The organism is Kaistia sp. SLG-1 (genome assembly GCF_059699055.1).
The window spans coordinates 4,354,391-4,409,320 of sequence record NZ_AP048544.1; the positions used below are offsets into that span (position 1 = coordinate 4,354,391).

Sequence of the window (54,930 nt, forward strand, 5' to 3'; positions counted from 1 at the left end):
CCTGCCGCTGGTGGCCGCCTCGTTCTGGCCGCTGATGATCGCGCTCGCGATCTGGGGCGGCGTCATCGGCTCGCTCTATACGGTCGGCCTTGCCCATCTCGGCTCGCGTTTCCGCGGCTCCGATCTCGCCGCCGCCAACGCCGCCTTCGTGTTCTGCTACTCGCTCGGCGGGCTGGTCGGCCCGGCGACGCTCGGCGTCGCCATGGACATCTGGAATCCGCACGGTTTCGCCGCCGGGCTGGGCCTGTTCTTCGGCGCCTACCTCCTGATGCTGATCATTCGCATGGGACGAGCGCGCCGGGCGCAGAACCTTCCTTGACTTTCGATCCTGAATCCGTAGTGTGCGCGCACAAAGGCGCCGGGCCAGTTCTTGCTACGCTGCGCGCAACAATTTTGAGGTTTGACCATGGCCAAGGCCACCACGATCAAGATCAAGCTCGTGAGCTCCGCTGACACCGGCTTCTTCTACGTCACGAAGAAGAACTCGCGCACCATGACCGAGAAGTTCTCGGCCAAGAAGTACGACCCGGTCGCGCGCAAGCACGTCGAGTTCCGCGAAGCCAAGATCAAGTAAGATCGGCTTCGACCGTTTCGAAAAAGGCGCCGCTTCGGCGCCTTTTTTGTTGGGCGGATGCTCGCGGGTCTGCTGCGAGCGGGCGCCGCGTTCGCTCTGCAGCCGCCCCACGCTCGTCGTCATCCCTGCGAAAGCAGGGATCCATCGGGACGACGCACGACGGAATCAGGGCTTGCCTCACGGCGAAGGCGCCAGGACGACGAATTTCGAGAATCTGCCGCATGGATCCCTGCTTTCGCAGGGATGACGGCGGAGGCGGGATGACCGGGCAGCTCTACGTCGAGGAGCAGGCGGATGCGCCTTCTTCACCTCTCCCATGGGGAGAGGTCGACGGCCGAAGGCCGGCGGGTGAGGGGTTCAGCCCCATCCAGAGAGGCCGCAACCCCTCACCCGGAGCTTCGCTCCGACCTCTCCCATGGGAGAGTTGAAGGACGCGCGCCTCAGCAGGGCCGATACCTCAATTGTCGCCGATATAGGTCTTTACCGTCTCGATGAACTTGCCGATCGAGATCGGCTTGGAGAGGTAGGCCTCGCAGCCGCCCTGGCGGATGCGTTCCTCGTCGCCCTTCATGGCGAAGGCGGTGACGGCGATGATCGGGATGGCGCGCAGCTCGTCATCCTCCTTGATCCATTTCGTCACTTCCAGGCCGGAAACCTCCGGCAGCTGGATGTCCATCAGGATCAGGTCGGGGCGGTACGTGCGGGCGAGCTCCAGCGCTTCCAGTCCGTTGCGGGTCTGGATGATGTTGTAGCCATGCGCTTCGAGCAGGTCGTGGAAGAGCTTCATGTTGAGCTCGTTGTCTTCCACCACGAGAACGGTCTTTGCCATTCGGCCCTTCTTGCAGCCCTCGATCCCGTCGACGGCGTCTACTAGATGGTATCGAAGTTGAAATTAGCGAAGATTCGTTTCGGAAAGGCAAATGCATGATCCGGCAGAAGGAGCCGCCGCTCGACCTCGAGGGCGCAGAGCGGCTGGCGATTGAGGCGCTGGCGTTCCTCGCGTCCGAACCCGAGGAGCTGGGCCGCTTCCTGGCGCTCGTCGGGCTCGGACCGGAGACGCTGCGCGACGCGGCGAGCGACCCCGGATTTCTCTCCGGCGTGCTGGAATTCTTCCTCGAGAACGAGTCGCTGCTTCTCGTTTTCGCAGCACGTGCGAACATCCGGCCGACGATGATCGCCGCCGCGCGCTACCTGCTCGACCGGGAAATCACGGAATGAGCGAGACGATCGCGCTCGACCTCGACGGCTATACCGACCTGCCGCCGGGCCGGATCGCCAATGTCGTCACCTATCTGGAGATGAGCGCCCGCCCCGCCCTTGGGACCGAAGGGGAAACGGCGAGCGGCCGCACGGTGCGCCATGTCGAAAAGCCGGACCTCGCCGCCTACCGAAAGCTCTATGCCCGCATCGGCACGGACTGGCTGTGGTTTTCCCGCGCCGTCATGAGCGACGACGCGCTGGCGGCTGTTCTCGCCAGGCCGACGACCGAGATCCATTTCCTCGAGCAGGACGGCGAGCCGATCGGCCTCGCCGAGCTGCATCGCGGCGAAGGCGGCCCGGCTGATGTCGAGATCGCGATGTTCGGGGTGGTGCCGGAGGCGACGGGCACCGGCGCGGCGCGCCAATTGATGCATGCGGCGCTTGCCGCGGCCTGGAGCGGGGGAACGGAGCGCGTCTGGCTCCACACCTGCTCGTTCGACCATCCGGCCGCCCTGCGCTTCTACAGGCGATCCGGCTTCACGCCGTTCAAGTTCGCGATCGAGGTGTCGACCGATCCGCGCCTCGACGGTCACCTGCCGCGAACGGCAGGCCCGCATGTCGCGTTGATCGATCCGGCCTCGCCGGACTGAGGCGTCGACGCCCGAGGGTTAACGGAACGCTACCAGGAGCGGCGTTCGGCGGCGGACGAGCGGTTGGCGCGGCGGGCGGCGAGATCCGGCGCGGGCGGGCGCTGGCCGGGGGTCGCGGCGCTGCGCTCGCGGTCCTGGTCGCGGACCACCATCAGCTCGACCTTCTTCAGTTCGTCGAGGGCGAGGTCGAGCCCTTCCTGGGCGGCCGCGAGCTGGCTCTCGAGATCCTGGGCGGAGGCGCGGAGATTGTCGCGCCGCTGCATCGCCGCCTTGGCGAAGGTCGGATAGGCGAAATGGGAGGTATCGCGGATGCCGGCCCGCTCCTGCTCGACATTGATCTGGTCCTCGAGATCGCGCGCCATGCGCTCGAACTCGGCGACCATCGTCTGGATCTGGTTGACCTGCCGGCGCTTTTCGTCGGCCTGGAACCGCTTCAGCCGAATGAGGCTCTCACGCGACTTCATACTCGTTACTCCCTGAACACTGAGACGCGGGCGCGCTGCGACGCCGGCAGCGCCGGATGGGGAGTTTTCCCCAATGTCGCTGCCAAATGGCCATCAGACTTGTCAAAACCTTAAGCCACGGACCTCGCGCTAACCTTTCATTTACGTCTCGCGTTAATCATGGCGCAGGAGGGCTTAAGGGCGGGTAAACCCGTCCTGCGGTGCCTTCATCCTAATTCCGTGAGTCCGACCAATTGGTTACCGGATTTCGTGCAATTGAATGAAATGGTGCAATCCACACCAAATCGTTCGGAATCTCAAAGACGTCAGGCGATTTCCGAATAAATCGCCTGAACCCCTTGTGAGCACGAATCAGAATTTGTTAACCATTAAGCGTTAGCCTTCGAATCGGGGTGAGCCGTTTTCCAAGCACCGGTTTTCGAGGCCGGAGCGCCAAGCCCAGGATAGGCAATTGAGGGGATTGGTATGCGAGTTCTGCTGATCGAGGACGACAGCGCCACTGCGCAGAGCATCGAGTTGATGCTCAAGTCCGAGAATTTTAACGTCTACACGACGGATCTCGGCGAAGAGGGTGTCGATCTCGGCAAGCTCTACGACTACGACATCATCCTGCTCGACCTGAACCTGCCCGACATGTCGGGATACGAGGTTCTCCGGTCGCTGCGGGTTGCCAAGGTCAAGACGCCGATCCTGATCCTCTCCGGCCTCGCCGGCATCGAGGACAAGGTGCGCGGTCTCGGCTTCGGCGCCGACGACTACATGACCAAGCCCTTCCACAAGGACGAGCTCGTTGCGCGCATCCATGCGATCGTGCGCCGCTCGAAGGGCCACGCCCAGTCGGTCATCATCACCGGCGAGCTGACCGTCAATCTCGACACCAAGACGGTCGAAGTGCATGGCAGCCGCGTGCATCTGACGGGCAAGGAATACCAGATGCTGGAGCTGCTCTCGCTCCGCAAGGGCACGACGCTGACCAAGGAGATGTTCCTGAACCATCTCTATGGCGGCATGGACGAGCCCGAGCTGAAGATCATCGACGTGTTCATCTGCAAGCTGCGCAAGAAGCTGGCGACCGCCACCAACGGCCTCAACTACATCGAGACCGTCTGGGGACGCGGCTACGTGTTGCGCGAGCCCGATGAAGCCGAGATGCGCGCAAGCGCATAGCCGGTCCCTCCCCCGGCTCAGACTGAAACCCCGCTGCGGCGGGGTTTTTTGTGTCCGGATCCCGGCCATGGAGCTCTCGTGGAAACGCGCCCTCCCCGGCGGACAAACAAAAACCGCGCCGATCGGGGATCGGCGCGGTCTGGAATTCTCAGGAAGATCGCGAAATCGAGCTAGGCGAGGCTCACGCCTCGGTCGATGCCGGCGCCTCGGCTTCCGCCAGATCGGCCTTGGCTTCGACAGCCTCCGCTTCCGCCGCCGCCTCTGCGACCGGCTCCTCGGCCGTCGAACGCGCCGTGATGATCACGTCGGTGCCGTCCAGGACGGCGGCGACCGTCATGCCGCAGGTACGCGCCAAGAGGCCGGCATAATAGGGCTGCACGGCATGCGCATCGATGTTGACGTCGACGATCGCGCCGGGAATGAGCTTTTCGAACGCGGCCGGGATGCGGGCGCTCGGACCCGAGCAGTGGAAGATGACGTCCGGCTTGGCCGGTTCGCCGGTGATCGTCACCTTGATCAGGCCGCCGCGCGGCACGGCCGCCACCGCCATCAGCACCAGGTTGAGGATCAGCTTGACCTGGTTCTTCGGCATCAGCGCGCGCGGCGCGGTCCATTCGAACGCGGCCTTCTCGCCTTCCATGTAGCCGCGCGCCACCTTCTCGGCGTCGCCGATGTCGATCTCGGCGCCGGCGGAGCCGGCGGCGCCGAAGGCGAGGCGGGCGAATTGCAGCTTGGCGGAAGCCTGGCGCGCGCTCTTGCGGATCAGGTCGAAGGCGAAGCTCTTCATCTCCTCGCTGGTCTCTTCGTCGAGAACCTCGAGGCCGTTGTTGATCGCGCCGACCGGGGAAATGATGTCGTGGCAGACGCGACTGCAGAGCAGCGCCGCGAGATCGAGGGCTTCGAGTTCGATCTCATTGGTCATGACGCGTCTTTCCCTTGTTCCGGCACGAATCAGCCCATTCGGAGGGGCGCTTCGGGGATACACCGCCCCGCAGACGCTGCCAACCGCCGGCCGGTTGACCCCGGCGGGAGCGCGCGGCGGAGATGCCCCGATGCCGCCTACATTGATTTCCATGCTATCGGTGATTCGCACGCGCAGCGCCGGTTTCCACCCGACGGGGTCGGGTCCCTGCCATCAATGCCGCCACGACCGACAAGGAGCCGTCCGAGATGTTTCGCAGCCTGCGTCTTACGTTCTTCCTCGCGCTGATCGCGCTGGCCGCGCCAATCCTCGCGCTCCGGCCTGCCCTCGCCCAGAGCCCCGACAGCTATTCCTCAGACGAGCTGGTCAATACCGGCCACAAGTTCTTCGGCGAGGTGTCGGGCAGTCTCGCCTCGGTGGTCGAACACGCCGTCTCGAAATACGGCCTGCCGAACGGCTACATTCTCGGCGAACAGGGCTCAGGAGCGCTGTTCGCCGGCCTGCGCTACGGCAACGGCACGCTCTACACCAAGAATGCCGGCCAGCATCAAGTGTTCTTCCAGGGCCCCTCGCTCGGCTGGGACATCGGCGGCGACGGCTCGCGCGTCATGATGCTCGTCTACAATCTCCCCTCGATCAGCGCGATCTACGACCGCTTCGGCGGCGTCAACGGCTCGGCCTATCTGGTCGGCGGCGTCGGCATGACGGTGCTCTCGCGCGACAACGTCTTCATCGTGCCGATTGTCTCGGGCCTCGGCGCCCGCCTCGGCTTCAATGTCGGCTACCTGAAGTTCACCGACCGCCAGACCTGGAACCCGTTCTGATCCGCAAATAGTCCGCCTGTGATCCATGTCACGGCGTCGCGGCAACACAAGCGCTAGAACGAGCCTGGCAGACCGCGCGCACACGGTTGTTGCTGGACTCGCGCCTTCTTCCGATGTCATTAGGAGGATGCGCGCATGGTAGCGCCGAAGAGCCGATGTCTGCGGGACGAGCCTCGCCGGGCTTTCCTCGGGCGTGGTTGAGATTCCGGAGACGATGCGTTGATCGAAGCAGTGATGTATTTCGCTCTCGGCTTCCTGTCGGCGGGGATCGTCGCCCTGGTGCTCGGCCCCCCGCTCTGGCGCCGCGCGCTGCGGCTGTCGCGTCGCGACATGGAACGCACGCTGCCGATGACGCGCGCCGAGATCCAGGCCGAGAAGGACCAGATCCGCGCCGGCTTCGCCCTCTCGATCAGCACCCTGAACCAGACGATCGGACGGCTGAAGGCGCAGGTCGCCGAGCAGTTCATCGACATCAACCGCAAGCGCGAGGTGATCACCCACCTGACCGCGCAGGGTTCGCTCTCGGCCGACGACATCGTCGGGCTGGAGACGCGCCGGGTCGAGCTGGAGACGCGGCTGGCCGAATCCGACCTGGCGCTCGCCGCGAGCACGGCCGAGCGCGCCACGACCGAACAGAGCCTCGTCACCATCCGCTCCAATCTGGCGGCGGCGGAGGAAGCGATCCGCGATCTCGCCTCGGAGCGCGAGGCCCAGCGCCTCGAGATCATCGCCCGCGACACGGAGCTCGACAATCTGCGCGACACGCTGGCGGCGATGAAGATCGCTTCGACGGGGAGCGAGGTCGCCAGCGCCGACATCGAAAGCGAAATGTCGACGCTGAAGGCCAATCTGGCGATCCAGCGCCATATGAGCGAAGAGCAAAGCGGCCGCGAGAACGAGACCAAGGCGGCGGTCGACGCAGCGCTCGCCGAGCTGAAGAAGCGCGAGGCCGACCTGAACGACGCGCATGCCCGCATCGAGGACCTTTCGCTGCGGCTGGTCGAGGCGGAAGCGGCCGAGATGGGCGCGATCGCCATCCAGGAAGAGAAGATCGGGCTCGCCAGGCAGATCGCGGCGCTCGAAGCCAAAAATACGCAGCTCGCGAGCGACATCGAAACGCTGAAGCAGACCTCCGGCACGGCAAGCGCCGAGGAGACGGCGCTGCTGCGCGGCAAGCTGATCGAGTTCGGCGCCGCCGTCGCCCGCCTGGCGGCCGAGCGCGGCGACGGGCCGAGCCTGGTGACGGAATTGCCGCCGCCGCCGGAAGAGCCGGCCCCGACCAGCCTCGCCGACCGCATCCGCGCCCTGCAGCACGCCAGCGGCAGTCTCTAGAGCGCTCGCACGCGAAGTCGGGTTCGCGTCGAGACATCCCGCCAGCCCCTGAGCGCGATCAGCGGACCGCGAAGCCGGTGCCGACCGGCCGAGGCAGCGCGACCGGCATGCAGCCCATGCCGCGAAGCGCCTCCGTCAACGCCTCGATCAGCGGCGTATGCGGCTCGGCGCCCAAAAAGCGGACGAGCTTGCGATTGTCGAGCTCCAACCGCTCGGTCCAGAGATAACGCACCTCGATCAGCTCGCGGAACATCTCGACGAAGGGCGCCGCGAGATAGATCGCGAACCAGGGAAAACGGCGGATCTTCATGTCCGGCCGGCCGATCGCCGTCCGCACGGCCTCGGCGATGGCGATGCCGCGATCAAAGTAGTGGCCGCGGAAATGGAAGACCTCGAACGGCGCCAGCTCGTCCGCGCGCTCGATCAGCCGCAGGAAGGTCTCGGCGAGATCCGGCAGATAGGCCCAGTCATGCCCGACATCGGGGCGGCCGGGATAGGAGATCCGCGTCACCGGCTTGCCCGCCTTGACGATGCCGGCGCCGAACCAGTTGTTGCCGGCGACGGGGCCGAAGAAGTCGCCGGCGCGGACGATCAGCACCGGCGTTCCCGCCGCCGCCGTCTCGCGCAGCCGCGCTTCCATGGCGACGCGGATTTTTCCCTTCCGCGTCGTCGGCCGCTGCAGAGACTGCTCGTCGACCAAAGGCAGCGCGTCGGGCCCAAAATTGTAGATGGTGCCGGGAAAGACGATGCGCGCCCCCGCGGCCTTCGCCGCCGCGATCGTGCTTTCGAGCATCGGCAGCGCCAGCCCCTGCCAGTTCCGGTATCCCGGCGGATTGGCGCCGTGGAAGACGATCGAGGCGCCCTTGGCCGCCGCGATGACATCCTCGGCGTTCATGGCGTCGCCCTTAACCCATTGAATGCCCTCGCCGCCCGGCTTCAGCGCCGCCGCCTCCGGCTGCCGGTTGAGGCCGCGCACCGTCCAGCCCCGGTCGACCAGCGCGCGGGCCACCGCGCCGCCGATGCCGCCGGTCGCGCCGACGACCAGTGCGATCCTGTTTTCCGTCATGATCCCGATCCCTGTTTCCTACGTTGATAATGACAGGATGGCGCCGGATGGCGTCATGCGGAATTGTTGAACTTCGGATAGCTGTCATTCATTCTTGTATTATGACGCCATCCTGGGATCATCTCCGCTCGTTTCTCGCCGTGCTCGGCGACGGCAGCCTTTCCGGCGCCGCGCGCCATCTGCGCCTGACCCAGCCGACCGTCGGCCGCCACATCGACGAACTGGAACTGGCGCTCGGCGTGGTGCTCTTCACCCGGTCGCGCGCCGGCCTGGCCCCGACCGAGGCGGCGCTCGAGCTGGCGCCGCATGCCGAGACGATGGCGGCGGCGGCCGAGACTTTGGTGCGCGCAGCGTCGGCGGAAGCGAAGGAAGATCGAGGCACGGTGCGGCTGACCGCGAGCGAGGTGGTCGGCACCGAGATCCTGCCGGGGATCCTCGCGCCCTTCATGGAGCGGCATCCGCAGATCGCCATCGAGCTGGTGGTTTCCAACCGCAACGAGGACCTGCTGCGACGGGAGGCCGACATCGCCGTGCGCAATGTCCGGCCGACCCAGGGCGCGCTGCTGGCGCGGCGGATCGGCACGATCGACATCGGCCTGCATGCCCACCGCAACTATCTGGCGCGACGCGGCACGCCGCGGACCCTGGCGGAAATGACCGGCCATACGCTGATCGGCTACGACCGCGATTCACCCGCCATCCGGGCGCTGCGGGCGCTGGGCCTGCCGCTCTCGCGCGAGATGTTCAGCCTGCGCACCGACAGCGACACGACGCAGCTCGCCGCGATCCGCGCCGGCCTCGGCATCGGCGGCTGCCAGAGCCCGCTCGCGGCGCGGGATCCCGATCTCGTCCGTCTGGTGCCGGAGGAACTCGCCTATCCGCTCGAATGCTGGGTCGCCATGCATGAGGATCTCAGGTCGGTGCGGCGCATGCGCCTCGTCTTCGACCACCTCGTCGCCGGCCTCGACGCCTATGTCCACGGCCGCGATCCCGCCTCATGAAAAAGGCGCGCCCGGCTAAACCGGACGCGCCCCTTCAATTGCTGCGGGCAAGGCGACAAAGCCGCCCTGCCCTCCAGCTGCTTGCCTTACTTGGCGGCGAGGAAATCTGCGACGTCGAGCAGGATGAACTCGTTGTCGGCGGCCTTGCCGATCTCGCGACCGCCCGAGAACGGCAGGTTGTTGTCGTTCGCGACCAGGATGTGCTTGTCGTCGTAGAGCATCACGTCCTCGATGGTGAAGAACGGGAAGGTGAAGATGCCCGTGAGGTCGCGGTCGGCGGCGGTCTTGACGATCGCCTTGCCGTCCGGATCGGCGATCTTCATCAGGTCGATCTGGGCGATGCGGCGGATGGCGCCGTCCTTGTCGATGCTGGCGGTGTCGACCAGGACGATGTTCTTGACCTTGGCCGGGATCGGATAGCAGGCCGACTTGTCGTCGGTCTTGCAGGCGAGGCTCGGATCACCCTCGCCATTGTCGCGCTCGATCACCAGTGCGCGCGTGTCGTCGATGAAGTTGAAGTCGCCGATCGCGGTCGCGCCCTCGGCGAGGCGGAAGCGGTAGCTGTCGCCCGTCCAGGCGCCCTTGCCGGTGTCGAAGGTCATGACACGGAGGAAGTCGCCCTCCGGCTTGCCGTCCTCGCCGAGCAGCGGCTTCTCGAGCATCGCCCAGAGCAGGTTGGTCTTCGGCTGCAGGGCCATGCCCTCATAGCCGCCGGAACGCTGCACGCGGAAATCCTTGCCGGGAACGGCGGGAACGACGACGCCCGGCGTGTCGGGTCCGCGCAGGACCTCGCCGTCGAGCATCGTCGGATAGACGGCGAGCACGCGGCCGTCGAGCGTGGCGCGGACGATGTAGGGGCCGAACTCCTCGCCGATCCAGACTTCGTCGCCGAGCACCTGGATACTCTCCGGATCGAAATCGGCGCCGGTCAGGTAGCGGCTGTCCGTGCCCTCATAGGCGATGCGGAACGGCACCTTGTGGTCGGGATCGCGCAGGAAGACTGATTCCAGCCGCTCGACCTTGCCGGTCGCGAAATCCGGCTTCATGCGATGGAAGAACAGCATCGCATCGGGGCTGTTCGCCTTGGTGCCGAAGCCGTTGTCGGTCAGCGTGTAGATTGAGCCGTCCGGCGCGCGGTTCATGGCGAAGCCCGACAGGCCCTGCACCGGCTGGCCGACGAAGGGCAGCGAGATGCCGGTCGGGTGGCTGCCATAGGCGGCGCCGACGTCGCCCATCACGCTCATCGGCACTTCGTTGCGCGTCTTGCCGGTGAACTTGCCGGAGACGATGGCGTCGCGCGGCGCGTCGGCCGGCGGCGCGATCAGGGTCATGGCCGGAAGATAGGCATGGCCGGCGAGCTTGGCGGGGAACGTCTCGGCTGCGACGGCCGCGCCGGCGATCGTGGTGAGCGCGGCGGCGGCAATCAGGGAACGCAACGGCATCGAGCATCCTTTCTAGGTTGAGGAAAGCTCGCCCCGATTAGGAAGCCCGCATGACAGCGGTGTCACGACCCGATGGAATTCCGATGAAAAGCTGGCTCAAGTCCCCAGCCACGGCCGCCCGGCCAAGGACCGAGAATTCACGGCGAAACGACCACGAGAGCGGTCAAACGATCGAATTCGGATTGTCGGGGAGGAGGAGCAAATTTGGTACGCCCTAGGGGAATCGAACCCCTGCTTTCGCCGTGAGAGGGCGACGTCCTGACCGCTAGACGAAGGGCGCACATCCGTTTGCTTCGGATGACCGCGATATACCGATTGGGTCGGAGCTTGGCAAGAGCGTCTCGCCAAACTTCTTCAAACTGCCTGTGAAGAACTTTTTCCTCGTCCCGGACGCGGCCGGTCAGCGTGCCGTGCCGAGATCGAGGTGGCGGACGACGGCGCCGGTGCCGACATCGATGACGACGACGCGGGTCGCACCGAAGGCCTCGATCGTCAGCGCCAGCAGATTGCCGCTGAGCGCCGTCGAGACGACCCGTGCGCCGGCCGGCAGGACGTCGGCGATCGTGACCGGTTCGGCGTTCGCCGGCAGAGCGGGCTTGCTTCGATCGGGAGCGATCTTGTACATGACGGCGAACAGCACGGCGAGAAAGCCGACCAGGACCGTCGTCCCCGAGACCAGGATCAACCGCCGCAGCTTCTGCCGGACGCGCTCCATCGCCGGATCGAGCGGCGCTTCGTCCTGTGGTTCCGAAGGATTGGGCGAGTGCGGGGCCGAAGAGGAAGAAGTGTGAGCCATGGACCAGTTTCCGGATGACGGCGAGGAAATCGTCGACCTCGTGGTCGAACCGGACGCGGCAGGCCGGCGCCTCGATGCCTATCTGGCCGCCGCGATTGCCGATCTGTCCCGCAGCCGCCTCAAATCCCTGATCGAGGCCGGTCACGTCTCGATCGGCGGCGCGACCATAGTGGAGGCCAAAAAGGCGGTCAACGCGGGCGACGTCATCCGCGTCGCCGTGCCGCCGGCTGTCCCGGCCGAGCCCGAGGGCGAGCCGATCCCGCTCGACGTCGTCTACGAGGACGACGACCTGCTCGTCATCGACAAGCAGGCAGGCCTCGTGGTGCATCCCGCCGCCGGCAACTGGAGCGGCACGTTGGTCAACGCGCTGATCGCCCATTGCGGTGACAGCCTTTCCGGCATCGGCGGCGTGCGCCGCCCGGGCATCGTGCACCGCCTCGACAAGGACACCACCGGCCTGATGGTGGTCGCCAAGAACGACCGCGCCCACAAGGGCCTCGCCAAGCAGTTCGCCGATCACGGCCGCAGCGGCCCGCTCGAGCGCGGCTACCAGGCGATCGTCTGGGGCGTTCCGGCCCTGCCCTACGGCATGGTCGACGCGCCGATCGGCCGCTCGCCGACCAGCCGGCTGAAGATGGCCGTGCTGAAGACGGGCGGCAAGGAAGCGATCACCCACTACACGGTGGAGCAGCGCTTCGGCGACAAGACGGCGCCGATCGCCAGCCTGCTCGATCTCCGCCTCGAGACCGGGCGCACGCACCAGATCCGCGTCCACATGGCGGCCATGGGCCTGCCGCTGATCGGCGACCAGGAATATGGCAAGGGTTTCCTCACCAAGGCGGCCCGCCTGCCCGAGCCGGCGCGGACGCTCGTGTCGCATTTCCACCGCCAGGCGCTGCATGCCTGGCTGCTCGGCTTCGAGCATCCGACGACGCGCGAGACGCTGCATTTCGAATCCGAGCCGCCGGCGGATCTCGCCGAACTGATCGAAGCTTTCAACGGACTGTGAACCGAAACCGCGCCGCGCGGTCCTGTTAAACTTGTATTTCGTGCCTATATATCTCCACGCGGGCCAAAGTGGCCGCGATCGGCGCTGGCTTTCGGGGAGCGCCGTCAGAACGGAGGGGGCACAATGGCTGCCAGAGCAAGTCTTCCTGTCATCGCGTCCGGCGAAGCCGGACTGTCTCGCTATCTCGACGATATCCGGCGCTTCCCCATGCTCGCGCCGGATGAAGAATATATGCTTGCCAAAGCATATAAGGAGCATGACGACCGCAGCGCCGCGCACAAGCTGGTGACCAGCCATCTTCGCCTGGTGGCGAAGATCGCGATGGGTTATCGCGGCTACGGGCTGCCGATCGGCGAAGTGATTTCCGAAGGCAATGTCGGCCTGATGCAGGCGGTGAAGCGGTTCGAGCCCGAAAAGGGCTTCCGCCTCGCGACCTATGCGATGTGGTGGATCAAGGCCTCGATCCAGGAGTACATCCTGCGCTCGTGGAGCCTGGTCAAGATGGGCACGACCGCCAACCAGAAGCGCCTTTTCTTCAATCTTCGCAAGATGAAGAGCCAGATCCAGGCGCTCGAGGAAGGCGATCTGAAGCCGCACCAGGTCGAGCAGATCGCCACCAAGCTCGGCGTCACGACGGAAGACGTCATCTCGATGAACCGCCGTCTCGGCGGCGACGCCTCGCTGAACGCGCCGTTGCGCGCCGACGCCGAGGGCGGCGAATGGCAGGACTGGCTTGTCGACGACAGCGACAGCCAGGAAACCATCCTCGCCGACCAGGAAGAGGCCGACAATCGCCGCAAGCTGCTGCGCGACGCGATGGGCGTCCTGAACGAACGCGAGCGCCGCATCTTCGAGGCGCGCCGCCTCGCCGACGAGCCGATGACGCTGGAGGAACTCTCCGCCGAATTCGGCGTCAGCCGCGAACGCGTCCGCCAGATCGAGGTGCGCGCCTTCGAAAAAGTGCAGAAGGCCGTGCGCCGTGGGGCGCGCGACCTCGAGCGCAACCATGGTGACGACGAACTGGCCGCGACCGACGCCTGAGCAAGCGTCGGCCGCGTTCGACCCCGCGCGTTGATATTTCACCTTTCTTTCGAAACGAACCTATTGCGAAAATTGTCGGGGTATTGTATCCGACAGCTGAGGCATGCCGTAGCGTAAGTCACGGATGCCTCCATGCTCATTCATTTCGGGATTGAGGATCAGCCATGGCGCGCCCGCGTCGTCGCCTGACAGTCATCGCCGCATTGGACGTGGTCGGTTATTCCGAGCTCATCCAGCGGGATGAGCTTGGCGCGATTCGGGAGATGCGCTCGATCTACCGGACGCTGGTCCGCCCGACGCTCGGCCGTTACGGCGCGCACATCATCAAGACGATGGGCGACGGCGGGCTGGTCGAATTCCCGAGCGTGCTCGACGCGGTCGAATGGACGATGGCCTTCCAGACCGCCATGGCCGCACGCAACGCGGCGCGCGACCGTTCGCCGGTCGAGGTCCGCGCGGCCATCGTGCTCGCCGACATCATCCTGACCGGGGACGACCGCTTCGGCGCCGCCATCGGCTTCGCCATGCGGCTGCAGGCGGCCGCGCCTCCCGGCGGCATCGCCATCACCCATTCTGTCCGCTGGCAGCTGCTGGCGGAACCCGCGGCGGCGTTTCGCCCAGCCGGATTCCTGCACCTGCGCAGCGTGCCCTACCCCGTCGAGGCCTGGTTCTGGATGCCGGCCGGCAAGCCGCTGCCCAGTCTCCCGCCGACGCCCGGCCAGATGCTGACGCCCCCGAGGCTCGGCGTCCCGCAGCTGCAGCAGGCCCAGCCGCCGGACCTGCGCCCGCTCGCGGTCGTGCTGCCCTTCGACGATCTGTCGCCGGCGCGCGACCAGGAAGGCTTCGCCGACGGCGTCGTCGAGGAGATGACGGCGACGCTGTCGCGCGTGCGCGACATCCGCGTCATCGCCCGCAACTCCGCCTTCACCTACAAGAACCGGCCGACCGACGTGCGCGCGCTGCAGCGCGACCTCGGCGTGCGCTATGTCATCGAGGGCAGCGTCCGCAAGGCGGGCGACGTACTGCGCGTCACGGCGCAGCTCGTCGAGGCTGAGACCGGGGCGCATCTGTGGTCCGGCCGCAAGGACGGAACGGTGCACGATCCCTTGACCCTGCAGGACGACGTCGCGACACTCGTCGCCGGCGCGCTCAGGCCGGCCGTTCGCGGCGCCGAGATCGAGCGGGCGCAGCGCAAGGCAGCCGACACGCTGAAGACGCACGATCTCGTGCTGAAGGCGATGCCGCATTTCTGGGCCCATCGGCGCGAGGACAACGCCGCCGCGCTGGCGCTGCTCGAGCAGGCGCTGGCCTCGGATCCCAGCTCCGGCACGGTGCTCAGCCTGAAGGCATGGTGCCTGAGCCAGCAGATCACCTATCTCTGGTCCGAAGACCCGGTGCACGACCGCAACGTCGCGCTCGCGCTCGCCGAACAGGCGGCCGAGACGGCGGAGGCCGACCCGCTGGTGATGACGGCGATCGGCGCCACCTTCTCGATCCTGATGACCGATCAGGCGCGTGCGCTCGTCTATATCGAGCGCGCCATCGCGCTCGATACCACCTTCGCCTGGGCGTGGACGCGGCTCGGCTATGCCAAGGCCTATTCCGGCGATCCGGAGGGCGGGATCCTGGCCTTCGAGAAGGCGATCGCGCTCAGCCCCGAGGATCCGATCCAGTTCAACGCCTTTGCCGGCATCGCGACCTGTCATTTCCTGCTCGGCCGCTATGCCGAGGCGGCGCATTTCGCCGGTCGCGCCCTGCACGGCCGGCCGGGCATGGTCTGGGCCTACCGGCTGCTGGCCACGTCCGCCGCCCTCGCCGGGCAGATGACGCTCGCCCGCAGCGCGGTTCGCCGCCTGCTCGCCGAGAACCCCGGCCTGACGATCGGCGGCATCGCCGCCGCCATCCGGAACCTGTCGGGCCCGGCGCTCGACAAATATCTGGAGGGCCTGCGCCTCGCCGGCCTCCCCGACGACGCGAAGCACGAGCCCGTCGTGCTGATCAGCGAGGCGGACGGCACCGCCGCCTGAGACGACCGGCCACCCGGGAACGGATGGCCGGCCGCAAGGTCCTCAGCGCGGCGCGATCGCGTAGCTGTCGATCGGCGGCACCGTGTCGAGCAGGCCCCTCGCCTTCATGAACTCGCCGAAGCGGTCATAGCGACCGACATCCAGCGCCGCCGGGCGCTTGGCGAAGCGCGGCAGCGTCGCATAATAGGAATCGCGGTTCAGCTGGTTGTCGAGATCGCGATGCGCCTTCAGGAACACCGCCAGCGCCTCTTCCGGATGGTTGGTCAGGTAGATGGTCGCCTCCTCGATCGCGGCGAGGAAGCGCGCCATGCGCGGATCCTCGCGGAGCTCGTTCCGCGTCACGTAGATGAGCTCGTCATAGGACGGCACGCCGTGCTCCTCCAGGAAGAACGCCTTGCCGGGCTTGCCCTCGAGACCGAGCTGGATCAGCTCGACATTGCGGTAGCCGTCGATGATCGCGTCGACCTGTCCCGACATCAGCGACGTCGTCAGGTTGAAGTTGACGTTGACCATCTCGACGTCCTTCTCGGTCAGGCCGACCGTGGCGAGGACGGTGTCGATATAGGCGTTCTGCAGGCTCGCGACCGAATAGCCGATCTTCTTGCCCTTCAGGTCGGCGAGCGTCTTCACCGGGCCGTCCTTGAGCACGATCAGCGCGTTGAGCGGCGTCTCGATCAGCGTGCCGATGCGGGTGAGCGGCAGGCCTTCCTTGACCTGCAGCATCAGGTCCGGCTGGTAGGTGACGGCGATGTCGGCCTGGCCGGCGGCGACCAGGCGCGGCGGTGCGCTGGCGTCGGCCGGCGCGATCATCTCGACGTCGAGGCCGTGCTTCTCGAAGATGCCCATCTCCTTGGCGATCACCAGCGGCGCATGGTCCGGGTTGTAGAACCAGTCGAGCAGGACCGTCAGCTTGTCGGCGGCATGCGCCGGCGCGACCGAGATCGCCGCCGCGAACGCGAGGGCGGCAAGGCGAGGGAAGCGTTTCATCGGATAGGGTTCCTTTGCGGATCGAGAGGTCAGGCGAGAGGTCAGGAAAGCGTTTCCGGCGCCCAGGGCGCGATATGGCGGGTGGCGATGTCGACGGCGGCGCGCACCAGCACCGCCATGGCCGCGAGCAGCGCCAGCGCGGCGAAGACGACGTCGGTCTGCGCGCGGCCGTTCGCCATCAGCATGGCGTAGCCGAGCCCGGAGGACGCGCCGACCCATTCGCCGATCAGCGCGCCGACGGGGGCGTAGACGGCGGCGACGCGCAGCCCCGAGGCAAGCGCCGGCAGGGCGTAGGGAACGCGGAAATAGAGGATTTCCTGCCAGTTCCGGGCGCGATAGAGGCGGCTCAGATCGATGAGCCCGGCCTCCGTCCGCGTCAGCCCGTCATGGAAGGCGGAGGCGACGGGGAAGAAGATGGCGATCGTCGCCATGACGATCTTCGAGCCAATGCCGAAACCGAACCAGAGCACCAGCAGCGGCGCGATGGCGAAGACGGGGAAGGCCTGGGTGACGATCAGGAGCGGCATCAGGATGCGCCGGATCGCCGGCACGAAGGTCATCACCAGCGCCAGTGCGATGCCGGCGAGCGCGCCGGTGACGAGGCCCGAGACGGTCTCGATCAGCGTAGTGACGGCGTCGCGCTGCCAGAGGTCCGGCCGTTCGACCAGCGCCCGCCAGACCCGCGCCGGTGGCGGCAACATGAAGGGCGGCGGCGCGAAGACGAGGATCACGGCCTGCCAGATAGCGACCAGCGCGACGGCGACGAGGAGCGCGCGCAGCACGCCGCCCAGCCATCCGCTCCCGCGATCGGGTGCGTCATATTCAGCCCGTGCCGCCATGGCGAAGCCGCTCCTCCGGAATACGGACGAGGCCATACCTATGGCGATGAACGAGCAGACGTCGTAAACCAGCTTCCCGTCCCTTCGCCGGCATGACCCGGATCAGGTTCGAAGGGTTCGGCCCATGGCCATCTCAGCTCGCGTCAGCGAACACCCCTCGGAATGGCCGGAGCATGGCCGAGGACGAACGCGGGCGCAAGAGCCATGCCCCGGGAAGCAGCTATGCAGGCAAGATTACCCGGCTATCGAAAGCCGAATGGAAAACGATCGCGCGGGGCACGGAACTGGCCCCCTGCCCCGCGCGCGATCGTGCCGGCCTGATCGGGCGGCTACCGCCCCGCGTCGACCAGCCGGCGCGCCTCTTCGATCGCCTCATGCGCGATCCAGTCGGCGACGCTGAAGTCATGCGGGGCGAAGCCCCAGCGGACGAGGAAATCCTTCTGGTCCTTGAGCAGCGAGATCAGCTCCGGCGTCAGCGACGGCTCGAGCGCGGTGTGCACCGACGCCGAATAGGCCGCATCCACCCATTCCTCGGCGATGCTGCTGTCCCGGGCGATCTGGCGCTTGGCGTCGCCGGGATTGGCGGCGGCCCAGCGCGCCGTCTTGATCGCGCGGGCGAGGTAGCGCGCCACGACGTCGGGGCGGCTTTCCAGCAATTCGCCGCGCACGGTGAAGGCGACCGGCGCCAGATTGTTGATGCGGCTCTTGACCTCGGGGAACGCCGCGATGTCGGCGACCACCTCGGCGCCGAGCAGGGCCTCGAACTCGGCCGCCTGCGACGACTGGTAGATCGCGTCGATCTCGCCGGTGATCAGCGCCTTCAGCTCCGGCCCCTGCCGCTTCCGCGTCACCCGCGCCGAGAAATACGAGCTGCTCAGCGCCTGCCCCTCGGGCGGCTTGCCGACCAGCGGCTCGTCCAGCACGATGTCGACGAAGGTGACGTCATCCGGCCCGAGGCCGACGCTTTCGAGCGCGGCGAGATAGCCGCGCAGCGCCGTTGCGCGCGGGAAATCCACCGGATCGTTCGGACGCTTGATGAGGCCGAGGCGCTTGCCCTTCAGATCGCCGGGGTTCTGGATACCGGAGCCCGGCAGCGCCAGGATGCGGGAATAATGCTCGATCCAGGAGAGGCCGATGATGCGGAGATTGCGCCCCTTGGAGCGGGCGACGATCGGCGGAATGTTGCCGCCCTCGCGGAACAGGTTCTCGTGCGACTGGTCGTAATGCGCTTCCCGGATCTTGCGGTCCGGATGCGAGCGGATCGAGTTGAGCGTCACGCCCGTCCCCTCAAATTCCGACGCATACTCGCCGCGCGCAAAGGCGATGCTGGCCGCGGAAGGCACCGGACAGACCGTGTACCAGATGTCCTGCGGCAGCGTCCCGGCGGAGGACAGGCCGGACGGCGGCGCGATGCTGCTCATGGAAATTCCTTTCTTCAGACGAGGAGGGCTTGGCGCGGCGGGATGCGGCCGTTGAGGATGAAGTCGCCGATGTAGTGGTATTTCCACACCTCCGGATCGTGGAGCGTATGGGTGCGGGCGTTGCGCCAGTGCCGGTGGAGGTTCCATGTCTCGTCGGCGGCGCTGGTGCCGGCGAGCGCGAACAGGTCGTTGCCAACCTTGACGCAGACGGCCGAGGCCGCCGCCTTGGCGGCCGCGACGAGGATGGCGAGATCCACCGTCGCCTTGTCGTCGCGCGGCGCCGCGCGGACGCGGTCGAACGTGTCGGCGGCCCGCAGCAGCAGCGACCAGGCCGCCTCGGTCTCGACGTGCAGCTCGCCGACGCGGCGGATGATGTGCGGATCGTCGCCCGCCCGCTCCAGCTCGGCGCCGTACCAGGGCCGGCTGCGCTCGCGGACATAGGCGACGGTATCGGCCAGCGCTTCCTGCGCGATGCCGATATCGACGGCGACATGCATGATCTGGCCGAAGGCCGGGCGCGTGCTCGGCCCGGAATCATACTGCCAGATCGGCACGACATCGCGCTCGCCGACGACGACGCGATCGAAGGTCGCCGTCCCGCTCGCCGTGCCGCGCTGGCCCATTGCATTCCAGTCGTCGACGATCTCGACGCCCGGCGCCTCGCGCTCGACCATCACCATGTGGGCGCGCCCCTCGCCGTCGAGGGCTGCCACCGGCAGCCACTGCGCGAACAGCGCCCCGGTGGTGTAGAACTTGGTCCCGTTCAGGATGTAGCCGCCATCCGGCCCCCGCTCGATGCGGGTCTTCATGTTGGCGTAGCCGCCCTTGGGCGTGCCGCGCTCTGACAGCGCATTGCCCCAGAGCTGGCCTGCGAGGATGCCGCCATAGAAGAAGGCCTTCTGCTCGGGCCTGCCGAGCGCGCGGATGTTCTCGAGATGGGAGAAGTGGTTCTGCGGGATCTGGCCGATCGCCGGATCGGCGGCCGAGAGGATGCGGAACACCTCGACCAGCGTATGGATCGAGACTTCCGGTCCGCCGAAGGCGCGCGGCACGGTGATGCCGAGCAGGCCGGTCGCGCGCAGATCGGCGATTTCGGCCCAGGGCCGGGTCCGGTTCCGGTCGCGCTCGGAGGCGGAGGGACGGATGCGATCCGCATAGGCCTCCGCCACCGCGATCGCCTCGACGTCCGACCGGATCACCCGCGCCGGCTGCTGCAACGGTTCCGCCCGGGCGTTCATGACGTCGCCTCCGCGCGCAAAGACCGTTCCTCGCGCTCGCGCACCAGCGGCAGCACGCGTTCGCCGAAACGCCGGAGTTCGGCCAGGAGCGGCTGGAACTGCAGCATGAAGAGGTCGATGCCGGCCTCGCGGAAGGCGACGATGCGGTCGGCGACCTGCGCGTAGCTGCCGACGAGCCCCGCATTGGTGCCGCCGTTCGAGCCGACGACGGGCACGCCGGCATTCACCTTCATCATCTGCACCGCCTTGTCGGTGCCGGAACGCAGGCGGGCGATCTCGTTGCGGCTGACGAGCGACAGCAGATGCGCGAACTCCGCCTGCGCCTCCGCTTCGGTCTCGCGCGCGATGACGAAGGCCGAGAGCGCGAAGCGGAGCGGCGGCGCCGCGCCTCGGCGCGAGGCGAGATCGACGATCAGGTCCCGCGTCTCGGCGAGCGAGCGGCCATTGATGAAATAGGTGTCGGCCTGCGCCGCCGCGAGCTGGCGCGCCGGCTCCGACTCGCCGCCGAAATAGATGGTCGGCCCGCCGGGCCGCAGCGGTTTCGGTCGCAGCGACAGCCCGTCGACCGAAAGATGCTCGCCCCGGAAGGTGACGGTCTCGCCGGCGAACAGCCGGCGGACGATCTCCAGCCATTCCGACGAATAGGCATAGCGCTGGTCGTGCTCGCGGAGCGGGATGCCGAGCTGCTGGATCTCCGGCAGGAACCAGCCGCTCACCAGGTTGATCGAGAAGCGCCCATGGCTGATCTGGTCGATGCCCAGCGCCTGCTTCGCCAGCACGCCCGGATTGTGCAGGAACGGCTTGATCGCCGCGATGATCTCGATACGGCTGGTCGCCTCGGCGATGCCGGCCGAGGCCGTCCAGGCATCGACGACGTCCGATTCGGCATTGCGCGGGCTGATCGTGTGCTGCGCGATCAGCGCCGCGTCGAAGCCGAGACGCTCGGCCTCGACCACGACTTCGCGATTATGCCGGTAGCTCGCATCCGGGAGATCATCCGGATGGCTGTCCGCCCCGAAATATCCGTGATGCGGGGCCCAGACCCCGAAGCGTATCCTCCCCTGCCCGCTCACGGCTTCGCCTCCGGAACGACGGGGTTGGCGATGGCGTCGTTGAAGTCCGTGAGGAAGAGGTCCTTCGCGTCGAGGCGACGGCGGATGATGCCGGAATCGAACACCTCGTCGGCATAGACCTGCTTCTCGGCGAGGAAGGCGTCATCGATCCGCGCGAGGCCGCCGGAATTGTTGTTGAGCGCCGTGCGCACCGCGTTTTCCGAGACGCCGAGCTTCGGCGCGACGAGCTTCACATACTCGTCCGGATTGGCCTTGGCCCACTGGATGATCTTCTCGTATTCGCGGATGAAGGCGCGGATCGCCTCCGCCTTGTTCGCGACCGCGTTCGGCGTCGCGAAGATGCAGTAGAGGTTCGAGATGTCGTATTCGTCGCCGCGCGCCAGCAGGTAGCTGCCCGGCACCTTTTCCAAGATCTGCGCCGCGGTCGGCGAATTCTGCGAGGTGGCGTCCACCTGACCGGTGACGAAGGCCGACACCGCCTCGGCGCCGAGGATGTTGACCGAGGTGATGTCCTCGTCCTTGAGGTTGTGCGCCTTCAGGAGGTGCAGCACGAAGAGCTTGTGGTTGTTGTTCTGGGCATAGGCGATGCGTTTGCCCTTCAAGTCGGCGAAGGTTTTCGCCTCGACTTCCGGGCGCACGATCAAATTGGTGTTGTGCCCGTTCGGGCCGGTGCAGGCGACGACCTTGTTCTTCGAGCCGTTGGCGGCCATCTGGATCGGGCCGATCTCGCCCTGGTCCTCGATGTCGACGGCGCCGGACAGGATGGCGTCGTTCAGATCCGCGGTATTGGGAAAGTACTTGTACTCGACCTTCACGCCCGGAAGCTGGACGTCCTTCTGCCAGAGGGCGGCGAAATAGCCGAAGGCCTGTGGCACGCCGACCTTCAGGACGACGTCCTCGGCCAAGGCCGACGACGAGGTCGCCAGCAGGGTGACGAGGCCTGCCGCGAGCGCGGTCATGCGGCGGCGTCGCGGACGGTCAGTATCGATGACGGACATGATGCGGTCCTTGTTGGGAGGGATCAGACGGTGGGCACGCCGAGTTGCGTGAAGATCCGATCACGCAGGCGGCCGAAATCGGGATCGAGGCGGTTGCGCGGATGCGACGCCTCGACCGGGAACTGGTCGAGGACGCGCCCCTCGCCGAGCACGACGACGCGGTCGGCCAGCGTCAGCGCCTCGTCGACGTCGTGGGTGACGATGACGACGGTGAAGCCGTGCTTACGCCAGAGGCCGAGGAGCAGCGCGTGCATGCGGATGCGCGTCAGCGCGTCCAGCGCGCCGAACGGCTCGTCGAGAAGCAGCGCCGCCGGGTCGCGGATCAGCGCGCGGGCAAGCGCGACGCGCTGCCCCTCGCCGCCGGAAAGCGTCCCCGGCCAGGCGTCGCGGAGATGACCGAGCCCGACCTCCGCCAGCACGCCGAGCGCCTTCTCGCGCTTCTCGCGCCGCGAGAAAGGCAGGCCGAAAGCGACATTTTCCCACACCTTCAGCCAGGGCATCAGGCGCGAGTCCTGGAAGGCGACGGATACCTTGCCGGCGACGAAGACGGCGCCGTCCGAGGCGGTGTCCAAGCCGGCGAAGAGGCGCAGCAACGTGCTCTTGCCGCAGCCGGACTCGCCGACGATCGCCAGGATCTGGCCGCGCGGCAGCGAGAGGTTGACCCCGTCGAGGATGGTACGCTCGCCGAAGGATTTGCGCACGTCGATCGCTTCGAGCCCGATATCGGGGCTCGTCTGGCGAGACTGCCTCAGGGGAGCGTTCATCGCAGGAAGCTCCGGTTCCAGGGGAGCAGGCGCCATTCGAGCAGGCGCACCAGCGCCTCCATGGCGAGGCCGAGGATCGCATAGAGGATCAGGCCGAGGATGATCCAGTCGGTCTGCAGCGCGTTGCGGCCCTGCGCGACGAGATAGCCGATGCCGCCCTGCGCATTGATGCCCTCGCCAATGACAAGGCTGAGCCAGGCGATGCCGAGCGAGAGGCGCAGGCCGACCAGCGCCGAGGGCAGTGCACCGGGCAGGATCACCCGCGTCAGCAGCTCGCGCCGGCTGGCGCCGCAGATCTGGGCGAGCTCCGCATAGCGGCGGTCGATGCCGCGAATGCCCTTGTAGAGGTTGATGTAGAGCGGAAAGACGACGCCGATCGCGACCAGGCCGACCTTCACGCCCTCATCGATCCCGAGCCAGATGACCAGGAGCGGCGCCATGCCGAGCGAGGGCATGGCGCGGATCATCTGCAGCGGCGGATCGATCGCCTCCTCGCCGACGCGGGAGAGGCCGGAGATCACGCCCATGAAGACCGCCAGCGTGCCCCCGATCGCGAGACCGTAGAGCACGCGCCGCAGCGACGTGCCGATATGGACGAGGATCTCGCCGGTCGACGCCAGCTCGACGAAGGTGGCCCAGACCTGTGCGGGCGATTCCAGCGCGGCGCGGTCCACCCATTCCCGGCTCGCCGCCAATTGCCAGAGCGCGATCAGCAGAATCGGAACCACGGCGCGACGGGCGAAGGACGCGAGGATTTCCGCAGCCCTTGCCCCTTTGAACCAAGTCCGGACCTGGGCCCCGAGCGGATTGCGCCGGGTGGCTGGCCGGGTAGCTGCGAGGCGCTCGCCTGCGATTTCGGACATGACCCCTCCTTGGTCGCTTGCGCGATCAACATGAGGTCAATCCTATATATAGCGTCTATTTATAGGAGGGCTTCGATTCGAAACTTCCGGGCGGTCAGGAAACAGTTTTTCGCGAGAGCGCGGCCCGGCAGAGCGGGGAGCGCGAGGTCGCGGAATAGCGATGCCGGCCCGCCGCTCCCCTCGCGTTTGCGCGCGCGGGCGATATAAGTTGCGGCTCAGAACCGCTGAGATCGGCGAGCCGCGCTTGCGGGAACCGCCTGCGGGCAAAGGGGAAATCGGGTGTCACTCACGCTTCAGAAGCTGCGCAACTTCCTCGTCATCGCCGAGGAGGGTCAGTTCCTGCGCGCGTCGCAGCGCGTGGGCATTTCGCAGCCGACGCTGAGCGCGCAGATCAAGGAACTGGAGAGCGAGCTGGGCGTCACGCTCTTCAGCCGCACCACCCGGCGGATCCAGCTGACGACCGAGGGCGAACGCTTCTTCGAGCGCGTGACCAAGATGCTGTCGGACCTAGAGGTCGCGGTCACGGAGGTTCGCGAGCAGGCGGCGCTGAAGCATGGCCGGGTCACCATCGCGGCGACGCCGTCGCTGGCGAACAGCGTCCTGCCGCCGCTGATGGCGGAATTCCGCCGGGCCTTTCCGGATATCGACGTGCGGCTGCTGGAGGAGATCTCGGAAGGCGTCGATCACCTCGTGCGCCAGGGCATCGCCGATTTCGGCGTCGGCCCCGGCATCGGACGCCAGATGGATCTCTCCTTCTCGCCGCTGTTCGAGGAACGCTTCTTCGCCGTCGTGCCGCTGGAACACCCGCTCGGCCGGATGGACACCCTGCCGCTCGCGGCCCTGCCGGAGCGCGAGCTGATCACGCTCGCCAAGGGCACGGGCATCCGCGACGTGCTGGAGCAGGTGCTGCGCGACAACGGCATGGAGATCGGCACGTCGCACGTGCTGACGCGGGCCGATTCGGTCATCTCGCTGGTCGAGGCGGGCCTCGGCGTCGGGCTGCTGCCGGAGCTGAGCGTCGCGCGGGTGAACCCGAAGCGGGCCCGGATCATCCCGATCACGGAGCCGGAGATCTCCCGCCGCATCGGCCTGATCGAGCGCAAGGGCGGCAGTTCGTCGAGCGCTTCCAGCGCCTTCCTCAGGATGCTGCGCGCCGGCGACATCCCCGAGCGCATCGCGGCAGGCTGACCCCCGCGCGGCGGCCGGCAAGCGTCACGCAGGATGAGCCGCGGTTTCGCGGTTCATCCTGCCGGATTGGTGTTGGCTAGTTGTTGCCCCAGGCGGCCATGGCCTTGTCGAACACACGCTGGCCCGGCGTTCCCTTCTCGAAGGTCAGGATGGCGCGCTGATCGTTGTTGTAGACGATCGGCAGGTCGATCCAGTTGCGCTCGCGCAGCAGGGCGACGTTCTGCGCCATCGGCTGGGCGTCGTTCGAGAAGGCGATCCAGAAGAAGCCGTCCGCGACCTTGGCCGCGGCGCCGTCGAGCGGCTGGCCGCGCGATTCCTCGGTCGGCTTCATCACCAGCGCCGGCACCGACTTGACGCCGCCGCCGGCGAAATTGGCCGGGGTGTCGACGACGATCTCGACGAGATGGCTGGCCGGCAGCGCGCTGTCGTTGTTCTTGCGGATGTTCAGCGTCACCTTCATGCCCTTCTCGGGCACCTCGAGCTGCGCCTGGATCTCCGGGCCGTTCGAGGAGTTGGCGTTGAACTTCCACGTCGCCGTGGCGGGCACCACCTTGACGTTCTGGCTGCCGTCGGTCGGCTGCTCGTAGAGGATGGCCTTCTGGGCGACGAGCGAATCGTCGGCCGCGCCGGCATTGCTGTCGGCTGCGGCGGCCGGCGGCGCGGCGGGCGCGGGCTGGGCCGGAGCCGGCTCCGCGGCGGCGGAACGCGTTCCCTCGGGCGCCACCACGCCGGCGAGCGGATCGACCTCCTGGTCGCCCGGCGCGGGCTGCGCCTCGACGGTGCGAACCGTCTTCGGCGCATCGACGACGGGCTCGCCGCCGAGCCGGTCGGCATTCTTGGTGCTCGCCGGAGCGGGCTCGGGATTTTCGCTCAGCGTCGGCTTGGCACCGCCCTCGGCCGAACTGATGAGATCGCCGATCACGTCCTTGACGACGCTGCGCTGCGACCAGGCGAGCGCGGCGATGCCGCCGAGCAGCAGGCCGATCAGGACGAGAAGGATCAGCGTCGGCAGGCGCGACGGCTTGCTGCGCTCGACATAGACGGCGGGCCGTTCGGCAGCCGGGCGGCCGCGTTCGCGGCCTGCCTGACGGCCGGCGCGGGCGCGCGGCTCGTCGAAGCCGGCGTCGATCGTCGGCGCATCGCCGAATGTCGGCTCCGGCGCCCAGTCGGCGTCGGCCGAGCGGCGGCCCTGGTCCATATCGTCGTCGAGATCGAAACGCGGCTCGTCGAAGCGCGGTTCGTCATGATGATCGACGGAAAGCGTCGGCTCGCGCCGGCCGCCCTGCGGGGCCTGCCGATCGGCGGTGAATTCCGGCTTCGGCGTCACCTGCGGCCATTGCGGCTGGATCGGCGCCGGCTGGCGAAGCAGCGGCGCGGGCGCCGGCTCGGGTTCCGGCTCGTGCCATTCCGGCTCCAGCTCCTCCGGAAGCAGGACGTCGTCGTGGTGAAGCGCCTCCTCCTCGAGCGAGATCGGCGGCGGAGGCGGCGTCAGGACGGGAGCGGGAACCGGCGCGCGCGGCGTCGGGATCGGCGCCGGACGGGCAGGCTCCGCCTGCCGCAGCACCGGCTTCGGAGCCGGCGGCGGGGGTGGTGGTGGCGGCGGAGGCGAAACCGCCTCCTCCTGTTCTTCTTCCGGCTCGTGATCCTGCGCCTCGGCAGGTTCCGGCTCGGGAGCGGTGCCGAGCGCCTCGGCGACGGCGGCAGCCGCGCTGATCCGCACCGGTGCCGCGCGGGCGACGCTCGCCTCGCGCTCCACCTTGCGGATCGCCTCTTCCAGCTCCAGGCGCTGGCGGGAAATCTCGGACGTCGTCAGGGGAGGATCGATCGACTTCAACTGGGCGATCAGCGCGGTGCGCGCCTTGTCGTAAACCGAACGACGCGCGTCCCCGGATTCGCTGTCGAACCCGGAGACCGCCTTCTTCAATACCGCGTAATAGTCGGTCATTGTCCCATTCTACTAACTGACATGTCCGAACCGGCGCCTGAGATCGACAGCCTTAGTCCTGAAACGGATCCTGAACCAGAATTGTATCGTCGCGTTCCGGACTGGTCGACAGGAGCGCAACGGGCGCGCCGATCAGTTCCTCGACGTGACGCACATACTTGACGGCCTGGGCCGGGAGGTCGTTCCAGCTACGGGCGCCGGCGGTGGAATCCTTCCAGCCTTCCAGCGTCTCGTAGATCGGTTCGACCCGGGCCTGCGCCGCCTGGGATGCCGGGAGATAGTCGATCTCGCGGCCGTCGAGCCTATATCCAACGCAAATCTTGATTTCTTCAAGGCCGTCGAGAACATCGAGCTTCGTCAGCGCGATTCCGGTGATGCCGGAGGTGCGGATCGTCTGGCGCACCAGCACGGCATCGAACCAGCCGCAACGGCGCTTGCGGCCCGTGACGGTGCCGAATTCATGACCGCGCGTGCCGAGGAAATCGCCGACTTCGCCGGTCTGCTCGGTCGGGAACGGACCCTCGCCGACGCGGGTCGTATAGGCCTTGGTGATGCCGAGCACGTAGCCGACCGCGCCCGGACCGACGCCCGAACCGGTCGAGGCCTGGCCAGCGACGGTGTTGGACGAGGTGACGAACGGATAGGTGCCGTGGTCGATATCGAGCAACGCGCCCTGCGCGCCCTCGAACAGGATGCGCTTGCCGGCCCGGCGCTCACGGTCGAGCAGCTGCCAGACCGAATCCATGAAGGGCAGGACCTTGTCGGCGACGGAGGCGAGCTCCTCATAGAGCGACTCGACCGAAATCTCGTCCTGGCCGAGGCCGCGGCGCAGCGCGTTGTGATGCGCCAGCAGACGCTCGATCTTGTCGCGCAGCGCCGGCAGGTCGGCGAGGTCCATGACGCGGATGGCGCGACGGCCGACCTTGTCTTCATAGGCCGGGCCGATGCCGCGCTTGGTGGTGCCGATGCGGGTGCCGGTGGTGCTGTTCTCGCGGAACGCGTCGAGATCGCGGTGCAGCGACAGGATCAGCGCGGCATTCTCGGCGATGCGGAGATTGTCGGGCGAAACCTTGACGCCCTGCGCCTCGAGACGGCCGATCTCGGCCACCAGCGCATGCGGGTCGACGACGACGCCGTTGCCGATGACGCCGAGCTTGCCCGGACGCACGACGCCCGAGGGAAGCAGGCTGAGCTTGTAGGAAACGCCGTCGATGACGAGCGTGTGGCCGGCATTATGTCCGCCCTGGAAGCGCACGACGATGTCGGCGCGCTCGGAGAGCCAATCAACAATCTTGCCCTTGCCTTCGTCGCCCCATTGCGATCCGACGACGACTACATTCGCCATTGAGACTTCCCTTTTCGACGTCCTGCCACACTCATGCCGCGCTGCGCGGCGCGCGATAGGCCTCGTTCCCGGCTAAGCACCGGGACGAAGCGCGCGGACTATATAGACTCCGCTTGGCCGGCGCGACCCCCCGCCGGCGCATCTCCGAGGTTCAATTCTCCCAGAACACATCCTGGTCCGATGGCCAGCTGATGGCGAAGGCGTGGACGATCTCCCGGGTCTCGCCGGCGGCGTAATCATAGCGCCAGGCGACCACGCCGCGCCGGCCGGCGACCGCCATTTCCGTCGGCGGCGTCGCGCCGGCCAGGGGCTCGACGGCGATCGTCTTCGCCTCAGCGACGGGGAGCTGGTCGAGCACCACGATCGTCATCGGCCGGTCGTGCCGGTTCTCCACCTTGATCTGGTAGCGCCGCTCGTCCGTCTTCTCGGTCGAGATCAGCCCGCGCTCGCCGGTCTTCTGCTGCAGTTTGGTCCGCGTGACGGCGACCTTGTCGTCAATGCCGAAGCCGAGCGCGACCTCGCCTTCCGGCGCCGTGAAGTCGAGCGGCACGGTGCCGGCGAAGGCGCCGTCGCGATAGAGCACCGCCTCGCCGCCGACATAGGGCGCGCCGGAAGTGTTCTTGAAGCGCGCCGTCAGATAGGCCGCGTCGCTAACCGCCGGCACGGCGCGGACTTCCAGCGTCGGCTTCAGGCTCTCCGTCGCGATCCTGACCGAGCGGCTCCCCTGCCCCGAGGCCACCGAGACCGGATCCGGAATACGGTACTCGGCGCGGAAATCGCCGAAATCGGCGACGGCCTCGGAATTGGCCATCGCGCCATAGCCACCCGCCGCCGCATCGGCGGCGATCGGCGGCGCCGGAGCGGGCCGCGCCACGGCGAGCGATTCGCGGGCGACCTTGGCGTCATAGCGCGGAACGAATCGCACGACGCTCTCATAGGGCTCGGGCGCCTGCGTTCCCTCCGCCGGGCGCAGCGTCGACAGCGACAGCGCCACGCCGGACCAGTCCTCGCCGGTCTCCTGATGCAGTTCGGCGCGGCGGACGAGTTCGAGCTTCGGCTCCGCGCCCGCCTCGCCGAGGGAAAGCGAAACGTCATAGGCCGGGCTCCAGCCGGCAGACTGGGTGCGATAGCCGAGCGTCAGCTTGCCGGTGGCGGCCTCGGCGGCCGTGACCTCGATCCGCGCCGAGAGCTTCGGCAGCACCGGCGGCAGCATGTCGAGCGCCTTCCGGCGTCCCACGATCTGCTTCTCGAGCCCGCGCTTGTCCATCCGCACGGCGGTGCGCAGCGCGTCGATCTTCTCGCGCTCGGCGGCGAGCCCTTCGCCGGTCTGGGCCCAATTGTCGACGCCCTTGCCTTCGGCGAAGTTCTTGGCGAAACCCTGCGGCAGGTTTTCCGCCAGCCCGTCGATGAATTTGAGCCTGAGGTCGAGCGCGGCGAGCCGGTCGTCCAGCCCGCCGACGCGATCCTCCAGCGTCTCGATCTCGTCCGCGATCGCGTTGCGCACCGGATCGGCTTCCGGGTCGGCCGGCTCCGGGCGGGTCTCGACGGAACGGATGGTGACGCCGCCGGCGGCGATGCCCTCGACGCGCAGGCTGTCGGTCGCCATGTCGGTCGGGAGGTCGCGCGCCACCAGGACGGAAACGCCGTGCGGCACCGAGAAGGAAGCCTCGCGCTGCACGGCCGCCCCCTGCGGATGCACCGTCACGGCAGTGACGCGGCTGGCAATCGCGAGATCGCCGGCAAGCGCGCCGGCGCTGCTGGCGGCCAGCGCCGCGAACGACAGAGCGAGGATCTTCATGGCCGTCCTGGCTACCCCTGCATGAGCAAGCGCCGCTACCCGTAAACTCCCGGCGACGCTTCTGCCGCATAACGGGCGATTGTGGTATCGCCGCGCCACAATTGCGCGCTTCTCGTGAAAATTGCGGCGACACGCCCTTCAGGCGATGCCGTTCTCCTTCTTCCACTTGCGTAGCCGCCCGCGCGCATTGGCATAGGGCGAGGACGTGTTGAACTGGATCATCCGGCCCATGGTGTATTTCTCGTACCAGGGCGCGCCATAGAGCGCGGCGTCGTCCTTGCGCCCGATCAGCGCGACGAGGCTTTCCTTGGCCTCGGAGAAACGCCGCAGCAGCGCGTCGAACGGCAGCGCCTCGTAATCGGCATAGAACTTCTGGGCGAGCGCCCCGAGCTCGTTCCATTTGTAGCCGGTCTCGGGGAAATCGACGGGCTCCCCTGCCTCCCGCCGCGCATGCCATTTCAGCACCAGCTCGTTCCAGCCGGTCAGATAGGCCACGAGATCATGCACGCTCATGCGCGTCCCCTGCGCATGGCCCTCCAGCGTCTTCTCGCCCGAACGGTCCGCCGGCACCGTGGCGAGATCCTTCATGAGCTTGTCAAAGTTGGAGCCGATAGCTTCGAGAAGCTCGTCCTTGCTCGCTGGTACGGCCATCCGATTCCCCCATGACGCGCGGTAGAAGCCATAACCCGCATAACGGGTGTCGCCCGCACTTGCCAGCGCCATCGCCTCGACCGTCCCCTCCCCCTTGCGGGGAGGGAGAGACGGGCGCGACCGCGCCGCCTCTTGGCAGCGACGGTCGGACGAGGCTATCCAGACATTCCGCTGTCCGAGGCCAGTCCATGTCGCTCCTCTCCCGGGCCTTCACCTGGTTGTTCAACCGGCCCTATCTGCTGCTCGCGCTGACCTTCCTGTTCTGGGCGATCAACATCGTGCTCGGCCGCTATGTCGCCGGCTCGATGCCGCCGGTGGCGCTGGCGCAGATCCGCTGGCTCGGCGCCTCGCTGATCATCCTGCCCTTCGCCTGGCCGCATCTCCGGCGCGACTGGCCGGCGATCCGCGGCAGCCTCGCCATCATGCTGCTGCTCGCCGCCTCCGGCATCGGCGCCTACAACACGCTCGCCTATTACGGGCTGCAATATACCGAGGCGTTGAACGGTCTGCTGATGCAGTCGATCGCGCCGCTCGTCATCGGCGTCTGGTCGCTGATCCTGTTCCGCGACCGCATGTCGGCCGCTCAGATCACCGGCGTCTGCCTGTCGCTCTCGGGCGTCGTCCTGATCATCTGCCGTGGCGATCCGGCCGTGCTTCTGCACATGACGCTGAATGTCGGCGACATCATCATGCTGGTGGCGATCAGCTGCTACGGCTTCTATTCGGCGCTGCTGAAAAAGGGCCCGCGCATCCACTATCTCTCGATGCTGGGCTTCACGATTCCGGCCGGCGCCATCATGATCCTGCCCTTCTCCATCTGGGAAATGATGAGCGGCCGGTACATCCACGCGACGCCGCTGACCTTCGCGGTCCTCGCCTATGTCGTCGTGATCCCCTCGGTCGTCGCCTACATGTTCTTCAACCGCGGCGTCGCGCTGATCGGCCCGAATCGCGCCGGGCCGTTCTTCCACCTGCTGCCGGTCTTCGGCTCGATCATCGCCATCCTGTTCCTCGGCGAGCAGCCGCGCTGGTATCACGGCGCCGGCTACGCCCTGATCCTCTGCGGCATCGCCATCGCGCAGTTGAGCCTCGCCAGGATCCGGGCGTTCGGAAGGTAGTCTCACCCTCCCCGCACCCTCGCCGTCATCCCGGGCTTGACCCGGGATCCATTTCCGCCGGGTTGTTGGCCGCGCGAAACGCCAGAAAGCGCGGCCGTATGGATCCCCGCCTTCGCGGGGATGACGACGGTGCCTGAACCACTCCGGTCAAACAAAAAAGAGGCGACGGTTGCCCGTCGCCCCTCTTCATTCCAGCAGTGAGAAAATATCTCAGAACGTCAGGCGCTTGGCCTGGACGACGCCCTCGAGCGCGCTAACGCGGTCGATGACGCTGTCCGAGATCGCCTCGTCGACGCCGATCAGCGCAATCGCGTCCTCGCCCGGCGCCTTGCGGCCCAAGTTGAAGGTCGCGATGTTGATGCCCTCGCCGCCGAGCAGGCTGGCGAAGCGGCCGATGAAGCCCGGCTTGTCCTTGTTGGTGACGTAGAGCATGTGGGGGCCGAGCTCGGCCTCCATATTGATGCCCTTGATCTGGATGATGCGCGGGTTGACGTCGCCGAACACCGTGCCGGCGACCGAACGCTCCTGCCGCTCGGTCGTGACCGTCAGGCGGATGTAGTTCTCGTACGCGCCCTGCTGCTCGCGACGGACTTCCTCGATCGCGATGCCGCGTTCCTTGGCGATCGCCGGGGCCGAGACCATGTTGACCGACTGCAGCTGCGGCCGCAGCACGGCGGCGAGCGCCGCGGCGGTCAGCGCGCGGACGTTCATCTCCGCGACCTCGCCCTCATATTCGAGCTTGATCGCCTTGATGCCGGTCTCGGTGAGCTGGCCGGCGAACGAGCCGAGCTGCTCGGCGAGCTTGACGAACGGCGTCAGGCGCGGCGCTTCCTCGGCGGTGATCGACGGCATGTTGAGCGCATTGGAGACAGCGCCCTTGACCAGATAATCGGCCATCTGCTCGGCGACCTGCAGCGCGACATTCTCCTGCGCTTCCGTGGTCGAGGCGCCGAGATGCGGCGTTGCGACGACGTTGGGCAGGCCGAACAGCACGTTCTCGGTCGCGGGCTCTTCCTCGAACACGTCGAAGCCGGCGCCGGCGACCTTGCCGGACTTCAGCGCCTCGGCGAGGTCCTTCTCGACGACCAGGCCGCCGCGCGCGCAATTGATGATGCGGACGCCGTCCTTCATCTGCGCGATCGCCTTGGCGTCGATGATGCCGCGCGTCTTGTCGATCAGCGGCGTGTGCAGGGTGATGAAGTCGGCGCGGCGGAACAGTTCCTCCAGCTCGACCTTTTCGACGCCGAGATCAACGGCGCGGTCCGGCGACAGGAACGGATCGAAGGCGATGACGCGCATCTTCAGGCCGACGCCGCGCTCGGCGACGATCGAGCCGATATTGCCGCAGCCGATGATGCCGAGCGTCTTGCCCGTCACCTCGACGCCCATGAAGCGGTTCTTCTCCCACTTGCCGGCCTGGGTCGAGGCGTTGGCTTCGGGGATCTGGCGCGCCGTCGCGAAGATCATCGCGATGGCGTGCTCGGCCGTGGTGATCGAGTTGCCGAAGGGCGTGTTCATCACGATGATGCCCTTCGCCGTCGCCGCCGGAATATCGACATTGTCGACGCCGATGCCGGCGCGGCCGATGACGCGGAGGTTCTTCGCGGCAGCGATGACCTTCTCGGTCACCTTGGTATTCGAGCGGATGGCGAGACCATCATAATTGCCGATGATCTCGAGCAGCTTCTCCTTGTCCTTGCCGAGGTCCGGCAGGTAGTCGACCTCGACGCCCCGATCCTTGAAGATCTGGACGGCGGTCTTGGAGAGCTTGTCGGAAATGAGAACGCGCGGTGCCATGTGCTTTGTGTCCCTGGTTACCTAGCGCCGTCGTCATCCCGGACGAAGCGAAGCGTAGATCCGGGATCCATGCAGCCGAAGCCTGGGGCCGTATGGATCCCCGCTTTCGCGGGGATGACGCCTGAGGGCGTGCGGACGCTGGTATGAAAACTGGAATGTCGAGCGAACGGGCGGGGCCGAGGCCCCGCCGTCTGAAACTCAGGCGGCCTGCAGGGCGGCCTTCTGCGATGCGAAGGCCCAGTCGAGCCACTCGGTGACGATCTCGAGATCCGAAGCCTCGATCGTCGCGCCGGCCCAGATGCGCAGGCCCGCCGGGGCGTCGCGATAGGAGCCGATGTCATAGGCGACGCCGGCCTTGTCGAGCGCGGTCGAGATCGCCTTGGCGAAGGCCGCCTGGGCCGCGTCGTCGAGCGCCTTGACCGCCGGATCGGTGATGATCAGACAGACCGAGGTGTTGGAGCGGGTGTTCTCGACCACCGGCAGGAAGTCGATCCAGTCGGTCTTGGCGACCCAGTCGGCCAGCACCTTCAAGTTGGCGTCGGCGCGCGCCTGCAGCGCCTTCCAGCCGCCGAGCGACTGCGCCCAGGTGAGCGCGTCGAGATAATCCTCGACCGCCAGCATCGACGGGGTGTTGATCGTCTCGCCGACGAAGATGCCGTCGATCAGCTTGCCGCCCTTGGTCATGCGGAAGATCTTGGGCAGCGGCCAGGCGGGCTTGTAGGTCTCGAGCCGCTCGACGGCGCGAGGCGAGAGGATCAGCATGCCGTGGGCGCCCTCGCCGCCGAGAACCTTCTGCCAGGAGAAGGTGACGACATCGAGCTTGTCCCAGGCGAGATCCTGCGCGAAGGCGGCCGAGGTGGCGTCGCAGATGGTCAGGCCGGCGCGGTCTGCGTCGATCCAGTCACCGTTCGGGACGCGGACGCCGGAGGTGGTGCCGTTCCAGGTGAAGACGACGTCGCGGTCGAAATCGACCTTGCCGAGATCCGGCAGCTGGCCGTAATCGGCCTTGAAGGTGCGGACGTCCTCAAGCTTCAGCTGCTTGACGACGTCGGTGACCCAGCCCTCGCCGAACGACTCCCAGGCCAGCATGTCGACGCCGCGGGCGCCGAGCGCCGACCACAGCACCATCTCGACGGCGCCGGTGTCCGAGGCCGGCACGATGCCGATGCGGTAATCCGCCGGCACGCCGAGAACCTCGCGGGTGAGGTCGATCGCCTTCTGGAGCTTGGTCTTGCCGATCTTGGCCCGGTGGGATCGGCCGAGAGCCGCATCCTTGAGCGCTTCGAAGGTCCAACCAGGACGCTTGGCGCAGGGGCCGGAAGAATAATTGGCGTTCACCGGCCGGCGGCCGGGCGTGGCGAGATCTGCCATAGTCTATCCTCACAGATAGTAAGCGCCTCGTTGGGGAGGCGTGTCCCGCCGACGCGTTTACGCCTGGGCCGGGGGGAATGCAAGGGCGATCCGACAACAAAAAGACGCGCCCCGTCGCCGGGGCGCGTCTCCGAACTCGTGCGGTGCGAGCCGCCTCAGTTGAACTGGTAGCGGATGCCGAAGTTCACGTCGTGCGAGGTGATGTTCTTGAACTGGAAGCCGTCGTTCGGACGCGAAAAGGCCGGGTTGATGTTGTAGGCCGTGTCGGTCTTGGCGTTGCCGAGATCGACGTAGGAGTAACCGAGATCGAAGATCAGGTTCTCTGTGACCTGAAAGCCGAGGCCGGCATGCAGGGCCCAGGCGAAATTCCACTGCGATGCGGAGCCGGCATAGCCGCCGGCGTTCAGCTCGTTGTTGACGTCGCGGAAGTCCGAGATGGTGTTGCGCGACGCGCCGATGCCGGCGCCGACATAGGGCGTGATGCCCCTGTAGGTGCCGAGGTCGACATAGCCGTTGGCAAGGAACAGCCACTCCGACTTGCGCGCCGTGTAGTCGTCCGTGAAATAGCCCGGCAGATTGGGATTGATCGTGTTGGTCACGCGCTGCGCGGCAGAGAAATCCGCCTTGCCGCGATACTGGCCGGTCAGGTCGGCGCGGAACCAGTCGTTGAACTTGTAGCCGGCGCCGAGGCTGAAGGTCGGGGCGGACGAGAAATCGCCGTCGTTCATCCAGTCGGTGACGTAGCCCGGCTCGTTGAAATACTGGTAGTCGAGGCTGCCGAGCTGCTGGTTGCTCATGCCGATGGCGCCGCGCAGATACCAGCCGCCGACGGCGAGCGGCACCGGCTCGACATAGGGCTCCAGATCCGCCGCGACAGCCGAGCCAGCGAAACCGCCGCTGACGCCCGCCGCGATCGCCAGGGCGATCACCATGGTCCGCGAAGTGTTCATTTCACAACCCCCTCGAAGGTCGAACCGCGACGCGCGCGATCCTGAAGATGTTCATCGGGAGGATTTCAACCAGAACTCTTTAACATTGGATTAACTACAACTCTTAACCACGATCTTTCCGCCGTAAGGGAAGCTTAAGTATAAAACCATGGCGACGCAGCCACATGGGATCCCGGGCGAGCTCCATCCAAACATGAAGAAGGCGCCGCGCGGGAAGGCGCGGCGCCTCTTTTTGCAATCCGGGATAGGTGGCCGGCGAATCAACCAGCGATCGGCTCAGGCGACCTCTTTCAGGGCGCCGATGATGTCGTCGACGACGGCCTCGACCAGCGAGTGGTCGTCACCTTCCGCCATGACGCGGATCAGCGGCTCGGTGCCGGAGGGCCGGATCACCAGACGGCCGGTTTGGCCGAGGCGCGCCTCGCCCTCGGCGATCGCCGCCTGGACGCTCGCCGCCTCCAGCGGCTTGCCGCCGCCGAAGCGGATGTTCTTCAGGATCTGCGGCACCGGCTCGAAGCGGCGGCAGACCTCGCTGACCGGTTTGCCGGTCTTGCGCACCACGGCCAGGATCTGCAGCGCCGAGACGAGGCCGTCGCCGGTGGTGCAGAAATCCGACAGGATCAGATGGCCGGACTGCTCGCCGCCGACGTTGTAGCCGTGGCTGCGCATGTGCTCGACGACATAACGGTCGCCGACCTTGGTGCGGGCGAGCGACAGGCCGAGCGAGCCGAGATAACGCTCGAGGCCGAGATTGGACATGATCGTCGCGACGATGCCCGGCTGCGACAGGAGGCCGTCCTCGGCCCAGGACTGCGCGACCACCGCCATCAGCTGGTCGCCGTCGACGATCTCGCCGTTCTCGTCGACGACGATGACGCGGTCGGCGTCGCCGTCGAGCGCAATGCCGATATCGGCGCGCACCTCATGCACCTTCCGGCGCAGCGCGTCCGGCGCCGTCGAGCCGACATCCAGGTTGATGTTGAAGCCGTCCGGCTTGTCGCCGATGGTGATCACCTCGGCGCCGAGTTCCCAGAGCGCGTCCGGCGCCACCTTGTAGGCGGCGCCATTGGCGCAATCGATGACGACGCGCAGGCCCGTCAGGTCGAAGGCCTTCGGCATCGTCCGCTTGGCGAACTCGATGTAGCGGTCGCGCATGCCGTCGATGCGCTTGGCGCGGCCGAGATCGGCCGAGGCGGCCAGCCGGCCGGAGAGATCCTCCTCGATCAGCGCCTCGATCTTGGCCTCGGTCTCGTCGGAGAGCTTGTAGCCGTCGGGACCGAACAGCTTGATGCCGTTGTCCTCATACGGGTTGTGCGAGGCGGAGATCATCACGCCGAGATCGGCACGCAGCGAACGCGTCAGCATGGCGACGGCCGGCGTCGGCATCGGGCCGAGCAGGAACACGTCCATGCCGGCGGCGGTGAAGCCCGCCGTCAGCGCCGGCTCGATCATATAGCCGGAGAGGCGCGTGTCCTTGCCGATCACCACGCGGTGCCGATGGCCTCCGTTCCGGAAGGCGAGCCCGGCGGCGATCCCGACCTGCAACGCGAGTTGCGGCGTGATCGGAAAGGTGTTGGCCTTGCCGCGGATGCCGTCCGTGCCGAAGAATTTGCGTACCATGCGTAGAATCCGTCTCCGTCGATAGGCGCGCAGTCATAGACCAGCATTGCGGCGAAAGAATTCAAAAATCGTGAGCGTCTGTTACACGCCCCGATGGCCATGCCCCGCCCGGCACCGACCGGCGAGCGAGCGGCGCTGCGCGCTGGCCCCGTTTTTTGACCATAAGATACAGATTTGATTGAGGATTCCGCGTTTCCGCCATCGCCGGGTGGTTCGGCGCCCGAATATTACAGCTCGATATGCAATGTGCTTTTCCCGACGTCAGGCGGAGTGGCATGGGAGACCTCCCTTCCCCCGTACCGGAGCAGGCCATGAAGGCTCTCATCGTCGTCGACATGCTGAACGACTTCTACACCGGCGTTCTGCAGAACGAGGCGCATGCCTCGAAGATCGTGCCGGTGATCCGGCAGCTGATCGAGCACGCGCGCGGCCGACCCGACTGGATGGTGGTCTATTCCAACGACGCGCACCGCGCCGATGACGGCGAGATCGCCATCTGGGGCCCGCATGCCATGGCCGGGACGAAGGGTGCCGAGGTGATCGAGGCGCTGGCGCCGATCGGCGCGCCGCGCGAGATCGTCTCGCCCAAGCGCTTCTACGGCGCCTTCGACGAAACCGGGCTCGACGAGATCCTGAAGCAGTACGGCGTCACCGACGTGGTGATCACAGGCCAGCACACCCATTGCTGCGTCCGCCATTCGAGCTATGGCGCGTTCATCCGCGGCTACGGCATCGAGATCCCGGCGGACGGCGTCTGCGTCTTCGACGGCGTCGATAACGAGGCGGCCATCGAATACCTGCGCACCATCTATGGCGCCGTGATCACCGACAGCGCCGCGATCCTCGCCGCCGGCGCCGCCCGCAAGGCCGCCTGAGCCGCGCGGCGCCACAACGAAAAAGGGCGGGACCGCGAGGTCCCGCCCTTTTCATGTTCACAACCCGCCGGTCAGACCTGCGGCTGCGGCTCCAGGCCGGTGTCGCCCTTCGGACGACGCGTGGTCGGAACCACGGACGGGCGCGAGGGCGGCACGTCGTCGCCGGTGTCGCGGATCGGCGGCTTGCCGTCGAGCAGGTTCTTGATCTCCTCGCCGGAGAGCGTCTCGTATTCGAGCAGCCCCTCGGCGACGGCGATGAACTTGTCGCGGTTCTCGGTGATGAGACGCCGCGCCTCGCTTTCGCCTTCCTCGATCAGCTTGCGAACTTCCTCGTCGATGATCTTGGCGGTCTCGTCCGAGATGTTGGTCGACTGCGCCACCGAATGGCCCAGGAAGACCTCCTGCTCGTTTGAGCGATAGCGCACGCGGCCGAGACGCTCCGACATGCCCCACTCCATCACCATGGAGCGCGCGAGGCTGGTCGCCATCTGGATGTCGCCCGAGGCACCGGTCGTCACCTTCTCCGGACCGAAGGTCAGGATCTCGGCCTCGCGGCCGCCGAACAGCATGATCAGGCGCGACTTGGCCTTCTCATAGGTCCAGTTGTAACGGTCCGACTCCGGCAGCGTCATCACCATGCCCAGCGCACGACCGCGCGGAATGATGGTGGCCTTGTGGATCGGGTCGATCGTGCCCGAGAGCAGCATCGCGATGATGGCGTGGCCGGCCTCGTGATAGGCGGTGTTCCGCTTCTCGTCGGCGGTCATGGCGAGCGACTTGCGCTCGGCGCCCATCATCACCTTGTCCTTCGCGTCCTCGAACTCGGCCATGGTGACGATGCGCTTGTTGCGCCGCGCCGCCAGAAGGGCCGCCTCGTTGACGAGGTTCATCAGGTCGGCGCCGGAGAAGCCGGGGGTGCCGCGGGCGAGCGTCTTCAGCTCGACGTCCGGCGCCATCGGCACCTTGCGGGCATGCACCTTCAGGATCTTCTCGCGGCCGACGACGTCGGGGTTCGGGATCACGACCTGGCGGTCGAAACGGCCGGGGCGCAGCAGCGCCGGGTCCAGCACGTCCGGACGGTTGGTCGCGGCGATGATGATGACGCCTTCGTTCTGCTCGAAGCCGTCCATCTCGACAAGGAGCTGGTTCAGCGTCTGCTCGCGCTCGTCATTGCCGCCGCCGAGACCGGCGCCGCGATGACGGCCGACCGCGTCGATTTCGTCGATGAAGATGATGCAGGGTGAGTTCTTCTTCGCCTGCTCGAACATGTCACGGACGCGGGACGCGCCGACGCCGACGAACATTTCGACGAAGTCGGAGCCCGAGATGGTGAAGAACGGCACGTTGGCTTCGCCGGCGACGGCGCGGGCCGTCAGCGTCTTACCGGTGCCCGGAGGGCCGACCAGGAGCACGCCGCGCGGAATCCGGCCGCCGAGGCGCTGGAACTTCTGCGGGTCGCGCAGGAACTCGACGATCTCCTGCAGGTCTTCCTTGGCCTCGTCGACACCGGCGACGTCGTCGAAGGTGACGCGGCCATGCGCCTCGGTCAGGAGCTTGGCCTTGGACTTGCCGAAGCCCATCGCCTTGCCGCCGGCGCCGCCCTGCATCTGCCGCATGAAGAAGATCCACACGGCCAGGATCAGGAACATCGGGAACCAGGAGATCAGAACGCCGATCAGCGAGGTGCCGCCCTCGGTCGGCGGCTTCGCCGTGATCGAGATGCCCTTGTTCTCGAGCCGCTTGACGAGATCGGCGTCATTCGGCGCGAAGGTCTGGAAGCTCGCATTGTCGGTGTAGCTGCCGGTGATCTGCTGTCCGGCGATCACCACGCTTCGGACGCGGCCGCTGTCGACGTCGCTCAGGAACTGCGAATAGGCAATGTCCTGACCGGCCGCGCGCGGTCCCGGGTTCTGGAACAGATTGAACAGGGCGATCAGCAGCAGGCCAATGATGACCCACACTGCGAAGTTGCGAAAATTCGCGTTCATCAGAATCCCTTCAAGGGCAGGATGCGGCCGGGTGCCGCTCATTTGTAGCTAAGATAGGTGGCCCGACCGCGTAAGCCAATACGAGCATCGTCAATGAAAACGCGGAAAATGCGGCAATGGTTTAGATCAGGCCGCCGGATCGTCATGGCGGGCGGGATCGCCGAGCCGCGCCGCAACCAGCGAGGTCGCCGAAAAGACGACGCCCGATGCCGGGTCGGCCGCCACGCCGAGACCGGGGCAAGCCAGGATCTCCGCGCCGCGCCATAGCGCCGGCAGCGCCTCGATGGCGCGCGGCAGGCCCTGCGGCAGGCAGACGGCAAATTGTCGCCGTCCCGCCTCGCCAAGCGCCGCGATGGTAAACGCCGCGCCCGTCGGCCCCTCGAAACGGAAGCGGAAACGGCCGTCCCAGACGCCCTCCCGCGCCCCCTCGACGGCGAGCGTTGCCAATCCGTCGCGGCCGAGCTCGCGCTGGAAGCGGAACTCGCCCTTGCGGCAATCGACGAGCGTGCCGGCGAGCGTCCGCGCCGCGAAATCCGCCGGCACGCGCATGGCCTCCTCCAGCGCCTCGACGCTTTCGAGGCGGGGGACATAGGCGGCGCCGCCGACGGCGCGCAGGATCCGGGCCAAAGCGCGCAGGCGGATCTCGTCCGGCTCCAAGGCGAAGGCGTCCGCCCGCAGCCGCACCGCGCCGGTGGCGTCGACGATGGCGGCGGCGTCGAACAGGCGCCCGACATAGAGATCGAGCGCGGCGGCGGCGCGCGCGAGGCGGCTGGCCGTCGCCGCGAGCGTCGCGGCATCGAGCCCCTCGGCCGCGACGATCGGCAGGAGTTCGCGGATGCGGACGCGGTCAAAACCGCGATCGCGGTTGTGCGGATCTTCGACCGGCGCGAGGCCCGCCTCGCGGACGACGCCGGCGAGCGTCTCGTGCGGGATGTCGAGCAACGGCCGGACGAGATGAATGCCGGCGCGGTCAACGTCGGGCGCCATCGCGGCGAGCCCGTAGACGCCGGACCCGCGCGCCAGCCGCATCAGGAAGGTCTCGGCCTGGTCGTCGCGGTGATGCGCGGTGGCGAGATGCGAGGCGCCGAGCGAGCGGCAGGTTTCGATCAGGAGGGCGTAGCGGGCGGCGCGGGCGGCGGCCTCCACGCCGGAAGCAGGCGCCGGACCGCCCCATCGTAGGCTCCGGAAGGCAAGGCCGTGACGGGCGGCGACGTCGCCGACGAACCGCGCTTCATCCGCCGATTCCGGCCGAAGGCCGTGGTCGACGGTGAGCACGACGAGATCGGGTCCCCGCTCGCGGGCGGAACGCCAGCGTTGCGCGAGGATCAGCAGGGCGAGGGAATCGGCGCCACCGGAAACGGCGAGCGCTAGGCGCTCGAGATCGGCGAACGGCGCGAAGATCGCTTCGAGCGTCGCGTCCGCGATTCGTCCGGGGTCTTCAGCAGCTGGCACTGGCCTGTTCTTGCTTGACCCGCTGCAGCAGCGCGTTGGAACTCTTCGGGTACTGCTTCAGCACCTCGGCATAGGTGGCGCAGGCCGCCTCGCGCTGGTTGAGGCCGGAAAGCGACATGCCGAGCTTCAGCAGCATATCGGCTGCCTTGCCGCTCTTCGGATACTGCTTGTAACCGGACAGGAACGCGTCAGCCGCGCCGCGAAAGTCCTGGCGGGCATAGAGGCTCTCGCCGAGCCAGTACTGGGCGTCGGCGGCCTGCGGGTCGCGCGGATGCGCCTGCAGGAACTGGCGGAACGAAACCTCGGCGACGTCATAGTCGCCCTTCATCACCAGGGCGTATGCGGCCTCGTAGTCGCTGCGCGCGTCGCCGGTCGGCTGCGGCGCAGCGCCATGCGGAGCGCCGCCACCCTGCGAAAGGTCGATCGGCGCGTTGGGATCGAGCGTCAGCTGGCCGAGCGCGCGCGGCGGGGCGCCCTGCCCCGGATTGCCGGCGCCCGGATCCATCTCGCCGTCGGTGGAACCGATGGCAGCCCCGATCGCATCGGCCGGCGGCGGGGCGGCGCGCTGCGCCGGCGCGGCGTCGGCGCGGGGCTTCGCCGCCGCAGGCGGGGCTTCGGAACGCTTGCCGCCGCCTTCGACGCCCTTCAGGCGGAAATCGGTATCCTGCTGGGCGCGCTGCAACTGCTCCTGCAGCTGGCGGACCTGGAAGGTCAGCTGCTCGATCTGGCCGGTCATCTCGCGCATCTGCTGCTCGATGCGGTCCATGCGCATGGCCGATTGCCCCTCGTTCTGGGGCGACTGGACGTTGACGACGCCGCCGACATTGCCGGGCGGCTGCGGGCTCTGCTCGGCATTGTTGCCGCGAAGCTTGTCGAACAGGCCGGCGTCGGCGGGTCCCGTCGTCGCAAAGGTCAGTCCCGCCGCGAAGAGCATCGCGGTCAGGATCGGAATTCTCTGTCTCATCAGCCCATCCGTTGAACGATTGTGGCGGCGCGGCTCCGCCGCATCGCACCCATCCGTCTATCTGGGGGGCTTGAGTTCGGCCAAATTGGGGCGCGGACGAACAGAAACGGCGGCCAGAGGCCGCCGTTTCCGTCAAACTCGTATGGTGGACGTCGATCAGGAACCGGCGTTGTTCAACACCGTGACGGCGCGGCGATTCTGCGACCAGCACGAGATGTCGTTGCAGACCGCGACCGGGCGCTCCTTGCCGTAGGAGATGGTGCGGATGCGGTTCGGCGCGATGCCGCGCGAGACCAGGTAGTTCTTGGTGTTGGTGGCGCGACGGGCGCCCAGCGCGATGTTGTATTCACGCGTGCCGCGCTCGTCCGCATGGCCCTCGACCGTGACCTGGTAACGCGGATACTGCTGCAGCCACTGCGCCTGCTTGTCGAGCGTCGACCGGTTGGCCGACGAGATGTCGGTCTGGTCGGTCTCGAAGAAGATACGGTCGCCGACATTGACGACGAAATCCTGGGCACTGCCCGGAGTCGCCGAACCGATGCCACCCGCACCGATGCCACCTGCACCACCGGCTCCCGGCTTGTTGGCGCAAGCGGCCAGCGCGAGAGCTGCGCCAATGAACACGACGAACTTGGCGCCGCGCAGAATGGATAGAGAATTCGCCATGAAGATAACTCCTTGTCCACCATACTCGGACATGAGGCGGTCTTAGCAGCCCGTTGGTTAAGCACGGGTTCAAGAACGTGGTTGAGCGGAAGTTAACGCCGTCCGCGCGCGGACAGCCCGATGGTGGATAAAGCAAGGCCCCGTCTGGGTTTCCCGATGCCTAGCGTGGCCGGGAAACATCGTTACCGAATCATGTTCGGCATAAAAAATGCCGCCGGCGCGGTGCGTCGGCGGCATGGAAATTAACCAAGCTGGCCTAGTTGATCAAGGGCGACCAGGCCGGATCCGAACCGAATGCGGGGGTCGGCACCTTGAACTCGTTGTAGCCGGTCAGATCGATCGACCAGAGCTGCGGTCCGCCATTGGCGCCGGGGGTGTCGCGGAAGAACATCAGCACGCGTCCGTTCGGCGCCCAGGTCGGGCCTTCATTGTGGAAGCCCTCGGTCAGGATGCGCTCGCCCGAGCCGTCCGGCTTCATCACGCCGATGGCGAATCCGCCGGGCGCCTGGCGCGTGAAGGCGATCAGGTCGCCGCGCGGCGACCAGACCGGCGTCGAGTACGAGCCCTTGCCGAAGGAGATGCGCTGCGGGTTGGAGCCGTCGGCGCCCATCACGTAGATCTGCTGGCTGCCGCCGCGATCGGAGGTGAAGACGATGCGCGAGCCGTCCGGCGAGAAGGACGGGCTGGTGTCGATCGAGGCCGAGTTGGTCAGCCGCGTCGTCCGGCGCGAGCGCAGGTCCATCGCGTAGATGTTGGCGTTGCCCTGGTCCTCGAAGCTCATGACGATGCGCTGGCCGTCCGGCGAGAAGCGCGGCGCGAAGGTCATGCCCGGGAAATTGCCGACCAGCTCGCGCTGGCCCGTCTCGATGTTGAGCAGATACACGCGCGGCTGGTCGGAGCCGTAGGACATGTAGACGACTTCCTGCGCCGACGGATTGAAGCGCGGCGTCAGCACGAGGTCGTTGCCACGGGTCAGATAGCGCGAATTGGCGCCGTCCTGGTCCATGATGGCGAGGCGCTTGACGCGCTTGTCCTTGGGGCCGCTCTCGTCGACATAGACGACGCGGCTGTCGAAATAGCCCTGCTCGCCGGTGAGGCGCTCATAGATCGCGTCGGCGATGATGTGGGCGACGCGGCGCCAGTTTTCCGGCGTCGTGTAGAACTGCTGGCCCGCCATCTGCTGGCCGGCATAGATGTCCCAAAGGCGGAACTCGGCGCGGAGCCGGCCGTCGGACTGGCGCGTGACGCCGCCGGTGACGAGCGCCTGCGCGTTGATCACCGTCCAGCTCTGGAAGTTCGGCGTCTGGTTCGGATTGGTAATCTTCTCGATGAAGGCCGCCTGGTCGAGCGGCAGGAACAGGCCCGAACGCTTCAGGTCGGCCGCGATCACGCCGGAAACGTCGGCGGCGAGCTGCGCGTCGGCCTGGGTCCCGCCGATGAAGGTCGGGATGGCGATCGGCAGCGGCTGCACGTTGCCCTGGGTGACGTCGAGCTCGATCAGCGCTTCGGCACGCTGGGTGAACGGAACGGTCGCCATCACGAAGGCCGCGGCGAAGAGCATGGCTGCTCCGAGGCTTGTTCGTGCGAAGCGGCGCGAAGCGGCCGCGGCGCCTTTGTCGGGGGCGTGAACCGTCATGGTGCTGTTCCTGTAATCCAAATCTTCTGTGCTGTTGCGGTTGTGGCCCAAGATAACGGCAGAGCAGTGACGGGGGCGATCATCCTTGCGGCGAGAAACGCATCTGGATTTCGCTCCAGAGTTCGTATTTCTCGGCCGGAAGCTGGTAGGGGCCGCACTGCATGACGGCCCGGACCGCGCTCTCCGCCGCCACGGTGCCATACTGGCTGGCCGGGTATTGCTGGATCGACGGCACGCCGCTGACGCTGCCGTCCTGGTTCAGCTTGAACCGGATCGTCACCGTGACCTCGCTCGGATCGGTCCAGCCGACCGGGATGTTCCAGCAGCGCTGAACCTGGGAGCGCAGCGCGTCGATCTCGCTCTGCGTCATCCGCGCGCTCGGGTTGCGAGCCTGCTCGGCGCCGAAGGATTCCGGCTCCTGGCTGGCGGTCTCGCCGCCGGTCGGCTTCTGACGGTCGAGCAGCGCGGCGATCCGGTCGGCGTCGAAGTCCGACGAGGTCGTGCTCTGGGTCTGGTGCTGGCTGGTCTTCTCAGCCGGCTTCTTCGGCGCCTCGGCCGTCTGCACGGGCTTCGGCGGCGTCGGCTTGACGCGCGGCTTCGGCGCCGGCTGCGGCGGCGCGGCCTCGGCTTCCTTCGGCGCGGGAGCGGGTTCGGGTGCCGGCGTCGGCTCGGGCTTCGCCGGGGCAGGCTCGGCCTTGGCGGGCTCGGGCGGGGCCGGCTCCGGCGGCGCGGGCGCAGGCTCGGGCGGCTTCGGCGCGGGCGGCGTCGGCTCGGACTTCGGCGGCGGGGGTGGCGGCGGCGGGGTCGCGGGCGGGGTCGGCTTCGGCGGCGCGGGGCTCGGCTTCGGCGTTTCCTTCTCGGCCGGCTTGTTCGGCGACGGCTTGTCCTTGACCTCGGCGGTCTTCTTGCCCTTCTGCAGGCTGGTCACTTCGGAGATCGGCACCAGCTCGACCGGCATCGATTCGACCATGGTGACGTCGAACGGCTTGCTGCTGGGCAGCCCGATCAGTCCCCAGGCCAGAAGCGAGAGGTGGGCAGCGACGGAGGTGACGAGCCCGGCGCGCATCGATCAGCCGTCCACGGCCTCGGTAACGAGACCGATATTGTGGTAGCCGGCGCTGGAGATGGCGCCCATGACGCGCATGATCGCGCCGTAATTGCTGGTCTTGTCGCCGCGCACGAAGATGCGCTCCTCATAGCCGGCGGCAGCGATCGCCTTCAGCTTGGGAACGAGCTCGTCGAGCGGGATCTCGGTCTCCTGCAGGAACACCTTGCCCTCGGCGTTGACGCTCACCGAGATCGGATCCTTGTCGGCGGTCAGCGCCTTGGCCTGGCTCTGCGGCAGGTCGAGCGGCACGCCGGCCGTCAACAGCGGCGCCGACACCATGAAGATGATCAGCAGCACCAGGATGACGTCGACGAAGGGCGTGACGTTGATTTCGCTCATCACGCCGGTCGAGCGACGACGCCGGCGCCCACCGCGCCCGCCACCGCCTCCAGACCGTCCGCCGACCGACATGCCCATGTTCAGGCCCTCTCGTCGATCTGACGCGACAGGATGGCCGAGAACTCATCGGCGAAGCCTTCGAGGCGGCCCGAGATCTGGCCAGCGGCGCTCGACAGCTTGTTGTAGGCGATAACGGCGGGAATGGCCGCGAACAGGCCGATGGCGGTCGCCAGCAGCGCTTCCGCGATACCGGGCGCCACGACGGCGAGTGAGGTGTTCTTGGAGGCGGCGATCGCCTGGAACGAGGTCATGATGCCCCAGACCGTGCCGAACAGGCCGATGAACGGGCCGGCCGAACCGACGGTGGCGAGGAACAGCAGGCGGCTCTCCATGCGCTCGGCCTCGCGGGCGAGCGTCACGTCGAGCACCTTGTCGATGCGCATCTGCAGGCCGATCGGCGACTTGGCGCCGGCTTCGAACGAGCGCTTCCATTCGCGCATCGCGGCGACGAACAGGGCGGCCATGCTGGTCGCCGGACGGTTCGAAAGCGAGCGATAGAGCTCCTCGAGCGACTGTCCCGACCAGAACACCTTCTCGAACCGGTCGATCTGGCGACGGATGCGGCCGAACAGCAGCACCTTGTCAACGATGATCGCCCAGCTCCAGATCGACGACACGATCAGGCCGAGCATGACCAGCTTGACGACGATGTGAGCCTGCAGGAACAGGGAGATAAGCGACAGGTTCGCCGGCGCGTCGAGCGCTGCCTGGCCCACGTCGACCGGATTCATTCGCGTACACCCTCTCGGAGTTGATCACTCGCGACCGGCGCGAGGACAGGAGCTGTATCCACCGTCGAAACCTGCCACGGAACTTGTCCTGCAAGCATCGGGCCGGACACGACAATCCGGGGTGGTGTCTCGCCTTCAAATTTGTTCATTTGAGGGCGTTTCAGCCAGTTCGCCCATGCTGCCGCGATGCTTCTCTATAGTCTCGGCATGGTTAAGCAATGGTTATTTTGGCGCCATTGCAAATCGGGCGGCGAGGCTTTCGGGAATGCGCTGGGCGCGGCCGGCGCGATTGACCAGGACGACCGTGACGACCGCCTCGATCAGGATCTCGGAGCCCCGGCGAATCGTCTGCGCCAGCAGGATCCGCGCCCCGCGAATCTCCTTCGGGCGGGTCAGCACCTCGACGACGTCGTCGATCCGGGCCGGCCGCTTGAACTCGATCTCCATCCGATGCACAGCGAAGGCGATCGACTCGCCGGTCTCGCCGGCGTCGAGCTCGCTGTGGTGCACGCCCAGCAGGCGGACATAGTCACTGCGCCCGCGCTCGAGAAAGCGGACATAGGAGCCGTGATAGACGACGCCGGAGAAATCGGTGTCCTCGAAATAGATGCGGACCGGCAAAACGTGGCCTTCGGGCGTGTGTCGCCCGGCGAGATGCGGGTAGTCGTCGGTCATCGAAGGCCTCTGCGCGGCTATTTGCCGGGGTCGAACATCTGAATCTGGGCCGCAATTTCGGTGGTCGGCACGGCGAGACCAAGATGACGAAAGGCGTGCGGCGTCAAGAGGCGGCCGCGCGGCGTCCGCTGCACGAAGCCCTGCTGGATCAGATAGGGCTCGACGATCTCCTCGATCGCGTCGCGCGGCTCCGACAGCGCCGCCGCGATCGTCTCGATGCCGACCGGGCCGCCGCCGAAGGAGACGGCGATCGTCGACATGTAGCGCCGGTCGAGCGAATCGAAGCCCATGCTGTCGACCTCGAGGCGGAGCAGCGCCCGGTCGGCGACCTCGCGCGTGATCGTGCCCGGCCCCTCGACGAGCGCGAAGTCGCGCACCCGGCGCAGCAGCCTGCCCGCGACGCGCGGCGTGCCGCGGGCGCGGCGGGCGATCTCGGTGGCGCCGTCGGCCGTCATGCCGACGCCCATCAGACGCGCGCCGCGCGTGACGATCAGCTCGAGCTCCTCGACCGTGTAGAACTGCAGCCGGACGGGAATGCCGAAGCGATCGCGCAGCGGCGTCGTCAGCAGGCCGAGGCGGGTGGTCGCGGCGACCAGCGTGAACTTGGCGAGGTCGATCTTGACCGAGCGCGCCGCCGGCCCCTCGCCGATGATCAGGTCGAGCTGGAAGTCCTCCATCGCCGGATAGAGGATCTCTTCGACCGCCGGGCTCAGGCGATGTATCTCGTCGATGAAGAGAACGTCGCGTTCCTCGAGATTGGTCAGGAGCGCCGCGAGATCGCCGGCCTTGGCGATGACGGGCCCCGACGTGGCGCGGAAATTGACGCCGAGCTCGCGCGAGACGATCTGCGCCAGCGTCGTCTTGCCGAGGCCGGGCGGCCCGACGAAGAGCACGTGGTCGAGCGCTTCCTTGCGGCCGCGCGCCGCCTCGATGAAGACGGAGAGATTGGCGCGCGCCTGCGCCTGGCCGACGAAATCGGCCAAGACCTGCGGCCGCAGCGTCCGGTCGACGTCGTCTTCCTGCGGGGCTCCGTCAATCAAACGGCTGTCGCTCATCGTTCCTCCTGCGACAGCACCGGCCGCGTGAATGATCGTCCGTAGCAGACGAATCCGGCCGGCACCATGTCCGTCGCCTTCTCCATCGTCGTGACCCAGCCGTCACGACGCGCGGCGACGGTCGTCATCGCGCCAGTTCCTTCAGGCCGAGCCGGATCAGCGTCTCGGTCGTCGCGTCCTCGCCGGCCGAGCGCGCTGCGGCGGCGACGGCGGCGCTCGCCTGCACCTGCGGATAGCCGAGATTGGTGAGCGCCGAGACGGCATCGGCGACCGGCAGCGGCGCGCGGCGATCGGCAAGATCTTCCTGCAGCGAGATCACGGCCGGATCGACGCTGGAAAAGGCCGGTGCCTTGTCCTTGAGTTCGGCGACGATGCGGGCCGCGACCTTGGGGCCGACGCCGGGCGCACGCGCCACCTGCACCTTGTCCTGCAGGGCGATGGCCGTGGCGAGATCGGCCGGCTTCAGGATGCCGAGGATGGCGAGCGCCACCTTGGAGCCCACGCCCTGCACGGTCATCAGCAGGCGGAACCACTCGCGCTCGACGTCGGCGCCGAAGCCGAACAGCTTGATCATGTCCTCGCGGACATAGGTCTCGATCGCGAGCTGCGCCGCCTCGCCGGGCGACGGCAAGGCCTGCAGCGTCCGGCTCGAGCAATGCACGAGATAGCCGACGCCGCCGACATCGAGGATCACCCAGTCGTCGCCAAAGGAGTCGACGATACCCTTGAGCTTACCGATCATGCTCCACCCGTCTCTCGCGAGCCTGCCCGGATGCCGGGCCGCGCCTTGCCTGATGTCACGCCGTCCGCATCATGCGGGCGAGCGAGACGCGATGATGAACGTGGCAGATCGCGATGCCGAGCGCATCCGCCGCGTCGTCGGTGTCGAACTCCGCCTTGGGCAGCAGCACCTTCACCATCATGCGGATCTGCTCCTTGTCGGCGTGGCCGGCGCCGACGATCGTCTTCTTGACCGCGTTCGGCGAATATTCCGCCACCGACAGGCCGGCAAGCGCCGGCACCAGCAGCGCGATGCCGCGCGCATGGCCGAGCTTCAGCGTCGCGCCGGCGTCCTTGTTGACGAAGGTCTGCTCCACCGCCGCCTCGTCCGGGCTGTACTGCGCCATCACGGCGGTGAGGCCCTGATGCAGCGTCACCAGGCGGTGCGCCAGCTCGCCGTCCAGCTGCGCCTTGACCGTGCCGGAGGCGACGAAGGAGAGCTGGTTGCCGCGGCTGTCGACGATGCCCCAGCCGGTGCGCCGGAGGCCGGGGTCGATGCCGATGATGCGAATCGTATGGTTCATGCCAAAGGCCTAGCCGACCCTCGCGCACTTGTGAAGAACATTCGGAGAACATCGGCGCGCCGCATCGGCGGCGCGCCGCTGGGAACAGGCGGTCAGGCCGGCGTCAGAGCGGCTTGACGCCGTCCTTCTCGGCCTGCACGGCACGGGCCTTGAGGCTGCCGTCGGACGCCTTCTCGACGAAGAGGGAAACGGCGGCGCCCGGCTTCAGCAGCGCGCGGTCGCCGGGGATGATGGCGACGATCCGCGCCTCGGGGCCGACCTCGATGTCCTGCTCGCCGCCCTTGTATTTCAGCCGCAGGGTCTGCCCCGTCGGATCGGCGATCACGGTGGTGACGGTTGCGTTGGTCATCGACCGGCCGGCGCCCGACATCGGCCGCTGCCCCTCGCCCGCCCCGCGCATGCTCTCGGCGAAGATGTGCACTTCCTGCGCATGCAGCTTGCCGTCGGCGCCCTTGACGGCGGCCGAGCCGACATAGTCGCCGGCCTTGATGTCGCTGAGCTTGCGGTTGACCAGCGCGGTGACGTTGACCGAGGCCGGCAGGTTGACCGTCTCGGACTGGCCGTCGGCGGTCTTCATGGTGAGTTGGTCGCCGCTGAAGCTCACGACGGTGCCGCCGACCCGCTCGGGCATGGCGCCCTGCGCCGATGCGGTCACGGATTGCAACGCCAGAAAGGCGGTGGATGCCAGTATTGCCAGTCGCATGATGGGCTCCCAGGCCGGATCGGCCGAACGCGAGGATCGCGTGGGAGCAAGTAGCGCGCCGGCGCCCGCCGTCGAGCGGCCTGCGGCAAGGTGGCCGGCCCGGCCTTGCCACCCTCGACCGTCATCCCGGCGAAGGCCGGGATCCAGACACTCAGGCCTGTGGCCGATAGGCTGGGCCAAGCTTTCGAGGACGGTGTTTATAGGCCCCGGCCTCCGCCGGGGCGACGATGCTCTGCCGATGGGCCGCGCAGCTTGGGCGGCATCGAGTCAGTCCGCCGTCGCCAAGAGTCACGCCCCAAGAAAAAACCCTCCCCGAGGGGAGGGTCTTGCCTTCGCGGAATGACAGGCGATGCCTCAGGCGGCGGTCAGCTTCTGCATGACTTCGTCGGAGACTTCGAAGTTGGTGTAGACGTTCTGGACGTCGTCATCGTCGTCGAGCGCGTCGATCAGCTTCATCACGCCGGCCGCCTTCTCCTCGTCGACGGGGACCAGGTTCTGCGGCTTCCAGATCGCCTTGACCGATTCCGGCTCGCCGAGCGTCTCCTCGAGCGCCTTGGAGACGTCGCTCAAATTCTCGAAGGCGGTGATGATCTCGTGGCCGTCTTCGCTGCTCAGCACGTCGTCGGCGCCGGCTTCGATCGCCGCCTCGAGCACCTTGTCGGCCGAACCGACCTCGGCCTTGTACAGGATCTGGCCGACGTGATCGAACATGAAGGAAACCGCGCCGGTTTCACCGAGCGCGCCGCCGGAGCGGGTGAAATAGGAGCGCACCGCGCTCGCCGTGCGGTTCTTGTTGTCAGTCAGCGCCTCGACGACGACGGCGATGCCGCCGGGGCCGTAGCCCTCGTAGCGCATCTCGTCATAGTTCTCGCCATCGGCGCCGGCCGCCTTCTTGATGGCGCGATCGACAACGTCCTTGGGCATGTTTTCAGCGCGGGCGTTCTGGATGGCCAGGCGCAGGCGCGAATTCATCTTCGGATCCGGCAGGCCGAGCTTGGCGGCGACGGTGATTTCACGCGCCAGCTTGGCGAAGGCTTTCGAGCGCTTGGCGTCGGCGGCACCCTTGCGGTGCATGATGTTCTTGAATTGTGAATGTCCGGCCATCGGAGGCGTCCTATCAGCAAATAATTGGGCGGCGCAGCACCGCGCGATCGCCCCGCTTATAGGGGGAAGACGACCTGAAATAAAGTCGTCTACCCCCCGGCGGGCCAGCGTTCCGCTGCGATCTCGGCCGCCTTGCGGTCGGCGTCGGAGAGCTTGGAGACGAAATCGTCCAGCCATGCGTCCTTGACGCCGAGCTTTGAGGCGATCAGGTGCCATCGCGCCGCCTGGACCGGATCGCGCGGCGTTCCCATGCCGGTGGCGAGCACGCGGGCATAGCGGTTCTGGCCGACCGGATTGCCGGATTCGGCCGCGCGACGGAACCAGCCGGCGGCGGCGATGATGTCCTTCTTGGTGCCGATGCCGTTGAACAGGCGGATGCCGTATTCGACCGCCGCGTCGGGATGACCGGCCTTTGCCGCCTTCGCCATCCACATCGTCGAGATGCCGTCGTCGAGCAGCACGCCCTCGCCCTCGGCATAGAGCTGCGACAGCGCGAACTGCGCGTCGATGTTGCCCTGCCCGGCCGACTTGCTGAACAGCGACGCCGCCTTTTCGGAATCCTTCGGCCGCACCGTGCCGTCGAGATAGAGCAGGCCGAGATTGTAGAGCGCCTGCGGCTCGTTCCATTCGGCCGCCTGCTCGAAGGCGTCGGCCGCCTTGGCGCGGTCCTTCTTGACACCGCGGCCGTCGAGATAGAGCAGGCCGAGCGCCAGCTGCGCGTTGGGATCGCCGGCGAGCGCGCCCTGCTGGTACCAGGCGGCGGCGGCCTTGTCGTTCTGCTTGACGCCGAGGCCCTCGCCATAGAGGCGGCCAAGCAGCGTCGCCGCCGCGGCGTCGCCGCGTTCGGCCCGCGATATCGCCACGGTGAAGGCGGTCAGATAGAGCCCGCGCTGGAAGGCGCCGAAAGCCTGGTCGCCCTCGCCCTCGTCGTTGAGCGCGCGGCCGGACTTCAAGAGGTCGTCAGCGTTCGGCATCAGCCCGGCGGCCGGCGGCGGAACGCCGAGCGTGCTGCCGCCGAGGACCGGTTCGACCGTCACCGGCTTCTGCTCCGCCGGCTTCGTCGAGCCGGTCGTCAGCCCGCCGCTGGCGGTCGCCGGCTTGGCAACCGGCACGGGCGGCGCCTTCTCGGCGCCGATCGCCGGCAAGGCCGTTCCGAGCAGAAGCACAGCAAGGGTCGCGGCCCGGCTTGTCATGGGGCGGTTTCGGCCTGGCGCGCCGCGAGGATGCGATTGACTTCGGCCACCGCCGCCGCCGGACCGTCGGCATGGTTCCAGATCGCCGAGCGCAGCGCGACGAACTCGATATGGGCATCGACCGCCGGCTCGACCGAGGCGAGCGTGTTGCCGCCCATCACGATCGCCGGGATCTCGAACATGGCCGACCACCACGCGGCGAGGTCGAAGCTCTTGTCGAAGCTCTGCGGGCCGGTGTCGCCGTCGAAGCGGCCGAAGAAGATGTAGTCGCAGTCGGTCTCGGCCGCGAGCATGGCGTCGTGCCGCGTCGCGACGCCGCCGGCGCCGACGATGTGGTCGGGCCTCAGCGCCTCGATGGCGTCCTTCAGCTCGGCGAGGCCGGTATCGACATGCAGGCCGTCGGCGCGCGCGCGGCCGAACAGGCGCGTATCGTTCGCGACGATCGCCGCGACGCCATTGGCCTGGGCGATCGGCACCAGCGCCTCGGCGATGCGCTGCAATTCGCCGGAATTCGACGTCTCGGAGACGATGAACAGCGTCGCCACGTCGCCCGCCTTCAGCGCGGCGTCGAGCCGAGGTGCGAACGCCTCGGGATCGAGGCCCGCCGGCGTGACGAGGCAGAGGCGCGCAAACGGCTCCGGCGGAGGGGCTTTTTTCTTCTTGGCCATGGTCGCTTTCGAGAACGCTCCGGAAAAACGCCACAGCCTTATGGCGAAAGCACGACGGGGTTCAAGCCGTCGCGCTCAGCGGAACCGGTCAGCGGGCGGTGATGGCGGTGAGCAGGCGGGCCTGGATCTTCTCGTTGCCGGCGCAGATCGACTTGGTGTCGATCATCTTCTCGCCGCCCCAGAGATCCGTGCTCTTGCCGCCGGCCTCGCGGACGAACAGCGTGCCGGCCGCGATATCCCAGGGCTGCAGACCTTCCTGCCAGAAGCCGTCGAGGCGACCGGCGGCGACGGCGGCGAGATCGAAGGCCGGCGAACCGCTGGCGCGCAGGCCCGCCACTTCGATCATGACGTTCTGCATCTTGCGGATGGCGCCGGCATGGTCGGGCGTGCCGAGATGGGGAATGCTGGTGCCGATCACGGAATCGGCGAGCGCGACGCGGCCGGCGACGCGCAGGCGGCGATCGTTCATGAACACGCCGCCGCCACGCTCGGAGACGTAGAGATCATTGGTGACCGGATTGAACAGCACGGCCGCGACGATCTGCCCTTCCCGCTCCAGCGCCAGCGCGACGCCGAAGACGGGAATGCCGTGCAGGAAGTTGCTGGCGCCAGCGAGCGGGTCGAGGATCCAGCGGTGGGTCTCGTCCGAGCCGGCGAGGACGCCGCGATCCTTGGTCAGGAAGCCGTAGCCGGGCCGGCCCTTGGTCAGCTCCGCCACCAGCGCCTGGCCGGCCTTGCGGTCGGCGGCGGCGACGAATTCGGCCGGGCCCTTCATCGAAACCTGCAGGTTCTCGATCTCGCCGAAATCGCGGGCGAGCGGGCGGCCGGCCTTCGTGACGGCGTTGACCATGACGTTGAGAAGGGCCGAGCGGGCCATGGGCGAAACTCCTGCAGCATCGTCCGGCGGTACCCGCCCGGACGGAGCAAA

At 67.3% G+C, this 54,930-nt stretch carries 54 protein-coding genes, 1 tRNA gene and 1 riboswitch (1 of these 56 running past the window's edge); of the genes, 14 read left to right on the forward strand and 41 right to left on the reverse strand.

Going from position 1 to position 54,930, the window contains the following annotated elements; translation table 11 throughout:
• On the forward strand, positions 1–319 hold the final stretch of the coding sequence (locus AC6HZP_RS20245; protein WP_201400733.1) for an MFS transporter. Its footprint begins 860 nt before the window's first position; only the last 319 of its 1,179 coding nucleotides appear in the window; its start codon lies off the left edge, out of view; the stop codon is at positions 317–319.
• An 87-nt stretch (positions 320–406) separates the two neighbouring features.
• Entirely contained in the window at positions 407–574 is a 168-nt protein-coding gene (gene rpmG, locus AC6HZP_RS20250; protein WP_018181260.1) for a 50S ribosomal protein L33, read from the forward strand.
• A gap of 457 nt (positions 575–1,031) precedes the next feature.
• Here rpmG and AC6HZP_RS20255 read toward each other — a convergent pair whose 3' ends face one another.
• Positions 1,032–1,403 carry a response regulator gene (locus AC6HZP_RS20255; protein WP_201400734.1) on the reverse strand — a complete coding sequence of 124 codons (372 nt, stop codon included), beginning with the start codon at positions 1,401–1,403 and terminating at the stop codon, positions 1,032–1,034.
• 95 nt (positions 1,404–1,498) lie between these two features.
• On the opposite strand from AC6HZP_RS20255, the gene AC6HZP_RS20260 reads away from it, so the two are divergent.
• Together AC6HZP_RS20260 and AC6HZP_RS20265 are read left to right on the forward strand one after the other, a co-directional pair.
• Positions 1,499–1,792 (forward strand): DUF3572 domain-containing protein, encoded by a 294-nt coding sequence (locus tag AC6HZP_RS20260; RefSeq protein ID WP_201400735.1) that lies wholly within the window; start codon positions 1,499–1,501, stop codon positions 1,790–1,792.
• Positions 1,789–2,424, forward strand: a complete 636-nt coding sequence (locus tag AC6HZP_RS20265; RefSeq protein ID WP_497524316.1) for a GNAT family N-acetyltransferase — start codon at positions 1,789–1,791, stop codon at positions 2,422–2,424. Before AC6HZP_RS20260 ends, AC6HZP_RS20265 begins: the two co-directional genes overlap by 4 nt.
• A gap of 29 nt (positions 2,425–2,453) precedes the next feature.
• On the opposite strand, the gene AC6HZP_RS20270 is transcribed toward AC6HZP_RS20265, so the two are convergent.
• Entirely contained in the window at positions 2,454–2,888 is a 435-nt protein-coding gene (locus AC6HZP_RS20270; protein WP_201400737.1) for a flagellar export protein FliJ, read from the reverse strand.
• Between the two features lie 465 nt (positions 2,889–3,353).
• Here AC6HZP_RS20270 and ctrA point away from each other — a divergent pair, with 465 nt between their 5' ends.
• A complete protein-coding gene (ctrA, locus tag AC6HZP_RS20275; RefSeq protein WP_018181265.1) occupies positions 3,354–4,055 on the forward strand; it encodes a response regulator transcription factor CtrA in 702 nt (233 codons plus the stop codon).
• A gap of 181 nt (positions 4,056–4,236) precedes the next feature.
• On the opposite strand, the gene chpT is transcribed toward ctrA, so the two are convergent.
• Positions 4,237–4,977, reverse strand: coding sequence for a histidine phosphotransferase ChpT (chpT, locus tag AC6HZP_RS20280; protein WP_497524317.1), 741 nt, complete (start codon positions 4,975–4,977; stop codon positions 4,237–4,239).
• Positions 4,978–5,225: 248 nt separating this feature from the next.
• Between chpT and AC6HZP_RS20285 the strand changes: the two genes are divergently transcribed.
• Together AC6HZP_RS20285 and AC6HZP_RS20290 are read left to right on the forward strand one after the other, a co-directional pair.
• The gene (locus AC6HZP_RS20285; RefSeq protein WP_201400738.1) at positions 5,226–5,801 is read left to right on the forward strand and encodes a DUF1134 domain-containing protein; all 576 of its coding nucleotides are present in this window, start codon (positions 5,226–5,228) and stop codon (positions 5,799–5,801) included.
• Between the two features lie 219 nt (positions 5,802–6,020).
• Positions 6,021–7,133 carry a coiled-coil domain-containing protein gene (locus AC6HZP_RS20290; RefSeq protein WP_201400739.1) on the forward strand — a complete coding sequence of 371 codons (1,113 nt, stop codon included), beginning with the start codon at positions 6,021–6,023 and terminating at the stop codon, positions 7,131–7,133.
• Between the two features lie 58 nt (positions 7,134–7,191).
• On the opposite strand, the gene AC6HZP_RS20295 is transcribed toward AC6HZP_RS20290, so the two are convergent.
• Complete coding sequence (locus tag AC6HZP_RS20295; protein WP_497524318.1) at positions 7,192–8,199, reverse strand: NAD-dependent epimerase/dehydratase family protein; 1,008 nt, start codon at positions 8,197–8,199, stop codon at positions 7,192–7,194.
• A gap of 98 nt (positions 8,200–8,297) precedes the next feature.
• Here AC6HZP_RS20295 and AC6HZP_RS20300 point away from each other — a divergent pair, with 98 nt between their 5' ends.
• Positions 8,298–9,200, forward strand: a complete 903-nt coding sequence (locus AC6HZP_RS20300) for a LysR family transcriptional regulator (RefSeq protein WP_497526832.1) — start codon at positions 8,298–8,300, stop codon at positions 9,198–9,200.
• A gap of 86 nt (positions 9,201–9,286) precedes the next feature.
• Here AC6HZP_RS20300 and AC6HZP_RS20305 read toward each other — a convergent pair whose 3' ends face one another.
• From AC6HZP_RS20305 to AC6HZP_RS20315, 3 genes are all read right to left on the reverse strand, one after another.
• On the reverse strand, positions 9,287–10,642 hold the full coding sequence (locus tag AC6HZP_RS20305) for an esterase-like activity of phytase family protein (RefSeq protein ID WP_497524319.1): 1,356 nt from the start codon (positions 10,640–10,642) through the stop codon (positions 9,287–9,289).
• Between the two features lie 205 nt (positions 10,643–10,847).
• A tRNA-Glu gene (locus tag AC6HZP_RS20310) sits at positions 10,848–10,922 on the reverse strand.
• Positions 10,923–11,042: 120 nt separating this feature from the next.
• Complete coding sequence (locus AC6HZP_RS20315) at positions 11,043–11,438, reverse strand: hypothetical protein (RefSeq protein ID WP_201400743.1); 396 nt, start codon at positions 11,436–11,438, stop codon at positions 11,043–11,045.
• On the opposite strand from AC6HZP_RS20315, the gene AC6HZP_RS20320 reads away from it, so the two are divergent.
• The 3 genes from AC6HZP_RS20320 to AC6HZP_RS20330 all read left to right on the forward strand — a co-directional run bounded on the left by AC6HZP_RS20320 (position 11,437) and on the right by AC6HZP_RS20330 (position 15,515).
• The gene (locus AC6HZP_RS20320) at positions 11,437–12,447 is read left to right on the forward strand and encodes an RluA family pseudouridine synthase (RefSeq protein WP_497524320.1); all 1,011 of its coding nucleotides are present in this window, start codon (positions 11,437–11,439) and stop codon (positions 12,445–12,447) included. The genes AC6HZP_RS20315 and AC6HZP_RS20320 overlap by 2 nt on opposite strands.
• A 123-nt stretch (positions 12,448–12,570) precedes the next feature.
• A complete protein-coding gene (rpoH, locus tag AC6HZP_RS20325; protein ID WP_201400745.1) occupies positions 12,571–13,488 on the forward strand; it encodes an RNA polymerase sigma factor RpoH in 918 nt (305 codons plus the stop codon).
• A 164-nt stretch (positions 13,489–13,652) separates the two neighbouring features.
• On the forward strand, positions 13,653–15,515 hold the full coding sequence (locus tag AC6HZP_RS20330) for an adenylate/guanylate cyclase domain-containing protein (RefSeq protein ID WP_497524321.1): 1,863 nt from the start codon (positions 13,653–13,655) through the stop codon (positions 15,513–15,515).
• A 42-nt stretch (positions 15,516–15,557) separates the two neighbouring features.
• Here AC6HZP_RS20330 and AC6HZP_RS20335 read toward each other — a convergent pair whose 3' ends face one another.
• The 8 genes from AC6HZP_RS20335 to AC6HZP_RS20370 all read right to left on the reverse strand — a co-directional run bounded on the left by AC6HZP_RS20335 (position 15,558) and on the right by AC6HZP_RS20370 (position 23,698).
• Positions 15,558–16,502: an ABC transporter substrate-binding protein gene (locus AC6HZP_RS20335; RefSeq protein WP_497524322.1), complete on the reverse strand. Its 945-nt coding sequence runs from the start codon at positions 16,500–16,502 to the stop codon at positions 15,558–15,560.
• Positions 16,503–16,543: 41 nt separating this feature from the next.
• Positions 16,544–17,341, reverse strand: a complete 798-nt coding sequence (locus tag AC6HZP_RS20340) for an ABC transporter permease (protein ID WP_497524323.1) — start codon at positions 17,339–17,341, stop codon at positions 16,544–16,546.
• Between the two features lie 62 nt (positions 17,342–17,403).
• Positions 17,404–17,509, reverse strand: a riboswitch (TPP riboswitch).
• Between the two features lie 161 nt (positions 17,510–17,670).
• A complete protein-coding gene (locus AC6HZP_RS20345) occupies positions 17,671–18,762 on the reverse strand; it encodes an ABC transporter substrate-binding protein (protein ID WP_497524324.1) in 1,092 nt (363 codons plus the stop codon).
• Between the two features lie 14 nt (positions 18,763–18,776).
• On the reverse strand, positions 18,777–20,000 hold the full coding sequence (locus AC6HZP_RS20350; protein ID WP_497524325.1) for an SfnB family sulfur acquisition oxidoreductase: 1,224 nt from the start codon (positions 19,998–20,000) through the stop codon (positions 18,777–18,779).
• Positions 19,997–21,073 carry an LLM class flavin-dependent oxidoreductase gene (locus AC6HZP_RS20355; RefSeq protein ID WP_497524326.1) on the reverse strand — a complete coding sequence of 359 codons (1,077 nt, stop codon included), beginning with the start codon at positions 21,071–21,073 and terminating at the stop codon, positions 19,997–19,999. Before AC6HZP_RS20355 ends, AC6HZP_RS20350 begins: the two co-directional genes overlap by 4 nt.
• Positions 21,070–22,071, reverse strand: a complete 1,002-nt coding sequence (locus tag AC6HZP_RS20360; RefSeq protein WP_497524327.1) for an ABC transporter substrate-binding protein — start codon at positions 22,069–22,071, stop codon at positions 21,070–21,072. Before AC6HZP_RS20360 ends, AC6HZP_RS20355 begins: the two co-directional genes overlap by 4 nt.
• A 23-nt stretch (positions 22,072–22,094) precedes the next feature.
• Complete coding sequence (locus AC6HZP_RS20365) at positions 22,095–22,835, reverse strand: ABC transporter ATP-binding protein (protein ID WP_497524328.1); 741 nt, start codon at positions 22,833–22,835, stop codon at positions 22,095–22,097.
• Positions 22,832–23,698: an ABC transporter permease gene (locus AC6HZP_RS20370; RefSeq protein WP_497524329.1), complete on the reverse strand. Its 867-nt coding sequence runs from the start codon at positions 23,696–23,698 to the stop codon at positions 22,832–22,834. The genes AC6HZP_RS20365 and AC6HZP_RS20370 overlap by 4 nt, the downstream gene beginning before the upstream one ends.
• A 279-nt stretch (positions 23,699–23,977) precedes the next feature.
• Here AC6HZP_RS20370 and AC6HZP_RS20375 point away from each other — a divergent pair, with 279 nt between their 5' ends.
• Entirely contained in the window at positions 23,978–24,886 is a 909-nt protein-coding gene (locus AC6HZP_RS20375; protein WP_497524330.1) for a LysR family transcriptional regulator, read from the forward strand.
• 76 nt (positions 24,887–24,962) lie between these two features.
• Here AC6HZP_RS20375 and AC6HZP_RS20380 read toward each other — a convergent pair whose 3' ends face one another.
• From AC6HZP_RS20380 to AC6HZP_RS20395, 4 genes are all read right to left on the reverse strand, one after another.
• Positions 24,963–26,831: a hypothetical protein gene (locus AC6HZP_RS20380; RefSeq protein ID WP_497524331.1), complete on the reverse strand. Its 1,869-nt coding sequence runs from the start codon at positions 26,829–26,831 to the stop codon at positions 24,963–24,965.
• A 52-nt stretch (positions 26,832–26,883) separates the two neighbouring features.
• A complete protein-coding gene (locus AC6HZP_RS20385) occupies positions 26,884–28,176 on the reverse strand; it encodes an adenylosuccinate synthase (protein WP_201400756.1) in 1,293 nt (430 codons plus the stop codon).
• A gap of 151 nt (positions 28,177–28,327) precedes the next feature.
• Positions 28,328–29,974: a mucoidy inhibitor MuiA family protein gene (locus AC6HZP_RS20390; RefSeq protein WP_497524332.1), complete on the reverse strand. Its 1,647-nt coding sequence runs from the start codon at positions 29,972–29,974 to the stop codon at positions 28,328–28,330.
• 138 nt (positions 29,975–30,112) lie between these two features.
• A complete protein-coding gene (locus AC6HZP_RS20395) occupies positions 30,113–30,625 on the reverse strand; it encodes a ClbS/DfsB family four-helix bundle protein (protein WP_497524333.1) in 513 nt (170 codons plus the stop codon).
• 188 nt (positions 30,626–30,813) lie between these two features.
• On the opposite strand from AC6HZP_RS20395, the gene AC6HZP_RS20400 reads away from it, so the two are divergent.
• Positions 30,814–31,743 carry a DMT family transporter gene (locus AC6HZP_RS20400; protein ID WP_497524334.1) on the forward strand — a complete coding sequence of 310 codons (930 nt, stop codon included), beginning with the start codon at positions 30,814–30,816 and terminating at the stop codon, positions 31,741–31,743.
• Between the two features lie 210 nt (positions 31,744–31,953).
• Here the strand turns inward: AC6HZP_RS20400 and serA are convergent, their stop codons facing one another.
• The 4 genes from serA to glmM form a co-directional block, all read right to left on the reverse strand.
• Positions 31,954–33,540: a phosphoglycerate dehydrogenase gene (gene serA, locus AC6HZP_RS20405; protein ID WP_201400760.1), complete on the reverse strand. Its 1,587-nt coding sequence runs from the start codon at positions 33,538–33,540 to the stop codon at positions 31,954–31,956.
• 198 nt (positions 33,541–33,738) lie between these two features.
• Entirely contained in the window at positions 33,739–34,911 is a 1,173-nt protein-coding gene (locus AC6HZP_RS20410) for a phosphoserine transaminase (RefSeq protein WP_497524335.1), read from the reverse strand.
• Between the two features lie 155 nt (positions 34,912–35,066).
• Positions 35,067–35,861 carry an outer membrane protein gene (locus AC6HZP_RS20415; RefSeq protein ID WP_497524336.1) on the reverse strand — a complete coding sequence of 265 codons (795 nt, stop codon included), beginning with the start codon at positions 35,859–35,861 and terminating at the stop codon, positions 35,067–35,069.
• Between the two features lie 276 nt (positions 35,862–36,137).
• Complete coding sequence (glmM, locus tag AC6HZP_RS20420; protein ID WP_497524337.1) at positions 36,138–37,481, reverse strand: phosphoglucosamine mutase; 1,344 nt, start codon at positions 37,479–37,481, stop codon at positions 36,138–36,140.
• Positions 37,482–37,792: 311 nt separating this feature from the next.
• Between glmM and AC6HZP_RS20425 the strand changes: the two genes are divergently transcribed.
• Positions 37,793–38,356 (forward strand): cysteine hydrolase family protein, encoded by a 564-nt coding sequence (locus AC6HZP_RS20425; RefSeq protein ID WP_497524338.1) that lies wholly within the window; start codon positions 37,793–37,795, stop codon positions 38,354–38,356.
• A gap of 71 nt (positions 38,357–38,427) precedes the next feature.
• On the opposite strand, the gene ftsH is transcribed toward AC6HZP_RS20425, so the two are convergent.
• The 18 genes from ftsH to AC6HZP_RS20515 all read right to left on the reverse strand — a co-directional run bounded on the left by ftsH (position 38,428) and on the right by AC6HZP_RS20515 (position 54,879).
• Positions 38,428–40,344: an ATP-dependent zinc metalloprotease FtsH gene (ftsH, locus tag AC6HZP_RS20430; RefSeq protein WP_201400765.1), complete on the reverse strand. Its 1,917-nt coding sequence runs from the start codon at positions 40,342–40,344 to the stop codon at positions 38,428–38,430.
• 126 nt (positions 40,345–40,470) lie between these two features.
• On the reverse strand, positions 40,471–41,796 hold the full coding sequence (tilS, locus tag AC6HZP_RS20435; RefSeq protein ID WP_497524339.1) for a tRNA lysidine(34) synthetase TilS: 1,326 nt from the start codon (positions 41,794–41,796) through the stop codon (positions 40,471–40,473).
• Positions 41,783–42,760 carry a tol-pal system protein YbgF gene (gene ybgF, locus AC6HZP_RS20440; RefSeq protein ID WP_201400767.1) on the reverse strand — a complete coding sequence of 326 codons (978 nt, stop codon included), beginning with the start codon at positions 42,758–42,760 and terminating at the stop codon, positions 41,783–41,785. The genes tilS and ybgF overlap by 14 nt, the downstream gene beginning before the upstream one ends.
• 156 nt (positions 42,761–42,916) lie before the next feature.
• Positions 42,917–43,426 carry a peptidoglycan-associated lipoprotein Pal gene (pal, locus tag AC6HZP_RS20445; protein WP_201400768.1) on the reverse strand — a complete coding sequence of 170 codons (510 nt, stop codon included), beginning with the start codon at positions 43,424–43,426 and terminating at the stop codon, positions 42,917–42,919.
• 256 nt (positions 43,427–43,682) lie between these two features.
• Complete coding sequence (gene tolB / locus AC6HZP_RS20450) at positions 43,683–44,987, reverse strand: Tol-Pal system beta propeller repeat protein TolB (RefSeq protein ID WP_244669579.1); 1,305 nt, start codon at positions 44,985–44,987, stop codon at positions 43,683–43,685.
• Between the two features lie 154 nt (positions 44,988–45,141).
• On the reverse strand, positions 45,142–46,128 hold the full coding sequence (gene tolA / locus AC6HZP_RS20455; protein WP_201400770.1) for a cell envelope integrity protein TolA: 987 nt from the start codon (positions 46,126–46,128) through the stop codon (positions 45,142–45,144).
• Positions 46,129–46,131: 3 nt separating this feature from the next.
• On the reverse strand, positions 46,132–46,587 hold the full coding sequence (tolR, locus tag AC6HZP_RS20460; protein ID WP_201400771.1) for a protein TolR: 456 nt from the start codon (positions 46,585–46,587) through the stop codon (positions 46,132–46,134).
• A gap of 2 nt (positions 46,588–46,589) precedes the next feature.
• Positions 46,590–47,300 (reverse strand): protein TolQ, encoded by a 711-nt coding sequence (gene tolQ / locus AC6HZP_RS20465; RefSeq protein ID WP_371812706.1) that lies wholly within the window; start codon positions 47,298–47,300, stop codon positions 46,590–46,592.
• Between the two features lie 222 nt (positions 47,301–47,522).
• Complete coding sequence (gene ybgC, locus AC6HZP_RS20470) at positions 47,523–47,975, reverse strand: tol-pal system-associated acyl-CoA thioesterase (RefSeq protein ID WP_497524340.1); 453 nt, start codon at positions 47,973–47,975, stop codon at positions 47,523–47,525.
• 17 nt (positions 47,976–47,992) lie between these two features.
• Entirely contained in the window at positions 47,993–49,030 is a 1,038-nt protein-coding gene (gene ruvB, locus AC6HZP_RS20475; RefSeq protein WP_201400773.1) for a Holliday junction branch migration DNA helicase RuvB, read from the reverse strand.
• Positions 49,027–49,158, reverse strand: a complete 132-nt coding sequence (locus AC6HZP_RS20480; protein WP_497524341.1) for a hypothetical protein — start codon at positions 49,156–49,158, stop codon at positions 49,027–49,029. The genes ruvB and AC6HZP_RS20480 overlap by 4 nt, the downstream gene beginning before the upstream one ends.
• A complete protein-coding gene (gene ruvA, locus AC6HZP_RS20485) occupies positions 49,155–49,772 on the reverse strand; it encodes a Holliday junction branch migration protein RuvA (protein ID WP_201400774.1) in 618 nt (205 codons plus the stop codon). The genes AC6HZP_RS20480 and ruvA overlap by 4 nt, the downstream gene beginning before the upstream one ends.
• 55 nt (positions 49,773–49,827) lie before the next feature.
• Positions 49,828–50,334, reverse strand: coding sequence for a crossover junction endodeoxyribonuclease RuvC (ruvC, locus tag AC6HZP_RS20490; RefSeq protein WP_201400775.1), 507 nt, complete (start codon positions 50,332–50,334; stop codon positions 49,828–49,830).
• 103 nt (positions 50,335–50,437) lie between these two features.
• Positions 50,438–51,037, reverse strand: a complete 600-nt coding sequence (locus tag AC6HZP_RS20495) for a hypothetical protein (RefSeq protein ID WP_497524342.1) — start codon at positions 51,035–51,037, stop codon at positions 50,438–50,440.
• 354 nt (positions 51,038–51,391) lie between these two features.
• Positions 51,392–52,141 (reverse strand): YebC/PmpR family DNA-binding transcriptional regulator, encoded by a 750-nt coding sequence (locus AC6HZP_RS20500; RefSeq protein WP_497524343.1) that lies wholly within the window; start codon positions 52,139–52,141, stop codon positions 51,392–51,394.
• A gap of 89 nt (positions 52,142–52,230) precedes the next feature.
• Complete coding sequence (locus AC6HZP_RS20505; protein WP_497524344.1) at positions 52,231–53,334, reverse strand: tetratricopeptide repeat protein; 1,104 nt, start codon at positions 53,332–53,334, stop codon at positions 52,231–52,233.
• Positions 53,331–54,002: a thiamine phosphate synthase gene (locus AC6HZP_RS20510; protein ID WP_497524345.1), complete on the reverse strand. Its 672-nt coding sequence runs from the start codon at positions 54,000–54,002 to the stop codon at positions 53,331–53,333. The genes AC6HZP_RS20505 and AC6HZP_RS20510 overlap by 4 nt, the downstream gene beginning before the upstream one ends.
• 88 nt (positions 54,003–54,090) lie before the next feature.
• Complete coding sequence (locus tag AC6HZP_RS20515) at positions 54,091–54,879, reverse strand: inositol monophosphatase family protein (RefSeq protein WP_201400780.1); 789 nt, start codon at positions 54,877–54,879, stop codon at positions 54,091–54,093.
• Positions 54,880–54,930 lie beyond the last annotated feature (51 nt).

Excerpts from the sequence above, each read along its gene's own strand:
- rpmG (WP_018181260.1), top strand. The coding sequence starts at position 407 with ATGGCCAAGGCCACCACGATCAAGATCAAGCTCGTGAGCTCCGCTGAC.
- AC6HZP_RS20255 (WP_201400734.1), bottom strand. The coding sequence starts at position 1,403 with ATGGCAAAGACCGTTCTCGTGGTGGAAGACAACGAGCTCAACATGAAG.
- AC6HZP_RS20260 (WP_201400735.1), top strand. The coding sequence starts at position 1,499 with ATGATCCGGCAGAAGGAGCCGCCGCTCGACCTCGAGGGCGCAGAGCGG.
- AC6HZP_RS20265 (WP_497524316.1), top strand. The coding sequence starts at position 1,789 with ATGAGCGAGACGATCGCGCTCGACCTCGACGGCTATACCGACCTGCCG.
- AC6HZP_RS20270 (WP_201400737.1), bottom strand. The coding sequence starts at position 2,888 with ATGAAGTCGCGTGAGAGCCTCATTCGGCTGAAGCGGTTCCAGGCCGAC.
- ctrA (WP_018181265.1), top strand. The coding sequence starts at position 3,354 with ATGCGAGTTCTGCTGATCGAGGACGACAGCGCCACTGCGCAGAGCATC.
- chpT (WP_497524317.1), bottom strand. The coding sequence starts at position 4,977 with ATGACCAATGAGATCGAACTCGAAGCCCTCGATCTCGCGGCGCTGCTC.
- AC6HZP_RS20285 (WP_201400738.1), top strand. The coding sequence starts at position 5,226 with ATGTTTCGCAGCCTGCGTCTTACGTTCTTCCTCGCGCTGATCGCGCTG.
- AC6HZP_RS20295 (WP_497524318.1), bottom strand. The coding sequence starts at position 8,199 with ATGACGGAAAACAGGATCGCACTGGTCGTCGGCGCGACCGGCGGCATC.
- AC6HZP_RS20305 (WP_497524319.1), bottom strand. The coding sequence starts at position 10,642 with ATGCCGTTGCGTTCCCTGATTGCCGCCGCCGCGCTCACCACGATCGCC.
- AC6HZP_RS20320 (WP_497524320.1), top strand. The coding sequence starts at position 11,437 with ATGGACCAGTTTCCGGATGACGGCGAGGAAATCGTCGACCTCGTGGTC.
- AC6HZP_RS20315 (WP_201400743.1), bottom strand. The coding sequence starts at position 11,438 with ATGGCTCACACTTCTTCCTCTTCGGCCCCGCACTCGCCCAATCCTTCG.
- rpoH (WP_201400745.1), top strand. The coding sequence starts at position 12,571 with ATGGCTGCCAGAGCAAGTCTTCCTGTCATCGCGTCCGGCGAAGCCGGA.
- AC6HZP_RS20330 (WP_497524321.1), top strand. The coding sequence starts at position 13,653 with ATGGCGCGCCCGCGTCGTCGCCTGACAGTCATCGCCGCATTGGACGTG.
- AC6HZP_RS20335 (WP_497524322.1), bottom strand. The coding sequence starts at position 16,502 with ATGAAACGCTTCCCTCGCCTTGCCGCCCTCGCGTTCGCGGCGGCGATC.
- AC6HZP_RS20340 (WP_497524323.1), bottom strand. The coding sequence starts at position 17,341 with ATGGCGGCACGGGCTGAATATGACGCACCCGATCGCGGGAGCGGATGG.
- AC6HZP_RS20345 (WP_497524324.1), bottom strand. The coding sequence starts at position 18,762 with ATGAGCAGCATCGCGCCGCCGTCCGGCCTGTCCTCCGCCGGGACGCTG.
- AC6HZP_RS20350 (WP_497524325.1), bottom strand. The coding sequence starts at position 20,000 with ATGAACGCCCGGGCGGAACCGTTGCAGCAGCCGGCGCGGGTGATCCGG.
- AC6HZP_RS20360 (WP_497524327.1), bottom strand. The coding sequence starts at position 22,071 with ATGTCCGTCATCGATACTGACCGTCCGCGACGCCGCCGCATGACCGCG.
- AC6HZP_RS20365 (WP_497524328.1), bottom strand. The coding sequence starts at position 22,835 with ATGAACGCTCCCCTGAGGCAGTCTCGCCAGACGAGCCCCGATATCGGG.
- AC6HZP_RS20370 (WP_497524329.1), bottom strand. The coding sequence starts at position 23,698 with ATGTCCGAAATCGCAGGCGAGCGCCTCGCAGCTACCCGGCCAGCCACC.
- AC6HZP_RS20380 (WP_497524331.1), bottom strand. The coding sequence starts at position 26,831 with ATGACCGACTATTACGCGGTATTGAAGAAGGCGGTCTCCGGGTTCGAC.
- AC6HZP_RS20385 (WP_201400756.1), bottom strand. The coding sequence starts at position 28,176 with ATGGCGAATGTAGTCGTCGTCGGATCGCAATGGGGCGACGAAGGCAAG.
- AC6HZP_RS20390 (WP_497524332.1), bottom strand. The coding sequence starts at position 29,974 with ATGAAGATCCTCGCTCTGTCGTTCGCGGCGCTGGCCGCCAGCAGCGCC.
- AC6HZP_RS20395 (WP_497524333.1), bottom strand. The coding sequence starts at position 30,625 with ATGGCCGTACCAGCGAGCAAGGACGAGCTTCTCGAAGCTATCGGCTCC.
- AC6HZP_RS20400 (WP_497524334.1), top strand. The coding sequence starts at position 30,814 with ATGTCGCTCCTCTCCCGGGCCTTCACCTGGTTGTTCAACCGGCCCTAT.
- serA (WP_201400760.1), bottom strand. The coding sequence starts at position 33,540 with ATGGCACCGCGCGTTCTCATTTCCGACAAGCTCTCCAAGACCGCCGTC.
- AC6HZP_RS20410 (WP_497524335.1), bottom strand. The coding sequence starts at position 34,911 with ATGGCAGATCTCGCCACGCCCGGCCGCCGGCCGGTGAACGCCAATTAT.
- AC6HZP_RS20415 (WP_497524336.1), bottom strand. The coding sequence starts at position 35,861 with ATGAACACTTCGCGGACCATGGTGATCGCCCTGGCGATCGCGGCGGGC.
- glmM (WP_497524337.1), bottom strand. The coding sequence starts at position 37,481 with ATGGTACGCAAATTCTTCGGCACGGACGGCATCCGCGGCAAGGCCAAC.
- AC6HZP_RS20425 (WP_497524338.1), top strand. The coding sequence starts at position 37,793 with ATGAAGGCTCTCATCGTCGTCGACATGCTGAACGACTTCTACACCGGC.
- ftsH (WP_201400765.1), bottom strand. The coding sequence starts at position 40,344 with ATGAACGCGAATTTTCGCAACTTCGCAGTGTGGGTCATCATTGGCCTG.
- ybgF (WP_201400767.1), bottom strand. The coding sequence starts at position 42,760 with ATGAGACAGAGAATTCCGATCCTGACCGCGATGCTCTTCGCGGCGGGA.
- pal (WP_201400768.1), bottom strand. The coding sequence starts at position 43,426 with ATGGCGAATTCTCTATCCATTCTGCGCGGCGCCAAGTTCGTCGTGTTC.
- tolB (WP_244669579.1), bottom strand. The coding sequence starts at position 44,987 with ATGCTCTTCGCCGCGGCCTTCGTGATGGCGACCGTTCCGTTCACCCAG.
- tolA (WP_201400770.1), bottom strand. The coding sequence starts at position 46,128 with ATGCGCGCCGGGCTCGTCACCTCCGTCGCTGCCCACCTCTCGCTTCTG.
- tolR (WP_201400771.1), bottom strand. The coding sequence starts at position 46,587 with ATGGGCATGTCGGTCGGCGGACGGTCTGGAGGCGGTGGCGGGCGCGGT.
- tolQ (WP_371812706.1), bottom strand. The coding sequence starts at position 47,300 with ATGAATCCGGTCGACGTGGGCCAGGCAGCGCTCGACGCGCCGGCGAAC.
- ybgC (WP_497524340.1), bottom strand. The coding sequence starts at position 47,975 with ATGACCGACGACTACCCGCATCTCGCCGGGCGACACACGCCCGAAGGC.
- ruvB (WP_201400773.1), bottom strand. The coding sequence starts at position 49,030 with ATGAGCGACAGCCGTTTGATTGACGGAGCCCCGCAGGAAGACGACGTC.
- AC6HZP_RS20480 (WP_497524341.1), bottom strand. The coding sequence starts at position 49,158 with ATGACGACCGTCGCCGCGCGTCGTGACGGCTGGGTCACGACGATGGAG.
- ruvA (WP_201400774.1), bottom strand. The coding sequence starts at position 49,772 with ATGATCGGTAAGCTCAAGGGTATCGTCGACTCCTTTGGCGACGACTGG.
- ruvC (WP_201400775.1), bottom strand. The coding sequence starts at position 50,334 with ATGAACCATACGATTCGCATCATCGGCATCGACCCCGGCCTCCGGCGC.
- AC6HZP_RS20495 (WP_497524342.1), bottom strand. The coding sequence starts at position 51,037 with ATGCGACTGGCAATACTGGCATCCACCGCCTTTCTGGCGTTGCAATCC.
- AC6HZP_RS20500 (WP_497524343.1), bottom strand. The coding sequence starts at position 52,141 with ATGGCCGGACATTCACAATTCAAGAACATCATGCACCGCAAGGGTGCC.
- AC6HZP_RS20505 (WP_497524344.1), bottom strand. The coding sequence starts at position 53,334 with ATGACAAGCCGGGCCGCGACCCTTGCTGTGCTTCTGCTCGGAACGGCC.
- AC6HZP_RS20510 (WP_497524345.1), bottom strand. The coding sequence starts at position 54,002 with ATGGCCAAGAAGAAAAAAGCCCCTCCGCCGGAGCCGTTTGCGCGCCTC.
- AC6HZP_RS20515 (WP_201400780.1), bottom strand. The coding sequence starts at position 54,879 with ATGGCCCGCTCGGCCCTTCTCAACGTCATGGTCAACGCCGTCACGAAG.